General features: G+C 36.6%; 30 protein-coding genes. 17 read left to right on the top strand and 13 right to left on the bottom strand.

Features of this window, described 5'->3' with window-relative positions:
• The 5 genes from WC622_RS11060 to WC622_RS11040 all read right to left on the bottom strand — a co-directional run.
• A partial coding sequence (locus tag WC622_RS11060) for a hypothetical protein (protein ID WP_372819751.1) occupies positions 1-429 on the bottom strand: 429 nt, incomplete at its 3' end.
• 32 nt (positions 430-461) lie between these two features.
• A complete protein-coding gene (locus WC622_RS11055; RefSeq protein ID WP_372819750.1) occupies positions 462-803 on the bottom strand; it encodes a hypothetical protein in 342 nt (113 codons plus the stop codon).
• A 1,252-nt stretch (positions 804-2,055) separates the two neighbouring features.
• A complete protein-coding gene (locus tag WC622_RS11050) occupies positions 2,056-4,185 on the bottom strand; it encodes an ankyrin repeat domain-containing protein (RefSeq protein WP_372819749.1) in 2,130 nt (709 codons plus the stop codon).
• Positions 4,186-4,304: 119 nt separating this feature from the next.
• Complete coding sequence (locus WC622_RS11045) at positions 4,305-5,696, bottom strand: hypothetical protein (RefSeq protein ID WP_372819748.1); 1,392 nt, start codon at positions 5,694-5,696, stop codon at positions 4,305-4,307.
• Positions 5,697-5,812: 116 nt separating this feature from the next.
• Complete coding sequence (locus WC622_RS11040; RefSeq protein ID WP_372819747.1) at positions 5,813-8,155, bottom strand: family 20 glycosylhydrolase; 2,343 nt, start codon at positions 8,153-8,155, stop codon at positions 5,813-5,815.
• A gap of 183 nt (positions 8,156-8,338) precedes the next feature.
• Here WC622_RS11040 and WC622_RS11035 point away from each other — a divergent pair, with 183 nt between their 5' ends.
• Complete coding sequence (locus tag WC622_RS11035; RefSeq protein WP_372819746.1) at positions 8,339-9,274, top strand: DnaJ C-terminal domain-containing protein; 936 nt, start codon at positions 8,339-8,341, stop codon at positions 9,272-9,274.
• Between the two features lie 39 nt (positions 9,275-9,313).
• Positions 9,314-9,598 (top strand): chaperone modulator CbpM, encoded by a 285-nt coding sequence (locus tag WC622_RS11030; protein WP_372819745.1) that lies wholly within the window; start codon positions 9,314-9,316, stop codon positions 9,596-9,598.
• A 14-nt stretch (positions 9,599-9,612) separates the two neighbouring features.
• Here the strand turns inward: WC622_RS11030 and WC622_RS11025 are convergent, their stop codons facing one another.
• The 4 genes from WC622_RS11025 to WC622_RS11010 form a co-directional block, all read right to left on the bottom strand.
• On the bottom strand, positions 9,613-10,410 hold the full coding sequence (locus tag WC622_RS11025) for a hypothetical protein (protein ID WP_372819744.1): 798 nt from the start codon (positions 10,408-10,410) through the stop codon (positions 9,613-9,615).
• 508 nt (positions 10,411-10,918) lie between these two features.
• Positions 10,919-13,555 (bottom strand): TonB-dependent receptor domain-containing protein, encoded by a 2,637-nt coding sequence (locus WC622_RS11020; protein ID WP_372819743.1) that lies wholly within the window; start codon positions 13,553-13,555, stop codon positions 10,919-10,921.
• Positions 13,556-13,559: 4 nt separating this feature from the next.
• Positions 13,560-14,579 (bottom strand): FecR family protein, encoded by a 1,020-nt coding sequence (locus tag WC622_RS11015; RefSeq protein ID WP_372819742.1) that lies wholly within the window; start codon positions 14,577-14,579, stop codon positions 13,560-13,562.
• 105 nt (positions 14,580-14,684) lie between these two features.
• Positions 14,685-15,308, bottom strand: a complete 624-nt coding sequence (locus tag WC622_RS11010) for an RNA polymerase sigma-70 factor (protein WP_372819741.1) — start codon at positions 15,306-15,308, stop codon at positions 14,685-14,687.
• 777 nt (positions 15,309-16,085) lie between these two features.
• On the opposite strand from WC622_RS11010, the gene WC622_RS11005 reads away from it, so the two are divergent.
• The 3 genes from WC622_RS11005 (at position 16,086) to WC622_RS10995 (ending at position 20,428) form a co-directional block, all read left to right on the top strand.
• Positions 16,086-16,463: a hypothetical protein gene (locus tag WC622_RS11005; protein ID WP_372819740.1), complete on the top strand. Its 378-nt coding sequence runs from the start codon at positions 16,086-16,088 to the stop codon at positions 16,461-16,463.
• A gap of 491 nt (positions 16,464-16,954) precedes the next feature.
• Positions 16,955-18,238 (top strand): sensor histidine kinase, encoded by a 1,284-nt coding sequence (locus tag WC622_RS11000; RefSeq protein ID WP_372819739.1) that lies wholly within the window; start codon positions 16,955-16,957, stop codon positions 18,236-18,238.
• 822 nt (positions 18,239-19,060) lie between these two features.
• The gene (locus tag WC622_RS10995; protein ID WP_372819738.1) at positions 19,061-20,428 is read left to right on the top strand and encodes a hypothetical protein; all 1,368 of its coding nucleotides are present in this window, start codon (positions 19,061-19,063) and stop codon (positions 20,426-20,428) included.
• A gap of 302 nt (positions 20,429-20,730) precedes the next feature.
• On the opposite strand, the gene mnmE is transcribed toward WC622_RS10995, so the two are convergent.
• Entirely contained in the window at positions 20,731-22,089 is a 1,359-nt protein-coding gene (gene mnmE, locus WC622_RS10990; protein WP_372819737.1) for a tRNA uridine-5-carboxymethylaminomethyl(34) synthesis GTPase MnmE, read from the bottom strand.
• Positions 22,090-22,462: 373 nt separating this feature from the next.
• On the opposite strand from mnmE, the gene WC622_RS10985 reads away from it, so the two are divergent.
• Positions 22,463-23,587: an AI-2E family transporter gene (locus WC622_RS10985; RefSeq protein ID WP_372819736.1), complete on the top strand. Its 1,125-nt coding sequence runs from the start codon at positions 22,463-22,465 to the stop codon at positions 23,585-23,587.
• Between the two features lie 402 nt (positions 23,588-23,989).
• On the opposite strand, the gene WC622_RS10980 is transcribed toward WC622_RS10985, so the two are convergent.
• Positions 23,990-24,262, bottom strand: coding sequence for a hypothetical protein (locus WC622_RS10980; RefSeq protein ID WP_372819735.1), 273 nt, complete (start codon positions 24,260-24,262; stop codon positions 23,990-23,992).
• Positions 24,263-24,820: 558 nt separating this feature from the next.
• Positions 24,821-26,596 (bottom strand): arginine--tRNA ligase, encoded by a 1,776-nt coding sequence (gene argS / locus WC622_RS10975; protein ID WP_372819734.1) that lies wholly within the window; start codon positions 26,594-26,596, stop codon positions 24,821-24,823.
• Positions 26,597-26,758: 162 nt separating this feature from the next.
• Here argS and WC622_RS10970 point away from each other — a divergent pair, with 162 nt between their 5' ends.
• From WC622_RS10970 to WC622_RS10940, 7 genes are all read left to right on the top strand, one after another.
• Complete coding sequence (locus WC622_RS10970; protein WP_372819733.1) at positions 26,759-28,207, top strand: arginine deiminase family protein; 1,449 nt, start codon at positions 26,759-26,761, stop codon at positions 28,205-28,207.
• A gap of 97 nt (positions 28,208-28,304) precedes the next feature.
• On the top strand, positions 28,305-29,216 hold the full coding sequence (ctlX, locus tag WC622_RS10965) for a citrulline utilization hydrolase CtlX (protein ID WP_372819732.1): 912 nt from the start codon (positions 28,305-28,307) through the stop codon (positions 29,214-29,216).
• 99 nt (positions 29,217-29,315) lie between these two features.
• Positions 29,316-29,666: a hypothetical protein gene (locus tag WC622_RS10960; RefSeq protein WP_372819731.1), complete on the top strand. Its 351-nt coding sequence runs from the start codon at positions 29,316-29,318 to the stop codon at positions 29,664-29,666.
• A gap of 59 nt (positions 29,667-29,725) precedes the next feature.
• On the top strand, positions 29,726-30,304 hold the full coding sequence (locus WC622_RS10955) for a PhnA domain-containing protein (RefSeq protein ID WP_372819730.1): 579 nt from the start codon (positions 29,726-29,728) through the stop codon (positions 30,302-30,304).
• Positions 30,305-30,627: 323 nt separating this feature from the next.
• Positions 30,628-32,022: an arginine decarboxylase gene (locus WC622_RS10950; RefSeq protein WP_372819729.1), complete on the top strand. Its 1,395-nt coding sequence runs from the start codon at positions 30,628-30,630 to the stop codon at positions 32,020-32,022.
• Positions 32,023-32,249: 227 nt separating this feature from the next.
• Entirely contained in the window at positions 32,250-32,963 is a 714-nt protein-coding gene (locus tag WC622_RS10945; protein ID WP_372819728.1) for a 3'-5' exonuclease, read from the top strand.
• Positions 32,963-34,681 carry an ABC transporter ATP-binding protein gene (locus tag WC622_RS10940; RefSeq protein WP_372819727.1) on the top strand — a complete coding sequence of 573 codons (1,719 nt, stop codon included), beginning with the start codon at positions 32,963-32,965 and terminating at the stop codon, positions 34,679-34,681. Before WC622_RS10945 ends, WC622_RS10940 begins: the two co-directional genes overlap by 1 nt.
• Here WC622_RS10940 and WC622_RS10935 read toward each other — a convergent pair.
• Positions 34,674-35,660, bottom strand: a complete 987-nt coding sequence (locus WC622_RS10935; RefSeq protein WP_372819726.1) for a hypothetical protein — start codon at positions 35,658-35,660, stop codon at positions 34,674-34,676. The genes WC622_RS10940 and WC622_RS10935 overlap by 8 nt on opposite strands.
• Positions 35,661-35,870: 210 nt before the next feature.
• Between WC622_RS10935 and rnr the strand changes: the two genes are divergently transcribed.
• The 4 genes from rnr to WC622_RS10915 form a co-directional block, all read left to right on the top strand.
• Positions 35,871-38,012, top strand: coding sequence for a ribonuclease R (rnr, locus tag WC622_RS10930; protein ID WP_372819725.1), 2,142 nt, complete (start codon positions 35,871-35,873; stop codon positions 38,010-38,012).
• A gap of 4 nt (positions 38,013-38,016) precedes the next feature.
• Positions 38,017-39,201 carry a carboxypeptidase-like regulatory domain-containing protein gene (locus WC622_RS10925; protein WP_372819724.1) on the top strand — a complete coding sequence of 395 codons (1,185 nt, stop codon included), beginning with the start codon at positions 38,017-38,019 and terminating at the stop codon, positions 39,199-39,201.
• A 3-nt stretch (positions 39,202-39,204) separates the two neighbouring features.
• Positions 39,205-40,167, top strand: coding sequence for a polyprenyl synthetase family protein (locus tag WC622_RS10920; protein ID WP_372819723.1), 963 nt, complete (start codon positions 39,205-39,207; stop codon positions 40,165-40,167).
• A gap of 364 nt (positions 40,168-40,531) precedes the next feature.
• The coding region (locus WC622_RS10915; protein ID WP_372819722.1) for a hypothetical protein at positions 40,532-41,212 on the top strand (681 nt) is incomplete at its 3' end.

Raw genomic sequence — 41,212 nt, 5'->3', positions numbered from 1 at the left:
GCTAGTTCTTACATCAGGTAAGTAATTAATAAAAATTACACTAGCTAAGGTTGCACAAGCAATAAATGCAATTTTACCAGTCGACAATTTGTTTTTCCATGCAAAGTAGGCCATTAATGCAGGGAAAACGATAAAACCAATATTTCTTGGATAGAAAAAATCTTCATTAATACTTAATAATGCTGGCAATTTTGCAATAAGACCTGCCACTAGGGAAGCAATGATTACAAATACCAATTCTTTACCTGTTCCCCAGTTAACAGTTTCAGTTTCATAATTCAGTCTTTCATCCCAAAAATCGGCTACCGTATTGCCTTTAAGCTCTGGATATAATTCATTAAATGATTGCTTAAACTGCGATTTATTAGTTCGGTAGAGTTTTTCGAGCTGCTTAGGATCGTTGATGTGGGTTACTATTTGAGCTTTCATGAGCTTGTAATTTAAATTGTTAATCTTTAAAATTAGTTCCACAATGTGCCAGCAAAGCCTAATACTGTGCCTAGCCAAAGTGAAATTATAAATCCAACGATGCTAATAATTACAGCTATGATTTTGCTCCAACCACCTTGATAACCTAGTATATACTCCATAAAATAAGTACCTAAACCACCTCCGGCAGCTGCTAATGTAGTTATTATTAAAGGCCTAAGCATCCAAAATTGTCCCCATTCTGGTCTAGTATGTGTAGTTGCAATTAAAAAAAATGTAACTAAGGCTAAGCCAATTCCCGCTCCTACTACCATTCTGGTGATTAATGAACGTGTATCAATTGGCCGTGATGTAAAATTGTTTTGTAATGTCATGATGGTTTGATTTTATAAGTTATTGATAGCTTTTAATTGTAATTGGTGTATTCTTAAAGTAAAGTACTTTGCAATACAAAGTTAAGTAAAAGCACTTTGTATTTCAAAGCAAATTGAAAAATAAATTAAATAATTTCTAATTTCTGTACTGAATGATATTAAAATGCGGTTTTCATTAAAGGTGGCATACCTCCATTTAGTATATCTTGTGATGTGATACTAGATAATGATGTTTTAAGTATAGAACATCCAACAGTTGAGATTGTATCATAATTAACTTAAAGTTAATTTTAGAGGATAGTTGTTGTTCTATTTGCTATTTTTTCAGACTACTTTTACAGGGTATTAGCAAGGTCATAACAGGGTCGTAACAGGGTAATTATTGGGTCAATGACCTTGTTAACTATTAGTTAAATACTGGTAAGTATTTTTTATATTATCAATAGTGCTCTACCCGTCTTTGCGAAGGAGGTTCTTCATCCGAAGTGGCTCTGTGGGGAGTGCCTTTGGCACAATCTCATTGCTGGTTTGTTTGGTAAAAGTACCAACGCATAGGCTTGCCTAGGCTCTTGATACCGCCCTTACTCATCACTACGAAGGAGGTTCTTCACCAACTGTGGCTATCTCATTGCTTTTTATTGATTTGTCGGAGTAGTTTGGTTAAAGATGTCAATGCACAGGCTTGCCTCGGCTCTTGATAGCCGAAGGATCAAGTTCCTTTTTCCTTGATGAAAAAGTAACCAAAAAATCAAGGCTGTGTATCATCTCTTGGATTAAGCTATCAAAACTTTCTTAGCAACAGAATAAGGTCCCGATGAAAAATCGGTACTGCATTCTGTTTTGTGTAGTGGTTTTTGAAAGTGTTTGCACAAGTTTTAATGCTTTCTCCTTCGGGATGCTACAAGGCCGTCCCTCGCTTTTGGGAATGTTTGTGATTCGGGGAGGGTTGTAAAGCGGTCGTCTTTGCGAAGCCGATTTTTCATCGGCTGTGGCAATCTCATTGCTGTTTGTTATGCTGACGTTAAGATGCCAACGCATAGGTTGCCTCGGCTCTTGATAGCCGAAGGATCAAGTTCCTTTTTTCACATGTCTTTATTTAAGGGGTGTTCAAGAGTGCTACGCAGTTTTCCTTGATGAAAAAGTAACAAACGAAATCAAGTCAGGAACGACGCTTCCACGCTCTAGCCTTACGCATGTCCCGCCGTTCCTGTCTACCCTATGCTCTTTGAGGCATTGGGTTTATATAGTATATTTAATGTGGATCATAATTTATTTTACAACCAACTTTTTGCGCCTCGGCTTTTGTACTTTTTAGCTTATCTTCTACAATTTGTATCTGTTGATAAATGCTATTGCGAGTATTAAATGTTAACTTGAATTTTCCATTGGTATCATTTTCGGCCATCTTTTCGAAAATCTTTATATCAGACACTCCGATAGCTATCATTTTCTCAATCGCTCCACAATATTCATAAATATTTTTTTTCTTATTGTTTAAGGTCAAGTTGACTTCCTTCATATCTTTGTTCAGCTCATTCAAATCTTCTAGCTCTTTTTCATAAAAGGCGTTAAAGTTGCCATCAGCAGTAGATGCAAATTTAGGTGGATAAGCAAGATTTTCAGCTGTTAGATAGGTATTACCACTTCTATTGTACATTTTAAAATTAGGGTCTGCGCCAGCAATGCGAAGCGATTCATAATATAACTTATTGGACATATTGGCGCTTGCCATAAGTAAATAATTCAGCAACACTTTATCTCCTTCAAGTTTGGCTATATTTTGGATCAACGTGGCAAGATTCCAGTTTACCAGATTATCAAAAGCAGCTTCTATTGTAGGTTTACCAATCACCTCTTGTTGAAGAATGGTGATATAAGCTTTTACATCTGCATATCCAGGTTCATTTAGTTTATCGGGTATGGTTGCTTTAGCTTTAATTAATTGGTAAATAGCTAATAGGGTTCCTGGTGAATTATAAGCCATATCGTCCATCAAATTTTTACCAGTATTTAGGGTAATATTTATGTCTGCACCGGCATCAATAAGCATTTTAAGTATACTAGCAGACCTTAATGTACCTGATTTGACTAAAAGTATGGATGCTGGTGTTTGCAATTTAGCTCCTGCTTTTAATAAGATCTCAATTTGATCTACATGTTCATAAATCATAGCAGCTTCAAGTGGGGCACGACCAGTTACACCAACAATATCCAATTTAGCTCCGTATTTTATTAATAATGAAGTAATTTTTGGAAGTCCATCTTCCCTATCGAAATATCCGCCTGCCTCATGCAAGGGTGTTTCGCCATTATGATTGGTCAAGTTTGGGTCAGCCCCAGCTTTTAACAAGGCCTCTACCAGGGGTACATTTCGTTGTAATACTGCGTAGGCCAAGCTTGTTCTAACTTCAGCTGGCGATTCAGATTTAGCATATTTAGCATTGACATTCGCTTTTTGTGCAATCGCGGCCTGTGCACCAGGCAGATCATTGGTTAATACGGCTTTCATCAAAGCCTTTGTTGGTGCAGAATAAGTGCTACTGATGTTTGCATACAGTGTACCTATTGTAGTGCGGAACCAGTTATTATCGGGCCATCTTTTTCGCCCCTTTTCTGCAAGGGCTATTGCGGCCGAGTAATAGGTTGCATTTTCTTCCTTAGCATTAATACCCATATTATTGTACGCCAATATGATTGTCCGCAAGGCAATCAGGCTGCTATCCAATATCGCATATTTTTTTAGGTCGTTATAGGCGTTTGTAAAATCACCTTTGGTTTGATAAGCCTGACCACGCTGCAAATAAACACGAGGATAGTTAGCATCGCATTGCAAAAATCGGTTATAATCTTCTATTGCTGCATCGGTTTCTCCAAATTGTTGGTGTACTTCAGCCCTGCTAAAATAGGCATGACACAATTGGGGATCTAACTTTAGCGCTTTTTCAATATCAGCTAAGGCTTTGGTTTTGTCTTTTTGAAAAGCATAGGTTTGTCCACGCATTTCGTATGCTAATGCATTATTTTTACCGTATTTGAATGCATTCTCCAACACAAGCTCCATGTGGATATCCCAATCTCTTAATCCGTTATTAATCTTTTTTTCATAATCTTCTGGCGATTCCTTATCTGGTGTGCCATAGACTTTAACTACCCAACGATCGAATTTTCCTTCGTAGGCGAGACGAGCTTGTTGGGCATAAACCTCGCTGTTCTTTTTATCTGCCTGGTAGGCTAAGGATAATTGCTTATCAGCTGCATCATAATCTTTCTTGAGTATTAATATTTTTGATGCTTCGATGTAGGTGTTAGCATCTTGAGCTGTAGCATATAAGGCATTGAATGATAAAAAAGCAGTGAATATAAGAAGTTTAGCGTTACTCATAATTGGTAATGTTTAATAGATACTTAACACTCAAAAATAGGTAGTGAGCTAGGTATCATCAATACCCACTAGTACGTATTGTTTAAGAAATTATCTATACACTTACACTGCTCATAATCCTATTTCGAAATAGGCTTATTATCATATACTGCTGGTACTTGTTGTTGTAACCACATCGTCATCCATGCAGATCCCATTCTACTGGCAATTGCTTCTTCTTTCCCTAAATAGCTGTTTTCGTGATCATCCGCATAGGTATGCTTGTCGGCAAAGCGATTTTGTTGCGCTAACACTTTTTGTGTATGGAGTTTGGCCCAATATTGTCCTTTATGTTTTTTTGCTAAGTTATCCCAGCCGTAGGTAAAGGCAGCGATATCGAGATTGGCAAAATTATCGTACACACCAAAACCCCAATCAGAACCTTCGGGATAATAAACTTCGGGTGATCCTTCTTGATACATAGTACCGCCTGGAGCTTTATAAGGTGGTGAAGAAAATCGATGTGTGGTTACCGAGTAGTAAATTTTATCGAGGTTAAAACGTGCTGCTTCTGGTGTTGGTTTTTCGGCTAATGAGAATACAATTGGTGCATTAATCATAGAAGCTAATGCATTGTACTGTGGATGAATGATGCCATGATTGATGACAAAGCCAGGTTCTTCCATGTTATACCCTTTTACCCAACTGCTCACTGGTTTTCCATGTAGTATTCTTGTGTTGGTTAAATCGGATGGTAAAGCGGTTGCCGCAATTAAATATTCGACCGATTTAGCTAACCATTTGTTCGAGTTTGGATGATTTGGCAACATCTCTGCTGCTAGGTATAATAATTCGGCATTCCAAGCGTCTTCTTCAATTTTAGAATCGCCTACAAAAAGTACTTTCCCTGTGCTGTCTTTATAATAGAGCGGAGCTGTGGGCAGAAAACGATCTGCTTCTGCAACTATCATTCTTGCGATATTAGCTTGGTCTTTGGATGAAAACTCATCCCATAAGAGCCATGCCGAATAGCCTGCATAATACGCCCAATGTGCAGCTTGCCAATCGCCACCCCAAACTTTGTTGGTACCATTAATTTTATGGTCATAGGCAACTGAAGTCGCTAAGAGGATGGCTTTATCTTTTGCTTCTTTTACCGATACGCCTGTTATAGCGGGGTTGTATATGTTTGTTTTAATGGATATGGCTAAACCAAACGCCATTGCCGCAGGAAAACGATAGCGGTATTCGTTTACTTTAGATTTACTTTTTAGGTCCAAATATCCGCTTGAATCTACCTGATACTTTTTCACGGTGTGAAACCATGTGCTGAGTGCATACCGATTGGCATTGAGCAAGGTAGCCTTTACTGTACTCGCTAGTTCGGTACTTGGCGCCTTTTTTTGAAACTTGCTCCAGTTAATGGGTGTTACAAAGGTTGAGGGATCTGATTTTATGCTTGTTTGAGCTTTGGTGAATTGAATGATTAACACGCTAATGCCAACCATTAGCAATCTAGTTTTTAGGGACATGATGTTAGGTTAATATGATATTCTATTGTTCTAAACTGTAATTAGTTGATATAACCGATGGTATTAATATAGCACAAACGTTTGTTTTTGTATAATTCATCCACCAGATGTGACTACTACATTCCACTTAAATCGGTAATTGAATTTTCGTTTAATCGCTTATTATACACTTTTAGTCCTGAAATTAAGTTGTACACTTGATTTTTTGTATCGCCTACTTTATGTAAAGGAAACACCAAAGTTTGCATTCGACTTATTTTATCTTTTGTGTTTGGAAAGCTTAGTTTTTTATCTTCCATTTTTTGGACTAGCTTTCCATCTACATATAGCCAGGTACCTTTTTCATTTCCTGTGAGCACAACTTTATAGCTTTTATCTGGTTCGAATACAAAATCGAAAAGATCGGTATAGTTCTCTCTACTGAAACCTAATTTTAATCCACCATTCTTTACTAGGAATACTCGGGCATTTTCAGATGTAAACAAGGTGATATCATCTTTGCTTCCTATAGCAGGCTGTAAAGTGAAAGCAATAGAATAAGGATAACCAATCTCTTCTAGGGGTAATTTGATTGATTTTGATACTTTAGTGCGTAATTCATTTTTCAGGACCAATGAATCTGTTGTGGTGGACTTCACCATAGCTCGCATGTTTAATCCGGGCCCCTCGCCTATTTTAGTGCTGTTTTTAGCAAAGTCATCCCAGTTAGACAACGTTGTTTTTCCGGTCCACATTTTTTCAGCTAGTACTTGTAGTGCTGGAAAAACCCGTTGATGTACATCTTTCATAGTAATGCCGTTGCCTACATGGTCGTTCCATACGGCAAACATACCCCCTCTTATTTTAGGATGTCCCATTGGGAAGACTACGTTTCCAATTTGATTGGGCTCCCAACTTTGGTACAAACGTTTTACATTTAGAAAGTCGTAATAGTAACCTGCAGCGGGCACAATATACAACCAACCATCTGGTGTACTGATTTGATCGTAGCCCAAGCGTACCATTTCTTTAGGTTCTGCATAGCCATTGTACCATGCGTTCATCGTTACCCCTTTGGCGCTTACAGGTGTTTGACCTTGCGCATGGGTTAATGCACCCCATAGGCGTACTTTTTTACCGAAGCTTTGTACAAAACGAATGTAATGATCGGTAAATGCCCTAAAGCTTTCGGCTTCTTTTTTAGCATATTCGTCGGTACCGATATGAACTTCTGGATCTACAAACACTGGATCTTTTCCGCCTATGTATTCTTTAAACACATTGTCTATAATTTCATAGGTTTTAGGATTATTAATATCCAAATGATCCATTCCATATGCTTTGCTCCCTATTTCTGGAAACGCTTTGGTAAACGCCAGTGCATGTGCAGGCACATCAATTTCGGGTATAATACGCATACCATATGTTATTGCAGTTTGTTGGAGTTCTTTAAATTCTGCTTTTGTATAATGGCCGTCTGTTGCTGTTAATTGAGGATATGTGGTGCTTTCCAATCTAAAGGCCGAATAGGTTTTATTCCAATCGCCATCAAAAAACTGTTTAAAACCATTATCGTTTAAATGAATATGGAAATCGCCCATTTTGTAATAGGCCATCATTTTTACGTAGTGTTTTAAAAAGTCGAGCGTAAAAAACTTACGGCCTACATCAAGCACCAAACCTCTCACTTCGTATTTCGGATAATCGTGTGTTTTACCTTTTGGGATTTGAGCATGCGTAGGATCTTGTTCTAACAGTTGTAGGATAGTTCTGGTTGCCCAAAAAGCACCTTTATAGTATGGAGCTTTAATATGAACTGTTTGATCGATATCAATGGTATACCCTTCATTTCCTAAGTTTTTCTGTGTTGGATTTAGACTTAAGATGATATCTCCAGGTTTTGCTTTGCCACTTGCAATGCTTAAGCCCGTATAACCCGTTACTTGGTTAAGGTCCTTTAAAAAGATTTCGGCGGCTGGTTGTAAAACTTTTTTACTTGTTGGGCTAACGATAATTCTACTTGTTTTTAACAGCTTAAAATGACCGCTGCCACCTTTCCACTCTTGCAATGCAGGAATTACAAAGGGTTGTTTGTTTATACCCGACTGTGGGCGAAACTGTCCTGTAACTTGTATGGTTTGTGGAAATTCGTAGGCCTTGTTATTTTGTGTGTTATTTAACTTAAATACCAATTGCACTTCGCAATCGATTAAAGGTTGATGCACCTTTCCATCTAAACCTATTACTGGTTTTCTGCTAGACCCGTACAAAAAGAGTTGATATCCAAGTGCTGGTTTTGGAAGCACTAACTGCTGGGTGCCTTGTTCTAGTTTATTTGGGAAAGATAATTGTGAAATTACTGCTTTAAAAGCTGTTGAATCTGCGCTGTCTAGTTTTTCTTCTTGTGCGTAAGCATTGTTGAATTGAAGATTTAATAGGGCAATACCGATAATCAGCAGTTTAATTTTTAAAGACATCATGTTTGGTTAGTAATGGTTGGTTAGCGATTGCTCTAAACTATCGATATTTGAGTTAAGGGAAGAGTTTAATACTACACAAACGTTTGAAATGTTTTATTTATAATGTAATTCATAAAAAAGAATGCGCTTCATCAAACGTTCCATTAGTTTAAGTTGTTATTTTTATGTGTTTATTCTTATGCAATGGATTATATTGATTACTATAAAGTTTTAGGCATTAACAAGAATGCAACTGCTGATGAAATTAAAAAGGCGTATAGGAAACTTGCCAGACAGCATCATCCTGATTTGAATCCTAATAATGCTGATACCGAAAAGCTATTTCAGCAGATTAATGAAGCAAACGAAGTATTGAGCGATCCTGAGAAAAGGAAAAAATACGATCAATATGGAAAGGATTGGAAACATGCTGAACAGTTTGAAGAAGCCCGTAAGCAGCAACAAGCGTCTGGAAATAGTGGAGGGGGAAATCCATTTGGTGGAGGAGGCAATCCTTTTGGAGGTGGCCAACATGGATCTTTTAGTGGAGATGAGGCTGATTTCTCAGATTTCTTTTCATCGATGTTCGGCAATCGTGGTGCTGGTGGCGGTAGTGGCAGGCAGGCTAAATTTAGGGGACAAGATTTTCGTGCATCCGTTCAGCTGAATTTATCTGAAGCCTATGAAACCCATAAAAGAACTTTTACGATCAATGGAAAAAATATCCGTATTACGGTACCTGCCGGGATTGAAAATGGACAGGAGATAAAAATTGCAGGTTACGGTGCTCCTGGTGTAAACGGTGGACCAAACGGTGATTTATATCTTTCTTTTGAGCTTAAAAATGATACTTCATTTATCCGTAAGGGAAATGATTTGTACAAAGATGTGAGTATAAATCTCTATAAAGCAGTGCTAGGTGGCGAAGAAATGATAGAAACCTTATCTGGAAAGGTAAAGATGAAAATAGCTCCTGAAACTCAAAATGGAACTAAAGTACGTTTAAAGGGCAAGGGATTTCCTGTATATAAAAAGGAAGGTTCGTTTGGTGATCTCTACCTCACCTATCAGATAGAGATTCCAACTAAACTTACACAGAAAGAAAAGGAGTTATTTGAGCAACTAGCTAAAGAACGTTAACCGTCGTGATTTTTAAGATCACTAAAAAAGATTCATACGATGAAAAATAGTATAGAAAAAGCAAAAAGAATATCCGTAGAAGATTGTTGTGTTTACTATAGCATAGAAACGACATTTGTACACCAATTGGATGAGCATGGTTTGATTGAGCTCAGTCGTTCGGGTAAAAAAACGTATATTAACTATGAACAGTTACCTGATCTGGAAAGATATATGCGCTTGCATTATGATTTAGAGATTAATATGGCAGGTATAGAGACCATTCGGCATCTATTAAATCGGATGCAAGAGCTACAGCAAAAACTAAAAAATCTTCAAAGCTAATCCAATTGACTGCCCTAAATTCTTTTTAGTGTTTGTTTAATTAACCAGCTAGCAATATCATTTGCTGCTTTATCATTCTCGTATTTTATCGGCAGTCTTCCATTTACATATTCATTGTATAACCATGGATCGCCAACAGCTAACACTGTTCCTTTTCCGTATTTCACACTTACCATTACATTCTTTCCATCTTTTGTTTTTAAGATAGGTTTGGCCGTATTACTAATTGCTAGTGAAGATGCATCTTTGATAAAAATGGTCTTTGCAGTTTTTAGAATAGGATTATTCTCAATGGTTAGTTCTCCATCTGCAAAATGTTGATCATCTGTAACGTGAAGGATTAAGTCTTTATTAAAGGTGAAACCGAATTTAGTGGTCAATAGGTTGATGTGTTCCAAATCTGCATTTACTTCATCGTTTGCCATGATTAGTAACACTCCTCCTGCTTTTACCCATTTTGCAATTGCTGTTGCTTCTGTTTCGGTTACATAATTAGGTTTCGGGTTATCTTTTAAATTATCTGGATCTACAATAATGAAGATATCTGTTCCTTTTAAATTAGCTTCACTTGGTGCGGTACTTAAGGTTTTTAATTCTTTTGCTCCATTTCTTTTAAAGGCTTCGCCGAAAATTGAAAATCCAGATGATTCTTTTTCATTCCATAAGTAGTGAAAACTAACCATATTGCCTGACTTGTCTTTTTTGGTTTCTTGGTTATAGTAATTATCTAGTGTAACGGTTTGTGCGTTTGCTTTTAAGCCGACGAAGATGATTAGGGTGATGATCCAGGTTTTTGAAATGGTGCGTATCATGTTATAGGGTTGTTTTATCAATTGTATTGACAAATATATAATTTCAAACTGCTGTTTAGTAATGCTTTTTATCAATATAATCAACTGTTTACACGTAAGTGTATAGGTTTGCATTGGCTAATAATTAACACCTGTCTTTGCGAAGCTGATTTTCATCAGCTTTGGCTCCGCAGGATATTCATCGTCATGCTCAGCTTGACTGGGCATCGTAATGCATTGGTAGGTTTTCATCACTTTATGATTTATGACGAGCAACGCACAGGCTTGCCTCGGTTCGCCGCCACCGAAGAGGCTCTAAACTTTTTCTTGATAAAAAGTTAACAATCCCGAGCTTTTGAGAGCATGAATACCAATAAAAACAATAATTACTAATGAATAAATCAAGACAGGAACGATGCTTCCACGCTCTAAGCTTACGCATGGCCCGCCGTTCCTGTCTGCCATACGCTTTTTGGGCAGTGGGAAATGGATGCTTTTAGTGCTGGTGAAAAACAATGAGTGAGCTGTATTAATTCCCTATTCTTCGTTTTTCTTCGTCGTTACTTTGTTCGATTTTTTTGTTGCTGAATTTTTTACCTGAACTAAATGTGTAATTTAAGGAGATGTTGATGGTTCTTGTTTGTCTCTTTTGGTAAAAATCTATGCTAGTTCCTAAGTATTCGGTATAACTCTTTTCTCTTGCAGTATTAAAGATATCAGCAAAATAGGTACGGACTTGTAGCTTTTTATTAAATAGGCGCTTTGTAAGTCCAGCATCGATATTAAATTGATCTGAGGATTTTGTGTTGGCATTTACAGAGGGTGAACGGTAATAACCGTATACATCTAAATCAACAATATTTTTAAGCGTTACAGTATGCTGAAGTGAAGCAAATAAAGTAGATTGTGAAATCTGGTAGCTATCTAAATTATACCTTAAATTATACCCAGCTAAGGACGTATTCATTGTCCACCACTTAAAGAATTTAATCGGTGCATAGATGGAGAATCCGTATTCTTTACTGCTGCTAAAATTGCGATTTTGGTATTCGATTACATTGCCTGCCCCTGGTTGTGCCAGTTGCGCCACTCGATCTGTGGTAACCGAATAATACACATCTGCAGCAATTTCTTTCCAAAAATAACTTCCCACTTCAAATTTATGTGTGTATTCTGGGGTAAGGTCTGGATTTCCGATTTGAGCTAGGTAATCATCAAACTGCAAACGATATGGGTTTAAATCTGCAAAAGAAGGTCGTTGTAATCTCCTTGAATAACTAAAATAAATGGCACTTCCTTTAGCTTCATCTAATTTTTGGTTTACGAAAACCGAAGGGAAAAGTCCAAGGTAGTTTCGTGTAAACTGCTTATTCAACGTGATTGAATTTCCGTTCATGTGCGTATGTTCTGCCCTTAACCCAGCTTTAATGCTAAATTTTTTCCAACTCTTTTCAGCTGAGGCGTATGCCATAGAAAGATCTTCCTTATAGATGAATTGATTACTTAGATTGGGATTGAGTACCCAATTACCTCCGCTGTAATTTTCGTTAATTACTTCATTGTCGCGGGTTGTTGAGGCAAACTTTAAGCCTGCTTTAATAGATATTTGTTGCTTTAGTACTTTGGTATAATCGGTTTGAAGGCTATACACGTTAGTGGTATTTGGGGTATTATTGCGGTAGGTAGAATTTTTTGAAGGCACATCGTACACCGAAGAAAAGTTATTTGTTTCTCTTCTTTTACTGTAAATATAATCACCTATTACTTTAAAGCTCGAACCTAAACTGTCCAGTTTAAATACATAATTTAGGGTAGTTCCGCTAAGAATAGGTTTTCTAAACCATTCTGATCTTGCTGTACCTGAAAGTGGCTGAGCGCCAATAAAGTTATTGTAGGTATTGAAATATTGGTTTAATCGGCTACCAGTTTGTACAGTTTGAACACCGATAGATTGATTTTTGCCTAAATCGTAACCTATGCTAAATTGATATTTAGCCACACTATTGTTATTGTAACGATCTGTATTGCTCGAATAAGAATCCTGATTGGGGTAAGTAACCTTATTAGTGGCGATGGATTCGCTCTTTTCATTTCCTGCAGATACACTACCAAAGAGATATAAGTTCTTCACTTTGTAATTAAGTGATAGTCCGGCGCCATAGCCAAAACGGTTTTCGATTTTACGGTATTGGGTATTTACACTTCCTACTAATCCATCACTTCTGGATTTTTTTAGGATGATATGGATAATGCCTCCAGAACCTGAGGCTTCAAACTCTGATGGTGGACTAGAAATGATCTCAATTTTACTGATGTCTTCTAATTTTATCGTTCGCAGGTAATCTGCAAGATCATTTCCAGACATGCGTTGAACCACATCATTAATCATGACCATAACGGATTGGTTTCCTCTTATTTTAATACTGCCATTGTTATCTACCCAAATTCCTGGCGACCGTTGTAATACTTCAAGCCCGTTATTTCCATTTGCCAAGAAACTTCCTTCAACATTTACAATGTAGCGATCTGTTCTTCTTTCCATCAAAGGTTTGGTTCCTGTTACATTTACAGTTTTAAGCGCTAGCTCATCATCACCTAGTACAATTTGCTTTGCGGCAAGTGTATCCGGATAGCTAAAATCAATTTCCTTTGATTTAAATCCAACTGATGTAATTTTTAAACGGTAGGTATAGTTTGGCAAAAAGTTAAAGGCCAATTGATAATTTCCAGTTTCGTTACTAATGCTACCTCCTAAAAGCACTTGCTCGTCAAATAATCCTATAGATGCAAATGGAACGCCTTTCCCTTTTAGATCTACTATTTTACCATTTAAGGTTGTTTTATACATCGGCTTATCTTTCCCCAATTGATTTCTACTTCCAATTGCAATGAGCCTATTCGTAATCATCTGATGATATAACTTTTGTTCGGGCAATACTTTTGCCAACACCTCATTAACAGACAGATTAGTCACATTTAACGATACTCTCATCGTATCTGAAACCACATCATCACTGTAAATGAAACTATATTTGCTCTGCTCTTCAATCTGTTTAAATAGCAAACCAATAAATTGTTTGTTGAGGTTAAGGCTCACCACTCGATCTTGTGCACACAGTAAAACTGGTAAACTAAGCACAATAAGTACTAATAAAATTTTTCTCATCCTTTTACTCTTTAATAATTACCAGCTTGTTGCTGATGGTATAGGTTAATGGATAAGAAAGTTTTAGCGCATCTAAAACTTGTTTAATGGTTTCTGTGGTAAATGTTCCACTAAAACGACGTTCTTTTAAGTGTGCACTTTGGATTTCAATTTTTACTTCATACTTCTTCTCTAGCTGTATGGCCAAATCCTTTAGTTTCTCTTTACGGAAGATCAATGTATCAGAAGTCCATTTAGTTTCATTTAGTAAGGCTAGCGCATTAATTGGTTCTATGGTGAATTTTGATGGAATACCATTCACCATCGCATTCGGGATAGTTAGTTTTTGATTGGGTTTAAGCAGCACTTTATTTTTAGAATCTGCTGTATGACTTACCTGAATTAATCCTCTAATTAAAGCTACCTGAATATAGGGCTTATCGGTATATGCATTTACATTAAACGCTGTACCTTTTACCTCGATAGTGATATTTCCAGCATGAATAAATAAGGGAATGGCCGAGTTTTTCACGACATCAAAATAAGCTTCACCTTTAAGGGAGATTTCTCGTTTTTCTTTTCCAAATGAAGTATTGTAACTGAGTATAGAGTTTTTGTTTAACCAGATTTTTGTACCATCAGCTAGTAATTTAAAAGATTTAGTGTTAGTTGTGCTAATGGATTCGGTCTCTTGTTGATTACGTTTTTGTAAGGTATAAATGAGTACGGTAGATGCGAGTGCTAAAATAAGTACTGCTGCAATTTTAATAAAACTGGTATTGAATTTACTTTTTGGTGCAGTATAATCAAATGTTCCTTCAAAGTTTTCTTCTTCGGCTTTAGCAATCCTAGCCCAAGTAGCTCTTAACTTATCTGTTTTTGAGTTTTTTGCTTTCCGTTGATTAAAATACTTTGTTAGCTTATCTGCTAGTTGCTTATATTCATCACTCGTGTTGATCGTTAGGTTTAAAAGCTCATTTTCCTCAACGGAAATATCATCGCTTAGCTTTTTGGACAACAAGAATAGGAACTTCTCTTTTTTCATGTATTTAAATTTTATTTCTTCATCCCCTTTCAGTGACAAAGCTGCTATTTCGTTTGGCTTTTATACAGTAAGGACACCTGAATTTTAATTTATACCTATCTGCTACTAAAAAAATAAAGAAGTAATTAAAGAAAGTTTTTGTGTTTTACTCATTTTCTTGCGTGGATCGTAACCTAAATAACCACTAATGGCATCAGCAAGTGTAATTATTGCTTTATGTAACTGGTTTTCGACGGTTCTAATAGAGATCCCCAATACTTCGGCTACTTCATGCCGTTTCATTCCTTGTTCTTTGATCAATTTAAAAATCATTCTACGTTGGTCTGGTAACTTGGCCACAATTAAATCGAGTATTCTTGACAATTCTTTTTCTTCGGCGAGGTTAGTTTGGTATACCGAGACTATATCTACTGGTTGTTCATCTGAAGAAACTGTAACAAGTTGGCTTTTTCTATAGTTAGATCTGAGCCAATTTAAACTGGCGTTTTTAATAGAAATAAAGAGATAAACTTCAGGATTGATAATGTTTGACAGCAGCGCACGTTTAACCCATATCTTCACAAAAAGTTCAGAAGTAATTTCTTCGGCACTTTCTAATTGTTTTACATAGTGCAGCGCAAAAGCCAATAATTTATCGTGGTAACGCAAGAAAAGCTCGTCAAATGCATGCGTATTCCCAAATTGGATTTCTTTAAACAACACGATAAGGTGATCTTTTTTCTCTGGCATTAATGAGCTTTCTTTTAGCTGATGGTTTGGTTTTATTTAATAGACACAAAAAATTAGTGATATACTCACTCAAAGGTAAAATTTAAGAGCAATTTATTAAGGTGGGGATGGTAAGTCGTTGCCGCAGCTAAATATCTTTGTTAAGGCCTTCTTCGAGACTTCTTCGATAAAGGGGTATTTTCTCGAACAAGACCCGAAAGAAAAGCTCGAGGTGTTTTCATGTTTGTTAGAAGCGACGTGTTAATCTTTCTCATTTTTAGCTCACCACCACTGGGCTCGTTCTTTTTTCAAAGGTATTTATTGTAGGGGTGTTCAAGAGTGCTGCGCAGTTATCCTTGATGATAAAAGCCATCCCGAGCTTGCGAGAGCATGAATACCAATAAAAACATAAAGTCAGGAACGATGCTTCCACGCACAAGGCTTACGCATGGCCCGCCGTTCCTGTCTGGCTTAGGCTCTCAGCAAGTAATGGGTTCGGGCTGTGTAGCTTGAAAGGCTGCAAATCCCTTAATTATCGCCGTCTTTGCGAGGCTTGTTCTTCTCTAGCCGTGGCAATCTCCTATTTTATCACCTTGCTCGTCTTTACGATCCCGATTTTCATCGGGAGTGGCAATCTCCTACATTAATTAATACTTAAATTTGGTTTTATGCTGTTATAGCATGAAGGAGATTGCCGCAGTCGGTGAAAGACCTCCTTCGCAAAGACGTGAGAAGTGTTATAATTAAATTTTTGTAGCGTTTTGTTAGACAGATTCGTATAGGTAGAAAAACCAAAACATGAAAAACCTATTATTTACGGGTGCACTACTATGCACCTTATTGATGAATGCCTGTAAAAAAGATGACCAAACTACAGGCGAACTATACGGAAAATGGGTGTTGACAGAACAATACGCAGATCCTGGTGATGGCAGCGGGACCTATCAGAAAGTAAAAGAACTGAAAACAGTAACCTTCCTTCCTACCGGAGAAACGATGGGCGACGTTTTTGAGCCACTTACACGGTTTAAGGTTTTGGACAGTGTGCGTCTAGAAATCACCACTAAAAATATTAATCAGCCACTTATTTATTATTATAAAGTTACCGCTAAACAATTGGTGCTCAATCCACCATGTATTGAAGGCTGTGGATTAAAATTCAAGAAAATAAAATAGCGCTGAGGATATTAATAGGCAATTATACGGAAGTATTTTCTATATACGAGATTGATTATTAATTGCTGTCTTTTGTTTTATAAAACTGCTCTGAGAAGGGCCTACCTATCTTGTTCCCTAATACGGTCAGCTTTCCTGCTGTAAAAACAAGATGGCGTTGGAATGCGTCCTTAAAATCGTAGAAAGATACACAGTATGACCTCTTGCTCCAACGTGTTTTTTACCGCCAAGGACTTTCTATGGATAGGAACGACGCAACTGATTAACTTGCCCCCATCAGCGCTGGAATTGTAAGGGTAAGAGCAAAACGGTAAACCTGCCTGATGACATGAGCTTTTAGCATACTGGCTTTCAGGGGCGGACCCGTAAAATCTGCTGCATGAACTGTTGGGACCACTCTGCCGTTCGAAACTGCATCGCATTCCATCCTAAAAAGAAATCACCACTTTATCAATACATTAGTATATTAGCGGCTGAGAATATCCAAGTAGATGCAAGAAGAACTTGAAATTGATTTAGATAAGGTTGGCTTTGTTGAAAAATCGCGGGTCAGGGTAATGGACCTTGTTTGCGGGATCAGTGCTGCACTTGCATTATTGTCTGCATTTTTCGGCGGCGATTCAATTCCGTATGCAGCGAGCCTAGTTGGATTGGCGGGGATTTTTTTGATCACCCTGTTGTTTAAACTCAACTCCGGGGCACCGCTATCTCGATATTTTGTACCCCTGGCCACAACGGTATGGATCATCTATATGTGTATTGCCTTTGGAAGCGAACTTGGGACACAGAACTACTTGGTCATTGCCCTAGTAGCCTTTGCCATTTTTTCAAAAAATAATACCTATAGGGCAGTCAGCATCTTGGTCATTGTGTCCACTGCTGTATACATCAACATTTACCAGCAAAACCACCTTCCCATATACCCTCTGCCCGGCGCCGTCCATTTTCTTTTTGCAATCAACGTACTTACTCCACTAATCATTATCGCACTGATCTGCTGGAGCGTTATCAAAGATGCGAATAAGTCCAATTCCATTATACAGCAACAGAAAAAAGCACTGGAGGCCTCTAACCAATTCAAGGATAAAATGCTCTCAATTATCAGCCATGACATGCGTTCCCCATTCAATAGTGCCAAAGGACTGCTCTACTTGTTGGAAAACGATATGTTGAGCAAAAACGAACAACAAACCCTGCTCCATCAGCTCCATGTAGACATAGATCTGTCACTACAAACCCTTGACAATATATTGGGCTGGGCATCCCAAGCTTACTATGGCGCTGTGATGAATGCAAAAACAAAGATGGAACCGTTGGATCTCAATATGCTCATTGAAAGCACTATAGCCACTTTTAACCAGCTTGCGGTACAGAAAGAGATCAAGCTAGTCAACTCCATTTCTCCATTGACCCATGTATGGGCAGATGAACAGCAGATTCGATTTGTATTACGCAACCTGACCAGCAACGCTCTAAAATTTAGTCCAAGTGGTCAACCCATACACTACAGTGCCCAAGAGAAAAATGACACTATCACCATCAGTATTAAGGATCAGGGAACTGGAATGACACCACAGATGCTTTCTTCCTTATTCCAGATCAATCAACGCTTTTCAAGACCTGGAACAGCAAATGAGAAAGGAAGCGGACTGGGCCTGATTTTCTGCAAGGAGTTTATCGAAAACAATGAAGGCTCCATTTGGATTGAAAGTAGTGACCAGCAAGGTACCACCGTGCATTTCACCTTGAAAAGCCATTCCAAAGGTTCCAAATGACTACCAATATCTGTTGTGGAAAAGTAATTTTAACAAAAGAATACCTGATCGTATAATTTAGTAGCAAGCTAAAAACTATGCCCAAATTCAATACCTCTTTTTGCTTGAAAGCGCCTACCTGTGTCTAAAATCGAAAAAGCTTTGTTTTTATTTGCCTGTTTTTGTGCGTTTACTTTCCGATGCAAAACTTACTAAATATATTCTCCAATAAATCATCCGCCGTAACCGTACCCGTAATCTCTCCTAAATAATGTAAAGCCTGTGCGATAAGGCAAATGCCATTACTTGGTTCCAAAGGGCCCTGGCCATTACCGAAATCCCTGAAACCAGAACCAAGCTCAACGCACTCAAACCTTAGCACAATCCAAAACCAATTCAGATCTGTTGCAACATTTGATCCAAACGGAAGAGACGGCGATAATTTGCAGGCTAGCATAGAAAAACCAAAAAAAGCCCGGTCTATCGTATGCGGACGAACACTAGGTAACTTTTTGCCCAATCTCGGGAATTACCAAATCTAATTTGCTATTTTTATGCTCCTAACCAACCTTGCTAAACATGTTAAGACGACAATTTGTTACGCTCGCTGTCACTAGCTTTGCTGCGGCAATCTACACTAAACTTACCTATGCCAATCCCCAAGGCCATTCCCTTATCCATTATCCTGATGAAGCCTGGGCTAAAGTCAATAACCAATGGACCAAAATGACCAACACCAATGGAGCCTTTACGTATCAGGATATCCTAACCACCATAAAGACAAAAAATAACACACAGGAAGTGTACATTGAATCGATTGCCTCAGCCCTTCAAGGGATCAAGATGGTATGGACCTACCCTACCCCTTCCAAGGCCAAGGTATTGGGTGATCATTGGGAAAGGTCCTATGGAGACCTGGGATGGAAAACTCCTGAAAACGAAGCTAAAAACCCTTGGTATATCTTACTCCATGATGAGCTGCAGACTGCCTGTTTTGGTGTTAAAACTGGAGCGAATACCCTATGCTGGTGGACCGTTAAAAACATTGCACTCGAACTGACCATGGATACCCAATCGGGTGGATCAGGCGTAAAACTAAATGGCCGTAAACTGCATGCAGCTAGCATTACAACGATGATGAGCACACCCTTAGAAAGACCATACGCTACAGCTACGCGTTTTTGCAGGCAAATGTGCGATAAGCCGATCTTACCAAAAATGCCAGTGTATGGCATCAACGACTGGTATGTAGCCTATGGTAATAATTCGGCAAAATCGATTATCGAGCAAACCACCTATATGAGCGATTTTGTCAGCGACACCACCAATAGACCATTTTCAGTAATTGATGATGGTTGGCAAGTGGCCGACGATTTTGCAATGGCAAACGATAAGTTTAAAGACATGCATAAAGTAGCCGACGAGATCAAAAAATGCAATATGAGACCAGGTTTGTGGACCAGACCCTTAATCGCAAAGCAAACCGATCCTATCAATAGGTTGGCGCCTAAAATTGCAGGGAGAAATGACCCTAATGAACTGATCCTTGATCCAACCATCCCAGAGAATCTTGAGCGCATCAAGTTTAATATGTCGGCCTATAAAGCCTGGGGCTATGAAATGGTAAAACATGATTACAGCACCTATGATATTTTTGGAAAATGGGGGTTTAGGATGACAGATGGATTTACACAAGCTGGATGGAAATTTTATGACCAAAGCAAAACAAATGCAGAAATCATAAATGAACTCTATGCGGCCATCAAGGGCTCGGCAGGGAAAATGTATATCATTGGCTGTAATACCATTAGCCATCTATCGGCAGGGGTTTTCCAGCTCAATAGAATTGGCGATGATACCAGTGGAAAAGAATGGGCCAGGACCAGGAAAATGGGGGTAAATACCTTAGGGTTCCGCCTTCCCCAACACGACACCTTCTATGCCGCAGATGGCGATTGTGTAGGATTGACCAAAGATGTTCCCTGGGAAAAAAATAAACAATGGATGCAACTGCTTGCCGAAAGTGGAAGCCCTTTATTTGTTTCTGCACAGCTTAGCTTCTTAGGGGAAGCCCAAAAAACAGCAATTAAACTCGCTTTCAACCAGGCAGCAAAAATGCAACCAACAGGCGAGCCCTTAGACTGGATGGTAAATCAATGGCCTGCAAAATGGAAGTTAAATGGCAGGGTAGTAGATTTTGATTGGGATTAGTTCACAAGGACCATCATCGAAGTAAGTGTTCATCAGGGTGACAACAGTTCACTAAAGATAGGTTTAAACCCCCATCTACAGCTCAACGACCAGTGTTTATCCAAACAGCAAATGGAAAAAACTTGCCCGCATCGACTTCAAAATAGCCACCTAAAAGTCCCGACCTAGTGGCTGGGACTTTTGCTTTCCCAAAACGGTTAAACTAATCTAGTTATTTAGCGTTCTTTTATTTGAAACTAAATGACATCATCTGACAGCAAAAACCTTGTTGTGATGATCATATGCAAGCATCTAATAATTAGTTACTTTCCGATGCAAAACTTACTAAATATATTTTCTAATAAATCATCCGTAGTCACTGTACCCGTAATCTCTCCTAAATAATGTAAAGCCTGTTTTATATCAATGGCTAAAAAATCTGAAGTAACAGGATTATCGATATTGTTCAGCACATTATGCAAGGCTTTCTCCGTATTCTTTAAAGCTTCTACATGGCGAATGTTGCTCACTAGCGTTTCGCTGGTATTAATGTGATATAGGTTTACTTTTTCCAACAGCGCTGTTTTTAGTTCTTCTACACCAATGCCGTCTTTGGCAGATAAAAACAGTACCTCTTGTTTGGCAAAGGCAGCTTTTTGTTGATCTGTAAATAAGTCTGCTTTATTCACAATGGCTAAATAGGGAATATCAATTTTCTTCAAGTCAGTCAATTGTTCTTCTAGCTCAGTTGGCGTTTGCAATGCATCGACCATGTACATAATCAATTTCGCTTGTTTCATTCGCTCCAACGTACGCTCTACGCCTTTTGCTTCAATAATATCAGCGGTATCGCGAATACCTGCCGTATCTATAAATCGAAAAATGACGCCATTGATATTGAGTTCGTCTTCTATGGTATCACGTGTAGTGCCTGCAATATCTGATACAATCGCTCTTTCTTCGTTTAATAAGGCATTTAACAAAGTTGATTTACCTACATTTGGTTTACCTGCAATTACAATTGGAACGCCGTTTTTTAGCACATTCCCCATCTCGAAAGAAGAGATTAAACGGTACAAGACACTATTGATTTTTAAAATTAGGGCTCTGAGCTGTTCACGATTGGCGAACTCTACATCTTCTTCTGCAAAATCTAGCTCTAATTCAATCATAGAAGCAAAATGAATTAACTGTTCCCGTAAATCTTTTAGCTCACTAGAAAAACCACCACGCATTTGTTGTAAGGCCACATCATGGGATGCTTTACTATCTGATGCAATTAAATCTGCTACTGCTTCTGCCTGACTTAAATCGAACGCTCCATTTAAAAATGCTCTTAAGGTAAACTCGCCTGGTTTTGCAGCTCTCGCTCCTTTTTTAATCAATAGATTTAAAATCTGCTGGATAATGTAATTGGATCCATGGCATGAAATTTCTACTACATTTTCTTTCGTGTAGGATTTTGGGGCCACATACAAACCTGCCACCACCTCATCTACGATGAGTTCTTCATCTTTAATTAATCCGAAATGTAAGGTATGAGATGCTTGCTTTGTTAAATCTTTCCCTGCAAAAACCTGATTGGTTAGGTTGATGGCGTCTGGGCCTGATAAACGAATAACGCCAATAGCGCCGCTGCCTGGAGGTGTAGATAAAGCAATAATGGTATCTGTTGTATACATTTCTTTGTTAGTGAAGCACAAAAATAAGTATATTTTTATTAGCGATCAGTCAAATTACTGGTGTTTCCTTTGAATTAGATTTAATGTCTGGAATTGTCTGTGAATGTCCGAATATGTCAGTATAAAAGTTGCTTTGTTCTAGTGTTGTTCGAGGTTTACCCTAGGTTTGTTCTTCTCAAACGGCGTTTTGCAGGAGAAATGCAGGAGCATACTGGGAGGAATATGGGAGAAAAGAGTGAGAATTTAAGCGAGTTAGACTTTACACTGCGTTGGAAAATAAGTGAAAAGAGTAAATCGTTATTTTGTTTCTTTCCCAACAGCCAAACAAATTTCCTATCTTAGTGTTTAACACCTGAAAACTAACAAACCATTGATGAATCAATATCCACTTACCGTAAAACGGTCCATAGAATTATTAGGCATTTCCCTTATTGTTGTCATTTTAGTGGTTGGACGTGACATTTTTATGCCTGTAATTATGGCATTTTTCGTCAGCATTATGTTGTTGCCTATTTATCGTTTTTTAAGGAAACGTAACGTACCCGAATCGCTTTCAATCATTTTACCCATTTTATTGGTACTTATTTTTATTGCAGGAATTGTGTGGTTTTTATCGGCACAGGTGGGTATTCTAGTGGATGATTTTCCTCAGATTAAGCAAAATGTAGCTAAGCATTTACAAAGTTTAAAGGAATGGATTAGCGGCTTTACGAAGATGAGCATTACCAAGCAGGAAAATTTCATCAAAGAAAAAAGTGATGATATGCTCGGTATGGCTGGAACGGCTGCTGGTGGAGCTTTTGTAACGTTAAGTGGTATATTTGTTTTTGTTGGCTTATTGCCGATTTATATTTACTTGATTTTATTTTATAAAGATATTTTATTGCGTTTTGTGTTCCTGTGGTTTAAAACAGATGATCATGCTAAAGTTAAAGACGCGGTTTATGAAACTGAATCAATCATTAAAAGCTATCTAGTTGGTTTGTTGATTCAAATTTCTTACATGACCATCCTTTTAGGGGGTATTTTACTACTCATTGGGATTAAACATGCGCTTTTAATTGGGGTTATTTTCGCTATTTTAAATTTGATCCCTTATGTTGGTGCCTTAATTGGCAATTTAATAGGCGTACTGTTAACCTTAACTTCTTCTACAGAATTGTGGCCAGTGGTAACGGTGCTAGGGGTTATTGCATTTGTTCAGTTTTTAGATAATAATATTTTGATGCCTCGTATTGTAGGATCGAAAATTAAAATTAATGCACTGGTCTCTATTGTGGGCGTATTTATTGGTGGAAGTATTGCCGGGATCTCCGGGATGTTTCTCTCCATGCCGATTATCGCTGTGCTAAAAATCATTTTTGATCGTAGTGAATCGTTTAAACAGTGGGGTGTTTTATTGGGTGATGAAAGACCAAGTAAAAGCCCTTTAACTTTTGCGAAATTTAGAAAAATTTCTGCTGTGACTACAAAGTCTGGAACTATTGATAAGAAGTAAGCAGGTGATTTATATGTACCTACGGGATGTCACTTTTTTCTAATAGAAGGACAGTGTATGTACAAATGAACAAATAACACTAATGAGCTAACCACCCTCTACGGCAGCCCTACGGGGTGTAAATTTTTCCAGTAGCTGAAAAAGTAACCAAAATACCGTAGCAAAGCGAAGCTCAATTATACCATTAAGAACATATAAACTTATAAATATAAGCCACGCCTGCACCTGATATCATTAAAGGTTGTGCGTAAAGGCAGTTTGTACATTTCGAACCAGCTAAGGGCGATTTTAGTAGTATAAAAATTGGTGCTTTGGCCAGACAGAACGGACGTGAAATTGCCAAATGAACGAATGAACCGACGATGCTAATGAATTATTAGCTTAATATTAGATTTAACAACCTTATCCGAAGATGCTGAGTAGGATTAACCAGCTAACGAACCCAACTGGAGCAAGTATAGCCCCAGAGATTAACAGTGCTTTAGCAGCCTCCCCTTTCCCCATTACCAGCAATATCAGACCTGCAATGATGTTTATTCCTACATGCATAGCTATGCATATACCCCCAACAATAGCAATACTAAAGCCTCTATCGGCAGCAGCAGCACCAGCGGTAATCAGGGTGCAATAAACACCTAATAAGACCAAATTAATGAGTATAGCCTTGAGTAACATCTGTAACTGTATTAAGTTCTATTATCAACAGTTATTGACTAATTATGTTTTCGATATCCCTATTTAAAAACTAGATCAAATTCTTCCCTACGGGGTGTAAATTTTTCCAGTAGCTGAAAAATTCACCAAAATACCGTAGCAAAGCGAAGCTCATTTATACCAATATAAATATATGCTTATAAATAAAGCTGCGACAAATGCTATTAAAGATTCTGGGTTTAGGAATTGCTGCTTAGGCTCGACAAAACGTATAGCATATTTCCAAATGAAACGAATGAACGAATGAACTACTCCCCTCAAAGGGCATCCCTACGGGGTGTAACTTTTTTCCAATAGCTGAAAAAAGTAACCAAAAAAAGCCACGCCTGCGCCTGATGCTATTAAAGGTTGTGCGCATAGGCAGTTGCTACATTCCGCACCAGCCAAGGGCGATTTTAGTAGCACAAAATTGGTGCTTTGGCCTGACAAAACGTATAGCATATTTCCAAATAAGCTTAACATAATAATGAACTAATAACCCAACAAACTAACAAACCAATAAACTAACAAACCATTAGTTTACATTCGTTCTGGCACATTAATACCCAAAATCTTGGTACCACTTTTTAATACATCTGCTGTAAGCTTGCAAATATTTAAACGGTGTTGTTTTAAAGCTGTATTTTCTTCTTTTACGATCGGTGGCACTTCGTGGTAAAACTTATTGAACAACTTAGCTACTTCATATAAATAATTCGCTAAAAATGCCGGACTATATGCTTTCGCTGCATTTGCAATTTCTTCTGGATATTTAGCCAATAGCATAATCATATCCAGTTCTGTAGCAGCTAATGCAACGTGTACTTGTTTCTCACCAGCAATTAATTTATAATTTGCTTTACTTAATAGCGATTTAATACGGGCGTGTGTATACTGAATAAATGGCCCTGTATGACCTTGAAAATCGATAGATTCTGACGGGTCGAACAATAAACGTTTTTTAGGCTCTACTTTGAGTAAGAAATATTTTAAAGCACCTAAACCAATGTTGTAATACAGTTCTTCTTTTTCTGCGTCAGAGAAATCGTTTATTTTACCTAATGCTTCTGTTTTTTGCTTAGCCGTTTCAATCATTTCAGCCACCAAATCATCTGCATCAACTACTGTCCCTTCCCTACTTTTCATTTTTCCGCTAGGTAAATCTACCATCCCATACGATAAATGGTGTAATCCTTTAGCCCAGCTTTTGCCTAATTTCTCTAAAATCAGAAACAGCACTTTGAAATGGTAATCTTGCTCATTACCCACCACATAAATAGATTGATCCATGTGGTAATCGTCGTACTTCATTTGCGCAGTGCCCAAATCTTGGGTAATGTAAACCGAAGTTCCATCGGCACGTAACACTAATTTCTGATCTAATCCTTCGGCAGTTAAATCAATCCACACCGAACCATCTTCTTTTTTGAAGAAAACTCCTTTTTCTAAACCTTCTTCAACCGTATCTTTTCCTAATAAATAAGTGTTGCTTTCGTAATAATATTTATCAAAATCAACGCCTAAATTTTTATAGCTTACCGCAAAACCGTCGTACACCCAGCCATTCATCTTTTTCCAAAGTGCTAGTACATGTTCATCGCCGGCTTCCCAAGCCAATAACATCTGTTGCGCTTCTTTAATTAAGGATGCATTTTTTTTGGCTTCGTCTTCCGTTTGTCCTTCGGCTGTTAGGGCTTCAATTTGTTTTTTATATTCTTTATCAAAAATGACATAGTATTTTCCGACTAAATGATCGCCTTTTAAGCCTGAACTTTCTGGAGTTTCACCGTTACCCCATTGCTCCCAAGCCAACATTGATTTACAAATGTGAATTCCTCTATCGTTTACCAAATTCACTTTAAAAACTTCGTAACCATCTGCTTTTAGCAATTCGGCAACTGCATAACCTAATAAATTATTACGTACATGGCCTAAGTGCAATGGTTTATTGGTATTTGGCGAAGAATATTCGACCATTACCTTTTGTCCGTTCGGTTTTACTTTAGCAAAGTCATCGCTCAATAGCTCGTTATTGAATAAGTTTAACCAATAACTATCCGCTATGCTCAGGTTTAAAAAACCTTTAACCACATTAAAAGCGGTTACTTGTTCAACATTTTGCACTAAATATTCGCCAATTGCAGTAGCTGTTTCTTCTGGAGATTTCTTTGAAAAACGTACAATCGGAAAAACTACTAGGGTAATTTGACCTTCGAATTCTTTACGGGTTTCTTGTATATTGATGACGCTCTCTGCAATTTCTTCATTGTAAATTTGTTTAATTGCGTTAAGCGTTTCGGTAATGATAAAATTCATGGTTCAAAAATAGGGAATAAAGACTAAAGCTGAAAGGCTAAAGCCTAAAGAAAGAATTGTTTTAGCGTTAGCTAGTTTAATTCTTAACCTTTAACTTTTCCGTCTTTCCGACTTTCGGACTCTCAAAAAATCTAATAGCTTTGCATAACGACAAACCAATATATGAGCGGACAAAACGAAAATTTTAAAGTGAATGTAAATTCCGAAATCGGCAGGTTACGTAAATTGCTGATCCATAGTCCTGATAGTGGAATAGGTAAAGTAGTGCCTTCTAAAGCACAAGACTGGCTTTTTGAAGATATTGTTCATTTAGATACCATTCGCAAAGATGAATACGATTATTACATCAAGTTGTTAATGTATTTCTTAGATCCGGAAAAGATAAAAGGAAAACTAACACATATTGATTCAGAAAAAGCTGAACGAAATTTCTTTAAACCAGACAGCAAAGATTTCCATGCTTCGACCCATGTGATTGAACTTCAGCAATTACTTGCTGAGATTTTAGCAGATACTACCATTAGGAAGAAATTGGCAGCCTCTGTTTGTGCAATAGAAGGTTGTACGTATAAATTGCAACTTCAATTAATTGATACCGATCCAAAAGAATTAGCAAAAACATTAATTTCAGGCTCTTTACCAGATGGAAGAATGATCTTCTCTCCTATTCCGAATTTGATTTTTACGAGAGATGTTGGTACGACCATCAACAATTTCATTTTATTAAATAAACCGGCTAAAAAAGCAAGAGTACGTGAAAGTTTATTGATGCGTTACATCTTCTTCAACCATAACTTATTCGAAAATTATAGAGACAATATCTTAGAAATCCCTGATGGCGAGCACCATTTTTTACGTCCGGGAGAAGAATTGGAAAACAGAACTACCTTAGAAGGTGGCGATGTAATGATGATTAGCAAAAACCATGTATTGATTGGTTGTAGCGAACGTACTTCGCCTTATGGTGCAAATGAAGCCATGAAACTGTTGTTCGATAACAATGTGGTAGAAAAGGTTACCGTAGTGCGTATTCCGAACAAAAGAGATTTTATGCATTTGGATACTGTGTTTACGCAAGTGAAAAGAGATACGTGGGTATTATTGCATTCTATTGCTAGCGTGGAGGAAAACAAGCAACAAAATCCGATTGATTTTTTAGTGCAACCAGAGCCAAAGGAACAGACAGAAATCATTCAGTTTTATAAGGATAAGAGCGCTCCAAAACATTATAAAAGTATGGAGGAGCTTTTTGAAGATATCAGTAAAAAGGACTTGAAAAGCACAACACCAACTAAATTTATTTATAGCGGTAGCGGTGTGTTTCCTTACGATGCTCGTGAGCAATGGACAGATTCTTGTAATTTATTAGCGATTAAAGAAGGTGTTGTATTGGGTTACGATCGTAATGATAAAACGGTTGAGGCGTTTAAAAGCAATGGATTTAACGTGGTAAATGTTAAAGATTTAATTAACGACCTGGAAAGTGGAAAAACAACTGCTGATGAAATAACTGACACCTTAATTTTAATGCCTTCAGCCGAATTATCTAGAGCTCGTGGAGGATTTCACTGTATGAGTTTCCCGATTTTGAGAGATGATTTAGTGCATTAGTCATTAGTTCATTGGGTTGGGCGTATAAATATGCAATTGACCTAATGAACAATTGAACAACTAAACGATTGAACTAATGAACAATTGAACCATAAGCATGCAAACAACCAACCATATTTTAATGATCCGTCCAGTTGATTTTAAATTCAATGCACAAACGGCGGTCAACAATAAGTTTCAACAAGCATCTGCACAGGGTGATGTACAAAACGAAGCCTTAAAAGAATTTGATGGTTTTGTAGCGCTATTAACATCAAATGGAGTTGATGTAACTGTCATTGACGATACCTTAACACCAGAAACACCCGATTCTATTTTCCCTAATAATTGGGTTTCTTTTCATGCAAACGGCGAGGTTATCCTGTACCCTATGTTTTCAGAAAACCGTCGTAAAGAGCGGAGAGAAGATATTATAGAAACAATTGGCACTCATTTCACCATCAATAAAATCACAGATTTAAGCACATACGAAACACAACACATATTTTTAGAAGGTACAGGAAGTTTAGTTTTAGATCGTGAGCATAACATAGCTTATGCGTGTAAATCGGTACGGATGGATGAAAAGGTGTTGGCTGATTTTTGTGAAAAAACTGGATATACCCCTCTAGTTTTTAATGCAGTAGATTCTGAGGGTTTCCCAATTTACCATACCAATGTGATGATGTGCATTGGTGATACATTTGCAGTGATTTGTTTTGATTCAATTCCTAATCAACAGGAAAAAGAAAATGTAAAACAAAGTTTAAGCAGTACTGGCAAAGAAATAGTAGAAATTAGCTTTGATCAGATGAATCATTTTGCGGGCAATATGCTTCAAATTGAAAACAAAAATAAAGAGCACCTATTAGTGATGTCGGAACAAGCGTATTTGTCCTTAAAAAAAGAACAGGTAACTGCATTAGAAAAACATTGCAAATTGATTTATGCCCCTTTATATACCATAGAAAAAAATGGTGGTGGCAGTGCAAGATGTATGTTAGCAGAAATACATTTACCGGTTAAGTAATCGAGTTCTGTCGTCTTATCAAATTAGTAGAAATTTAAGTGTAGCGTTTTTGAATAGGCAAACGTATAGTCCTTATAAACCTAAACTAATTCATAAAAGATGAACCAGAAATTCACCACTCTAAAAACTTTTATCTTTCTTCTTATTAGTGCTACTCTCTTATTAAGTAGCTGCAAGAAAGATCAGCTCACAGTTGACCAAGAAAAAGTGTTTTTGCAGGTAGATCATGGAGATTCTGGTTTCCCCTATAATTCAGGTTGGCACCTCACTTTAAAACCAGATGGTGTTGCTGATATATTACCGGGCGGAGATATTTGGTGGCGGGGTACGTATAAAATTAGTGGCAGTTTGATCACAGTGAAAGCTGATAACGTTACCTACAAGTTCGAAATTGTATCTGAAACAGAAATTAAAGATAAAACGTATGGTGTAGTGCTAAAATTGCAATAGCTCCTACTCTTCAAACTTCCTTAAATTAATTTAGTATTTTCGCAGTAAATCTAAATTCAATGTCTTTATTAGAACAATTATTAACACGCTCTACTCATCAATGTGAATTATGCACAGCTGATTCTAATTTATCTTGTTACGAAGTTCCGCCTACAAGTAATGCCAATACAGATAATAGCATTGTAATTTGTAAAACTTGTTTAGACCAAATTGAAAAAACAGAGCAAATTAATCCTGAGCATTGGCGAATATTAACCGAAACCATGTGGTCGGAGTTTGCGCCAGTACAAGTTGTAGCTTGGAGAATGTTGAGCAGATTAAGAAACGAAGGTTGGGCAGCAGATAGTTTAGATATTTTATACCTTAATGATGAAACATTGGAATGGGCTAAAAAAACTGGCGACCATGAGCAAGATGGAACAGTAGAATTTCATCAAGATAGTAATGGCACACGTTTACTTGAAGGCGATACCGTTGTTTTAATTAAAACGTTAGATGTTAAAGGTTCTACCATTAGTGCAAAATTAGGCACTGTTGTGAAAAACATTCGCTTGGTGCATGATAACATTGAACAAATTGAAGGTAAAGTAGAAGGGCAAACCATAGTAATTTTAACCAAATACCTTAGAAAAGGTTAGTTTAATTAATTCGTCAGTTGTCATCCTTAGCTTGTCGAAGGAGTTTTATTTTTTTGCACCCAGCAAACCCCAATAGCACCTCTACCTTGCCCAATCTAAACCTGATGGCAGTGAGCATGAGCATAGCGAGTAAAACGTACAGCTCCAAAAGGAGTCCTTAGGATCAGGGCTGAAATCCCTATGAAAAACAGTTTCTGCTTTCAAATGTTATTAACCAATTATATCCTTTTCGTAAAACTTTTAGGTATTATGCTGAATAATTTTAAACTACTACATTGTTTCTCGATTTAAAATTACATTTTTGCAAAAATTATTTGAAATAAATGCAGAGTTACTCCGAATTTCTTGATCTAAGTGTTGGCTTTCCACAAGAGGGTTACAGCGTTATAGACGATGAATTATATTTTCAGGATCTAAATTTAATGGAAATGATAGAAACCTATGGTACGCCATTGCGTTTCACTTATTTACCAATGATTAGTAAGAAGATACAACAAGCAAAATTGTTGTTTCAAACAGCTATCATCAAGAATAATTACCGTGGCGATTATAAATATTGCTACTGCACTAAAAGCTCTCACTTTCGCCACATTGTAGAGGAAGCCTTAAAAAATGGAATCCACTTAGAAACATCTTCGGCATTTGACATGCCAATGATTGAGGCTTTGGAGAAAAAAGGTGCCTTAACAAAGGACATTACCGTAATTTGTAATGGTTTTAAAACGTATCAATACAAACAATATATCATTGATATGTTGCACGATGGGTATAAAAACATCATTCCAGTTTTAGATAATAAAGAAGAATTTAATCTGTATGATGATGAAGTGGAGATGGATACCCCTTGTAATTTAGGGATTCGTATCGCTGCAGAGGAACAACCAGATTCACAATTCTATACTTCACGTTTAGGTGTGCGTATGGAAGACGTTATTGATTTTTACAACAATAAAATTGCTGCAAATCCTAACTTCAGAGTTAAATTACTACACTTTTTCATCAACTCTGGTATTACTGATTCTCCTTATTATTGGAACGAATTAGAGAAATACGTAACGTTATATTGCAAGTTTAAAAAGATTAATCCAGAATTAGATACACTTGATATTGGTGGTGGAATGCCATTTAAAGATAGTTTGGTATTTGATTTCGATTACGAATACATGGTAAATGAAATCGTAAAACGGATTAAAGAAATTTGTTCAGAGCACGATGTAGTTGAACCAGATATCATCACCGAGTTCGGGAAATATACTGTTGCGGAAGCTTCAGGCATTTTATATAAAGTATTAGGTCGTAAACAACAAAACGATCGTGAAAAGTGGTTAATGTTAGATGGTTCTTTCATTACTAACCTACCAGACGTTTGGGCGTTGAACCAAAAATATATCCTCTTACCAATTAATAACTGGGATGCCGAATACGAACGCGTAAACTTAGGCGGCATTACTTGCGATGGTCAGGATTATTACAACCAAGAAGCGCACATGAACAGTGTATTTATGCCGAAAACGCGTAAAGTACAGTATTTAGGTTTCTTTAATACTGGCGCTTACCAAGAAGTTTTAAGTGGTTATGGTGGTATTCACCACTGTTTATTACCAAGCCCTAAACATGTTATTATTCGGAGAAATAGAGATGAAACTTTCAATTTTGAAGTGTTTGGCGAGGAACAAAACAGCAAACAGGTTTTAAAAATTCTAGGTTATACTTCTTAAGAATTTAAAGAATAAAGATTTAAATCCTTTCCGAGAAATTGGGAGGGATTTTTTTTATACACCCAGCTAGTTATTCCCGTGAAAACGGGAATCGTAAAGCACAAAGCTATAAATCGCATTACGATCCCTAATTAAATTGGGAATGACGAAAGAGAGTGGGAATAAACTCAATAATTTTCTCTATCTTCAATTTCCCTATTTAAATTTACATCTAAACATTGACGCTTATGCTTAAAGACGTTAACTTAAATAAGGTTTTTGTACTAGACATCGAAACTATTCCATTATATGAATATTTTGAGCAGATGCCTTTACAAATGCAGTCCTTATGGGATAGCAAAACACAATTTCTTCGAAAAGACGATAAAACACCCTCAGATTTTTATGAAAGAGCAGGCATTTGGGCCGAATTTGGTAAAATTATCTGCATTAGCGTAGGTTTATTTCATACGCATAAAGGGAAACTACACTTCAGAGTAAATTCTTATTTTGGCGATAACGAAATAGAAGTTTTAAATCAATTTAATGCATTACTTTCTAAGCAACCAAAAGACTTAATGTTGTGTGCACATAACGGTAAGGAATTTGATTTTCCTTATTTATGTCGTAGAATGTTAGTGAATAGCATTCCAATTCCTCCTCAATTAGAAATAGCAGGCAAAAAACCTTGGGAAATTAACCATCTCGATACTATGGAATTATGGAAATTTGGGGATTATAAAAACTACACCTCTTTAAACCTATTGGCAGCCATTTTTAATATCTCTACTCCAAAAGACGATATTGATGGAAGCATGGTAAAAGATGTATACTATCAAGAAAAGGATTTACAACGCATTGTAACCTACTGTCAAAAAGATGTAATTACAACTGCACAAATTTTGTTACGTTTTAAAGGATTAGATGCAATTTCAGCAGAAAATATTACCTTAGTAAAGTAATGTTAGAAGTAAAAGAACTCGCCATAGAATTTTATAACCGAGAAGAAAAAACTTGGTCTGAAGCTGTACATAAAGTTAGTTTCAAACTGGAAAAAGGCAAAGTTTTAGGTATTGTTGGAGAATCTGGCTCCGGGAAATCTGTTACTTCTTTCTCTATCATGCGTTTGCATGATTCGAAAAACACCAACATTTCGGGGGAAATAGATTTTGATAACATTAGTTTATTGAATTTATCTGATCATGAAATAAGGAATTTTCGTGGGAACAAAATCTCCATGATTTTTCAGGAGCCAATGACTTCTTTAAACCCTGTGTTTACTTGTGGTTATCAAGTTCAGGAAGCGATTATGTTGCACCAAAATGTAGATAAAGCATTAGCGAAAGAGCAAACTATTGCACTTTTTAAAGAAGTCCAACTCCCCCGCCCTGAGCAAATTTTTGAAAGTTATCCGCATCAATTATCTGGTGGACAAAAGCAACGGGTAATGATTGCAATGGCTTTAAGTTGTAATCCAGAGTTATTAATTGCCGATGAACCTACCACAGCTTTAGATGTAACTGTTCAGAAAACTATTTTAGATTTATTGCTTCGTTTAAAGAACGAGCGTAACATGGGTTTAATTTTCATCTCGCATGATTTAGCCGTAATTAGCGAAATAGCCGATGAACTTTTAGTGATGTATAAGGGTAATATTGTAGAGCAAGGTCCAGCAAAGCAATTATTTAAAAACCCACAACATCCATACACAAAAGGACTTTTAGCGTGTAGACCAGCACCACAAAGACGTTTAAAAAAACTTCCTATTGTTGCAGATTTTTTAAATGAAGATAAAGATATAGCCGTTAGGCATTTGCTTGATATTAATAGTTACACTAACGAAGAAATTGAGCAACGAAGACACGAATTATATACTCAAAAGCCTTTATTGCAAGTGCAGAATTTATGCACTTGGTATCCTATAAAAAAAGGATTATTTGGTAAAGCGACTTCTTATGTAAAAGCAGTTGATGATATTACTTTTGATGTTTTTCCTGGAGAAACTTTAGGGTTGGTTGGCGAATCTGGCTGTGGTAAAACAACTTTAGGAAGAAGCATATTACGTTTAGTAGAGCCTACTTCAGGCAAAATTATTTTTAACGGAACTGATTTACTCGAAGCCAGCAAAGCTGATTTAAGAAAAATGCGTAGAGATGTGCAAATCATATTTCAAGATCCGTACTCTTCTTTAAATCCTAAAATCACTGTTGGTAATGCAATAATGGAACCTTTGCAAGTTCATCATGTATTTAAAAATGATCAAGAACGTAAAGCACACGTTTTACATTTATTAGAAAAGGTAAATTTAAATCCAGAGCATTTTGACCGCTATCCGCACGAGTTTTCTGGTGGACAGCGTCAACGTATTGTAATTGCCAGAGCATTAGCCTTACAGCCTAAATTTATTATTTGTGATGAATCTGTTTCTGCGTTAGACGTTTCAGTTCAAGCTCAAGTTTTAAACTTATTAAGAGAATTGCAGCAAGAATTTGGCTTAACCTATATCTTCATTTCTCATGATTTAGCGGTTGTAAAACATATCTCAGATCGAATGATTGTGATGAATAAAGGAAAAGTGGAAGAAGAAGGCTTTCCAGAAATAATTTATAATTCGCCAAAAGCCGAGTATACCAAAAAACTAATAGCTGCTATTCCTGGTGCAGAAAGTATAGCTATTTAAGCATATACCTCGTAAATGTGCTCGAAATTCCAAATCTCATATAGGCGTATTTATCTTTAAAATAGATATTGTAAGGATCTTCGCCATAATAGCCGAAGCTTGCCATTAGAAAAACATTTTGCATAAAAGGTAAACTATAATTTACAGAACCCTCTATGTTTAACCTTCGTTTTGGCTCGAAAAAGTGTGTATTAGCATATTTATTAAGCGCATAAGAAAACTGACCATTAAAGCGCCACATTTCTTTTTCTAACGTATTTATTCCTTTAGGGTTTCTTGTACTTACTTTTTTCCATCCACCTTTTTGTCCATTGTAAGTTTGATACACTCTAAAGGAGAAGTCGTATTTTAATCTAGTAAAACCATAATCTCCATTTAACGCAGGCTCATAATTAAACCATTTATGCCATTCTAATCCAATTCTATGGTTATAAGAGTAATAAGTACCTATTGGAGATTTCTCACTTGTAAAATACCCAAAACGATACGATGCAATTAAATAGTTGGTGTTAAAATTGCCAGTTTTGGTATTTATAGTTCCATCTGGCAAAATAGCCTTTCCATCCTGGCCATTTGAATGATGCATAAAACCCAATTCAGCATACTTGTAATTTTTACTGCTTTCTGTCAATCGCACATAAAAAGCTCCCCCTAATCTAAAACTTGGGGTGCGCACTCCAGCAGACTTTTCAGTTCGTACTCTTACTGTAAAATCAGGATTAATGGAGAGCGCAACAGGAAAATTTCGCGAACCCAAAATCATATATGTTGTGGTCAATTTCCCATTAATTACATAGTTAGACGGTGCACCTATTTCTCCAAATGGGGAAGTATAAGACAATTCGCTATTTTCTTTATACAAAGATGTATAGGCTAAATTTGCTTTTTGCTGCTTTTCATTGACTGAATCGGTCTCCTTTTGTGCAAAAACTGGTAGAAACGGAAGTGATAAAATAGTTGCTAGTAAAAAATGTTTCATTCGATCTTTCTTTTAAATACGTTATGACGACGAAGGAAGTTTTTAGCACTATTTTTTATTTTTCATAAAGTGGAGCTAACAAAAACAACACGACTTTGCTTTGTCAAACAAAAAGAAACCGTCGATTGTGTTATAGAAACGTTATTTCTTATAAAAAATAACCCAACGTAAACTTACAATTACTATCTTCGATAAGATACATTAATAGCTATGGCAAAAAATAAAAATTCTCAATTCAAACTCGTTTTAATACAACTGATTAGTGATATATTCGAGAAAAACAAAAATGTGGCACTTAACCACAAACAAGTTGCTGCCAAGCTAAATTTAAGTGATAAAGCTGCCGTTGATACGATTTTAGAAGTATTAGTAGAACAGACGGAAAATGGATTATTTATTCGTCCAGAACGCGGTAAATTCAAATTAAAAGACCAGAAAGTTTTTATAACTGGTAAAGTAGATATGACCGCCGATGGTTCGGCTTTTATTGTGCCAGACGATGAGTTTGAGAAAGATATCTTTGTCGCACCACGTAAACTTCGCAATGCTTTACACGGAGATATCGTTAAAGTTCACGTTTTTGGTAAAAAAACTAGTGGGCGTAGAAATGAGGGTGAGATTGTAGAAATTATAACTAGAGCAAAGACAGATTTTATTGGTGTAGCTAAGGTTTCTGAGCGTTTTGCTTTTATTATACCAGACGATCGTAAAATGTTGCACGATATTTTCGTGCCATTGAGCGATTTAAATGGCGCTAAAAATGGTCAGAAAGTGCAGGTTAGCATAACCGATTGGCCCGAAGGAGCAAAAAATCCGATTGGAAAAATTATTAATGTTTTAGGTACACAGGGCGAAAATGATACCGAGATGAATGCCATCTTGGCTCAATATGGTTTTCCTCTAAGTTTCCCACCTGAAGTTGAAAAAGAAGCCAATGCCATTCCAGAAACCGTTAGCGAAGCTGAAATAAATGAAAAAGGAAGAAAGGACTTTAGAGATACAGTGACTTTTACCATTGATCCAGCAGATGCAAAAGATTTTGATGATGCGATTTCTTTCAAAAAATTACCTAATGGAAATTATGAAGTTGGTGTTCACATTGCAGATGTTTCTCATTATGTAAAGCCAAATAGTGCATTAGATAAAGAGGCTTACGAACGTGCTACATCGGTTTATTTGGTAGATAGAGTGATACCAATGTTGCCAGAAAGACTGAGCAATGGTGTGTGTTCTTTACGACCAAATGAAGATAAATTGTGTTTTGCTGCAGTTTTTGAATTGGACGAGAAAGCCAATATTATAACAGAATGGTTTGGCAGAACAACCATACATTCTGACAGACGTTTTAGTTATGAAGAAGCACAAGAAGTAATTGAAACCAAAACTGGTGATTACGCTGAAGAACTATTAAAATTAAATGAGCTTGCTTATGTTTTACGCGATAGAAAATTTAAAAATGGTGCCATTAGTTTCGAAAGTACCGAAGTTAAATTTAAACTCGATGATCGTGGAAAACCAATTGGTGTTTATGTAAAAGAGCGCAAAGATGCACACAAACTAATTGAAGACTTTATGTTGCTGGCAAACAAAAAAGTAGCCGAATTTATTGCAAAAAAAGGTAATGGAAAGAATAAATACACGTTCGTTTATCGCTCTCACGATTCACCAAACCTAGAAAATCTAAACAATTTTGCAGCTTTTGCTTCTCGTTTTGGTTATAAAATCAATACTAAGACTGATAAAGACATCGCAAAATCTTTAAACTTTTTAATGGAGGATGTGGAAGGTAAAAAAGAACAAAATATGTTAACACAATTAGCCATTCGTTCGATGGCTAAAGCAATTTATACCACTAAAAAAACCAGTCATTACGGTTTAGCATTTGATCATTATACACACTTTACCTCCCCTATACGCCGTTATCCTGATGTGATGGTGCATCGCCTATTGGCTTTGTATTTAGAGGGGGGGCGTTCAGCTAATGCCGAAGAATATGAAACAGCAAGTTCTCATTCATCTGCCATGGAGAAACGTGCTTCTGATGCAGAAAGGGCCTCTATTAAATATAAACAAGCCGAATATTTAGAAGATAATATTGGAAGTATTTATACAGGAATAATTTCTGGTGTTACCGAATGGGGAATGTATGTAGAAATATCAGAAAACAAATGTGAAGGAATGATTCGCTTAAGAGACATTACTGATGATTTTTATGTTTGGGATGAAAAAAATTACTGCATTGTTGGTCAGCGTAAACATAAAAAATACCAATTGGGAGATGAAGTGCAAGTAAAAGTTAAAAAAGTGGATCTTTCTAAGCGTCAAATAGATTTTTCACTAGTACAAGACTAATTAGATGAAGAAGTACTTAATCTGCATTTTACTCCTCGCCTTCTTAATTAAAGCTAAGGCTCAAAATATACAAGGCAAAATTACAGATGAGATTACCGGTGCGGGAATTCCTTTCGTGTCTGTAGGTGTTTTAGGTACGAATGATGCAACTGTCAGTAATGAGAATGGAGATTTTGTACTAAAGGTTGCTTTTTATCCTGCAAAACTGAGATTTAGTCATGTGAGTTATCTAGTTACAGAACTAACTCTTACAGAAAGTATAGAAAAACTAGCTATAAAGCTGAGACCTGCAACTATTAGCTTAAATCTAGTTACGATAGATCCATACATAGGTCAAAGAATTGTGAAAGCCGCCTTAGAGAAGGCAAGAGAATCTGCACCTGTAAATTTTTATGCCAACGCTTTTTATCGACAACTAACTACGGTAAACAATAAAGCTAGCCAGGTGTATGAATTGTTTTACGATTTAAAATGGAATACTAAGCGTATACAAGGTTGGGTTGCAAAGCAAAGTCGATTTGCCGAACTGAATGAGAAAGTTACGTTTTCGATGAATAATCAATCTTATCTAACTTTTTCTTATAGTGGATATTTACTTCCTGACAAAGGTGGAAAATTTATAAATTTGGCAACTTTGAATGAATATGATTTTGTAATTGATAAATATATAGAGCAGGCAGATCAAAAAATTGCTGTCGTAACTTGTAAATTGAAAAAGTTCAGAAAGAACCTGTATTACGTAAATTCTACGTATTACATTGGCATGGATGATTCAAAAATATATCGCTTGGAGAACAGTGTTTTTAATCTACCAATTAAGCTAAGTGAGGCTTCATTGAAGTATCCCCCAATAGTAACTACAATTGCTACATTTAATGGAAATGAGCATCCAATTCCAGTATTAGAAAGTGTTTCAACAAAATTAAATATGAGCCTTAATGTAAAAGGTCGGGAACTTAATTCTGGAATAAGTTCTTTATTAACTGTATATAAGGTTAATGATCAATTAAAAAATCAGCCATTTGAAGCGTTGAATAGAAAAACAAAAGATAAAACCGTAATAGAATCCATAAAATACGATGCTACATTTTGGAAAAATAACCCTATAGTGAAGCAAACTACGTTAGAAGATTCTTTTATTAAAATGATGGAAAGCAAACAAGCTTTTGGCACCATGACTAACCCTTAAATAATGCACAGTTCTACACAGTTACAAGAATTAATAGAGAAAGCTATCCCTCAAATAGAATATCCAAAACACCCGGCAAATTTATACGAACCTATTCGTTATATAATGAGTTTAGGCGGCAAACGCATAAGACCAGTAATGGTTTTAATGGCTACAGAACTATTTACTACTGAAGTTACTAAAGCACTAGATGTGGCTTTAGCCATAGAAACCTTCCATAATTTTACCTTAGTGCATGACGATATAATGGACAATGCTCCTTTACGTCGTGGCAGGCAAACCGTACACGAAAAATGGGGAAATAATAATGCCATTTTAAGTGGAGATGTGATGATGGTTGAGTCAAATAAGCACTTATCAAAAGTAGATATAAATGTACTAAAGCCAGTTTTAGACACATTTAATGCTACCGCTCAAGGAGTTTGCGAAGGTCAGCAATTAGATATGGAATTTGAACAACGAAGTGATGTAAGTATTACAGAATATTTAGAAATGATCCGACTTAAAACGGCTGTTCTATTAGGTGGTGCAATGAAATTGGGTGCAATTGTTGGTGGTGCAAGTTCAGCTGATGCCGAATTACTATATAATTTTGGCGAAAATTTAGGAGTGGCTTTTCAATTGCAAGATGATATTTTAGATGTATATGGTAATCCCGAAAAATTTGGAAAACAAGTTGGCGGTGATATTATTGCTAATAAAAAGACTTTCCTGCACTTAAAAACATTGTCCTTAGCTAATGAACAAGAAAAAGAAAATCTCATAAGCATTACTGATAATAAGACCGATAAAATAAGTGCAGTTAAGCAATTGTACGATAAATATGAAATAAAGGAATTGGCAATAGTAGAAATGAATAAGTATTTAGCAGAAGCTAATTTCGCGTTAGACAGCTTACCTGTGCCTGATGAAAGGAAAGCTAATTTTAGAGAATTGGTACAACAAATTTTAGATAGGGAGAAATAATAACTTAAATTAAATAGAGTTGTTAAAGATACCTTAAGACTAAAATCATATTCCATAAATAATAATAATTTATCCGATTCTAATTATTCAATCCACATCTTTTTAATATCAATCGAAGTGAAGCATTCATCTTTAAAATGCTTTAGCTAAATTTTCCTACCTAACCATAAGGATGATTCCCATTTTACTAATCTTTCTAAGAAAGTTATTATTATTGCTATAAAGCAGCTTTTTTAGTTAACTACATTATTATTATCAGCTTTAAAGATGATTTTTTAGCCTTCTTTTATCAGGTAGTTTTGCGCCACCAACAATGTGTCATTTTTTTAATGATCAAACATGCTGGCATACTTAAATTACCGAAATGAAAATGAAAAGATTATGTTGGGGTTATTTTTTAATGCTCTTTTTAGCATTACCTATATTTCAGGCAAAAGCCACCCTTGTTAAGCCATTAAAATCTACTTATGGTTACTCAATACTTGATTTAAAAGTTAAACCTACAACTGTTGTAGACTTGCAAATTAATGTCACTCAACCTACATGTTCAACTCCAACAGGTACCATTACAGTTGTACCTGATGCTTCTTCTACAGGGAATACCTATTCTATAAATGGAACAGATTATTTCAGTAGCGGAGCATTTACAAATATAATTCCAGGTGCTTATATCGTAACTGTTAAAAATGCTTTAGGAGTTATTACCCAGACTACACCAATTACAGTAAGTATGCCTAGCCCTCCAACTATCGCACTAGCAAGTGCAATGGGTACAGATGGACAAAGTGCTTGCGAAGACATTGCGATACAACCTATTACTTATGCTGTAGGAAATTCAATGGATGCTATAGTAACCAATCTCCCGAATGGGGTTAGTGGGAAATTCGAATCAGGAGTACTTACTATTAGCGGTACCCCTTCTGAATTTGGATATTTTGAATATACCGTTACAACAGTTAGCAATTGCAACCCAATAACCACTACTGGAACTTTAAGGATTAAAGAAGCTACAAAAATAACCTTGAGCAGTGCCTTTGGAACTGAT

The sequence above is a fragment of the Pedobacter sp. genome (assembly GCF_041662865.1).
Classification (GTDB): Bacteria; Bacteroidota; Bacteroidia; order Sphingobacteriales; family Sphingobacteriaceae; genus Pedobacter.
The sequence above is the reverse complement of the archived record's forward strand: the minus strand, read 5'-3'. Positions and strand labels throughout refer to the sequence as shown.

Bases quoted from the DNA above. Each gene is read 5' to 3' on its own strand.
- WC622_RS11055 (WP_372819750.1), bottom strand. From the start codon at position 803: ATGACATTACAAAACAATTTTACATCACGGCCAATTGATACACGTTCA.
- WC622_RS11050 (WP_372819749.1), bottom strand. From the start codon at position 4,185: ATGAGTAACGCTAAACTTCTTATATTCACTGCTTTTTTATCATTCAAT.
- WC622_RS11045 (WP_372819748.1), bottom strand. From the start codon at position 5,696: ATGTCCCTAAAAACTAGATTGCTAATGGTTGGCATTAGCGTGTTAATC.
- WC622_RS11040 (WP_372819747.1), bottom strand. From the start codon at position 8,155: ATGATGTCTTTAAAAATTAAACTGCTGATTATCGGTATTGCCCTATTA.
- WC622_RS11035 (WP_372819746.1), top strand. From the start codon at position 8,339: ATGGATTATATTGATTACTATAAAGTTTTAGGCATTAACAAGAATGCA.
- WC622_RS11030 (WP_372819745.1), top strand. From the start codon at position 9,314: ATGAAAAATAGTATAGAAAAAGCAAAAAGAATATCCGTAGAAGATTGT.
- WC622_RS11025 (WP_372819744.1), bottom strand. From the start codon at position 10,410: ATGATACGCACCATTTCAAAAACCTGGATCATCACCCTAATCATCTTC.
- WC622_RS11020 (WP_372819743.1), bottom strand. From the start codon at position 13,555: ATGAGAAAAATTTTATTAGTACTTATTGTGCTTAGTTTACCAGTTTTA.
- WC622_RS11015 (WP_372819742.1), bottom strand. From the start codon at position 14,579: ATGAAAAAAGAGAAGTTCCTATTCTTGTTGTCCAAAAAGCTAAGCGAT.
- WC622_RS11010 (WP_372819741.1), bottom strand. From the start codon at position 15,308: ATGCCAGAGAAAAAAGATCACCTTATCGTGTTGTTTAAAGAAATCCAA.
- WC622_RS11005 (WP_372819740.1), top strand. From the start codon at position 16,086: ATGAAAAACCTATTATTTACGGGTGCACTACTATGCACCTTATTGATG.
- WC622_RS11000 (WP_372819739.1), top strand. From the start codon at position 16,955: ATGCAAGAAGAACTTGAAATTGATTTAGATAAGGTTGGCTTTGTTGAA.
- WC622_RS10995 (WP_372819738.1), top strand. From the start codon at position 19,061: ATGGTATGGACCTACCCTACCCCTTCCAAGGCCAAGGTATTGGGTGAT.
- mnmE (WP_372819737.1), bottom strand. From the start codon at position 22,089: ATGTATACAACAGATACCATTATTGCTTTATCTACACCTCCAGGCAGC.
- WC622_RS10985 (WP_372819736.1), top strand. From the start codon at position 22,463: ATGAATCAATATCCACTTACCGTAAAACGGTCCATAGAATTATTAGGC.
- WC622_RS10980 (WP_372819735.1), bottom strand. From the start codon at position 24,262: ATGTTACTCAAGGCTATACTCATTAATTTGGTCTTATTAGGTGTTTAT.
- argS (WP_372819734.1), bottom strand. From the start codon at position 26,596: ATGAATTTTATCATTACCGAAACGCTTAACGCAATTAAACAAATTTAC.
- WC622_RS10970 (WP_372819733.1), top strand. From the start codon at position 26,759: ATGAGCGGACAAAACGAAAATTTTAAAGTGAATGTAAATTCCGAAATC.
- ctlX (WP_372819732.1), top strand. From the start codon at position 28,305: ATGCAAACAACCAACCATATTTTAATGATCCGTCCAGTTGATTTTAAA.
- WC622_RS10960 (WP_372819731.1), top strand. From the start codon at position 29,316: ATGAACCAGAAATTCACCACTCTAAAAACTTTTATCTTTCTTCTTATT.
- WC622_RS10955 (WP_372819730.1), top strand. From the start codon at position 29,726: ATGTCTTTATTAGAACAATTATTAACACGCTCTACTCATCAATGTGAA.
- WC622_RS10950 (WP_372819729.1), top strand. From the start codon at position 30,628: ATGCAGAGTTACTCCGAATTTCTTGATCTAAGTGTTGGCTTTCCACAA.
- WC622_RS10945 (WP_372819728.1), top strand. From the start codon at position 32,250: ATGCTTAAAGACGTTAACTTAAATAAGGTTTTTGTACTAGACATCGAA.
- WC622_RS10940 (WP_372819727.1), top strand. From the start codon at position 32,963: ATGTTAGAAGTAAAAGAACTCGCCATAGAATTTTATAACCGAGAAGAA.
- WC622_RS10935 (WP_372819726.1), bottom strand. From the start codon at position 35,660: ATGAAACATTTTTTACTAGCAACTATTTTATCACTTCCGTTTCTACCA.
- rnr (WP_372819725.1), top strand. From the start codon at position 35,871: ATGGCAAAAAATAAAAATTCTCAATTCAAACTCGTTTTAATACAACTG.
- WC622_RS10925 (WP_372819724.1), top strand. From the start codon at position 38,017: ATGAAGAAGTACTTAATCTGCATTTTACTCCTCGCCTTCTTAATTAAA.
- WC622_RS10920 (WP_372819723.1), top strand. From the start codon at position 39,205: ATGCACAGTTCTACACAGTTACAAGAATTAATAGAGAAAGCTATCCCT.